At 55.9% G+C, this 56,776-nt stretch carries 57 protein-coding genes and 1 tRNA gene (1 of these 58 cut by a window edge); 24 read left to right on the forward strand and 34 right to left on the reverse strand.

What is annotated here, in order from left to right:
• Positions 1-442: 442 nt before the first annotated feature.
• Both JHL21_RS10625 and JHL21_RS10630 read right to left on the reverse strand, forming a co-directional pair.
• The gene (locus JHL21_RS10625; RefSeq protein ID WP_200213388.1) at positions 443-1,336 is read right to left on the reverse strand and encodes a DUF3445 domain-containing protein; all 894 of its coding nucleotides are present in this window, start codon (positions 1,334-1,336) and stop codon (positions 443-445) included.
• A gap of 8 nt (positions 1,337-1,344) precedes the next feature.
• A complete protein-coding gene (locus JHL21_RS10630) occupies positions 1,345-1,776 on the reverse strand; it encodes a MarR family winged helix-turn-helix transcriptional regulator (protein WP_200213390.1) in 432 nt (143 codons plus the stop codon).
• An 80-nt stretch (positions 1,777-1,856) separates the two neighbouring features.
• On the opposite strand from JHL21_RS10630, the gene JHL21_RS10635 reads away from it, so the two are divergent.
• Positions 1,857-2,375 carry a cytochrome b gene (locus JHL21_RS10635; RefSeq protein ID WP_200213392.1) on the forward strand — a complete coding sequence of 173 codons (519 nt, stop codon included), beginning with the start codon at positions 1,857-1,859 and terminating at the stop codon, positions 2,373-2,375.
• Here the strand turns inward: JHL21_RS10635 and JHL21_RS10640 are convergent.
• The 4 genes from JHL21_RS10640 to JHL21_RS10655 all read right to left on the reverse strand — a co-directional run bounded on the left by JHL21_RS10640 (position 2,372) and on the right by JHL21_RS10655 (position 5,410).
• Positions 2,372-3,745, reverse strand: coding sequence for a serine hydrolase (locus JHL21_RS10640; RefSeq protein ID WP_367948179.1), 1,374 nt, complete (start codon positions 3,743-3,745; stop codon positions 2,372-2,374). The genes JHL21_RS10635 and JHL21_RS10640 overlap by 4 nt on opposite strands.
• Before the next feature lie 59 nt (positions 3,746-3,804).
• Positions 3,805-4,332: an inorganic diphosphatase gene (ppa, locus tag JHL21_RS10645; protein WP_169194524.1), complete on the reverse strand. Its 528-nt coding sequence runs from the start codon at positions 4,330-4,332 to the stop codon at positions 3,805-3,807.
• Positions 4,333-4,431: 99 nt separating this feature from the next.
• Positions 4,432-4,881 (reverse strand): universal stress protein, encoded by a 450-nt coding sequence (locus JHL21_RS10650; protein WP_182394540.1) that lies wholly within the window; start codon positions 4,879-4,881, stop codon positions 4,432-4,434.
• 82 nt (positions 4,882-4,963) lie between these two features.
• Positions 4,964-5,410, reverse strand: a complete 447-nt coding sequence (locus tag JHL21_RS10655; protein WP_200213395.1) for a TerB family tellurite resistance protein — start codon at positions 5,408-5,410, stop codon at positions 4,964-4,966.
• Between the two features lie 199 nt (positions 5,411-5,609).
• Here JHL21_RS10655 and JHL21_RS10660 point away from each other — a divergent pair, with 199 nt between their 5' ends.
• The 3 genes from JHL21_RS10660 to JHL21_RS10670 are packed head-to-tail and all read left to right on the forward strand — an operon-like array spanning position 5,610 to position 11,435.
• Entirely contained in the window at positions 5,610-6,422 is an 813-nt protein-coding gene (locus JHL21_RS10660; protein WP_169194498.1) for an ImuA family protein, read from the forward strand.
• Positions 6,343-7,983, forward strand: a complete 1,641-nt coding sequence (locus JHL21_RS10665) for a DNA polymerase Y family protein (RefSeq protein ID WP_200213397.1) — start codon at positions 6,343-6,345, stop codon at positions 7,981-7,983. Before JHL21_RS10660 ends, JHL21_RS10665 begins: the two co-directional genes overlap by 80 nt.
• Entirely contained in the window at positions 7,980-11,435 is a 3,456-nt protein-coding gene (locus JHL21_RS10670; RefSeq protein ID WP_200213398.1) for an error-prone DNA polymerase, read from the forward strand. The genes JHL21_RS10665 and JHL21_RS10670 overlap by 4 nt, the downstream gene beginning before the upstream one ends.
• Here the strand turns inward: JHL21_RS10670 and JHL21_RS10675 are convergent, their stop codons facing one another.
• Positions 11,436-11,723: a 4a-hydroxytetrahydrobiopterin dehydratase gene (locus JHL21_RS10675; RefSeq protein WP_182394543.1), complete on the reverse strand. Its 288-nt coding sequence runs from the start codon at positions 11,721-11,723 to the stop codon at positions 11,436-11,438.
• A gap of 252 nt (positions 11,724-11,975) precedes the next feature.
• On the opposite strand from JHL21_RS10675, the gene JHL21_RS10680 reads away from it, so the two are divergent.
• Entirely contained in the window at positions 11,976-14,183 is a 2,208-nt protein-coding gene (locus JHL21_RS10680; protein WP_367948183.1) for a putative bifunctional diguanylate cyclase/phosphodiesterase, read from the forward strand.
• A 121-nt stretch (positions 14,184-14,304) separates the two neighbouring features.
• A complete protein-coding gene (locus JHL21_RS10685; RefSeq protein WP_200213402.1) occupies positions 14,305-15,054 on the forward strand; it encodes a hypothetical protein in 750 nt (249 codons plus the stop codon).
• Between the two features lie 11 nt (positions 15,055-15,065).
• Here JHL21_RS10685 and JHL21_RS10690 read toward each other — a convergent pair.
• The 5 genes from JHL21_RS10690 to hemC all read right to left on the reverse strand — a co-directional run bounded on the left by JHL21_RS10690 (position 15,066) and on the right by hemC (position 19,476).
• Positions 15,066-15,141 (reverse strand) — tRNA-Thr (locus JHL21_RS10690).
• A gap of 33 nt (positions 15,142-15,174) precedes the next feature.
• Entirely contained in the window at positions 15,175-16,560 is a 1,386-nt protein-coding gene (locus JHL21_RS10695) for a heme biosynthesis protein HemY (protein WP_200213403.1), read from the reverse strand.
• A complete protein-coding gene (locus tag JHL21_RS10700) occupies positions 16,557-17,786 on the reverse strand; it encodes a COG4223 family protein (protein WP_200213405.1) in 1,230 nt (409 codons plus the stop codon). Before JHL21_RS10700 ends, JHL21_RS10695 begins: the two co-directional genes overlap by 4 nt.
• 26 nt (positions 17,787-17,812) lie before the next feature.
• Positions 17,813-18,550, reverse strand: coding sequence for a uroporphyrinogen-III synthase (locus JHL21_RS10705; RefSeq protein WP_200213406.1), 738 nt, complete (start codon positions 18,548-18,550; stop codon positions 17,813-17,815).
• Positions 18,538-19,476: a hydroxymethylbilane synthase gene (hemC, locus tag JHL21_RS10710; RefSeq protein WP_200213408.1), complete on the reverse strand. Its 939-nt coding sequence runs from the start codon at positions 19,474-19,476 to the stop codon at positions 18,538-18,540. Before hemC ends, JHL21_RS10705 begins: the two co-directional genes overlap by 13 nt.
• Before the next feature lie 77 nt (positions 19,477-19,553).
• Here hemC and tsaD point away from each other — a divergent pair, with 77 nt between their 5' ends.
• From tsaD to JHL21_RS10730, 4 genes are read left to right on the forward strand one after another with little or no spacing between them, the layout of a single operon-like run.
• Positions 19,554-20,612, forward strand: coding sequence for a tRNA (adenosine(37)-N6)-threonylcarbamoyltransferase complex transferase subunit TsaD (gene tsaD / locus JHL21_RS10715; protein ID WP_200213766.1), 1,059 nt, complete (start codon positions 19,554-19,556; stop codon positions 20,610-20,612).
• Positions 20,602-21,588: an NAD(P)H-dependent glycerol-3-phosphate dehydrogenase gene (locus JHL21_RS10720; protein ID WP_200213409.1), complete on the forward strand. Its 987-nt coding sequence runs from the start codon at positions 20,602-20,604 to the stop codon at positions 21,586-21,588. The genes tsaD and JHL21_RS10720 overlap by 11 nt, the downstream gene beginning before the upstream one ends.
• A 2-nt stretch (positions 21,589-21,590) precedes the next feature.
• Positions 21,591-21,884: a YciI family protein gene (locus JHL21_RS10725; RefSeq protein ID WP_199531005.1), complete on the forward strand. Its 294-nt coding sequence runs from the start codon at positions 21,591-21,593 to the stop codon at positions 21,882-21,884.
• Positions 21,885-21,889: 5 nt separating this feature from the next.
• Positions 21,890-22,324, forward strand: a complete 435-nt coding sequence (locus JHL21_RS10730; RefSeq protein ID WP_200213415.1) for an EVE domain-containing protein — start codon at positions 21,890-21,892, stop codon at positions 22,322-22,324.
• 49 nt (positions 22,325-22,373) lie between these two features.
• Here the strand turns inward: JHL21_RS10730 and JHL21_RS10735 are convergent, their stop codons facing one another.
• From JHL21_RS10735 to dapF, 4 genes are all read right to left on the reverse strand, one after another.
• Positions 22,374-22,973, reverse strand: coding sequence for a septation protein A (locus JHL21_RS10735; RefSeq protein ID WP_199531007.1), 600 nt, complete (start codon positions 22,971-22,973; stop codon positions 22,374-22,376).
• 110 nt (positions 22,974-23,083) lie between these two features.
• Complete coding sequence (gene ftsY, locus JHL21_RS10740) at positions 23,084-24,307, reverse strand: signal recognition particle-docking protein FtsY (protein ID WP_200213417.1); 1,224 nt, start codon at positions 24,305-24,307, stop codon at positions 23,084-23,086.
• 19 nt (positions 24,308-24,326) lie between these two features.
• Complete coding sequence (mtaB, locus tag JHL21_RS10745; protein WP_200213419.1) at positions 24,327-25,589, reverse strand: tRNA (N(6)-L-threonylcarbamoyladenosine(37)-C(2))-methylthiotransferase MtaB; 1,263 nt, start codon at positions 25,587-25,589, stop codon at positions 24,327-24,329.
• Complete coding sequence (gene dapF / locus JHL21_RS10750) at positions 25,589-26,437, reverse strand: diaminopimelate epimerase (RefSeq protein WP_200213767.1); 849 nt, start codon at positions 26,435-26,437, stop codon at positions 25,589-25,591. The genes mtaB and dapF overlap by 1 nt, the downstream gene beginning before the upstream one ends.
• 282 nt (positions 26,438-26,719) lie before the next feature.
• On the opposite strand from dapF, the gene JHL21_RS10755 reads away from it, so the two are divergent.
• From JHL21_RS10755 to rpsP, 4 genes are all read left to right on the forward strand, one after another.
• The gene (locus tag JHL21_RS10755) at positions 26,720-27,673 is read left to right on the forward strand and encodes a hypothetical protein (RefSeq protein WP_200213421.1); all 954 of its coding nucleotides are present in this window, start codon (positions 26,720-26,722) and stop codon (positions 27,671-27,673) included.
• 117 nt (positions 27,674-27,790) lie between these two features.
• Positions 27,791-28,843: a GNAT family N-acetyltransferase gene (locus JHL21_RS10760; protein ID WP_200213423.1), complete on the forward strand. Its 1,053-nt coding sequence runs from the start codon at positions 27,791-27,793 to the stop codon at positions 28,841-28,843.
• Positions 28,844-29,063: 220 nt separating this feature from the next.
• A complete protein-coding gene (gene ffh, locus JHL21_RS10765; protein WP_200213425.1) occupies positions 29,064-30,647 on the forward strand; it encodes a signal recognition particle protein in 1,584 nt (527 codons plus the stop codon).
• A 27-nt stretch (positions 30,648-30,674) separates the two neighbouring features.
• Positions 30,675-31,037 carry a 30S ribosomal protein S16 gene (gene rpsP / locus JHL21_RS10770; RefSeq protein WP_182394549.1) on the forward strand — a complete coding sequence of 121 codons (363 nt, stop codon included), beginning with the start codon at positions 30,675-30,677 and terminating at the stop codon, positions 31,035-31,037.
• 205 nt (positions 31,038-31,242) lie between these two features.
• Here the strand turns inward: rpsP and leuB are convergent, their stop codons facing one another.
• From leuB to argC, 5 genes are all read right to left on the reverse strand, one after another.
• Complete coding sequence (gene leuB, locus JHL21_RS10775; RefSeq protein ID WP_200213426.1) at positions 31,243-32,346, reverse strand: 3-isopropylmalate dehydrogenase; 1,104 nt, start codon at positions 32,344-32,346, stop codon at positions 31,243-31,245.
• Positions 32,347-32,529: 183 nt separating this feature from the next.
• Positions 32,530-32,847, reverse strand: coding sequence for a Rid family hydrolase (locus JHL21_RS10780; protein ID WP_200213428.1), 318 nt, complete (start codon positions 32,845-32,847; stop codon positions 32,530-32,532).
• Between the two features lie 4 nt (positions 32,848-32,851).
• Positions 32,852-33,337, reverse strand: a complete 486-nt coding sequence (locus JHL21_RS17900; RefSeq protein ID WP_200213430.1) for an N-acetyltransferase — start codon at positions 33,335-33,337, stop codon at positions 32,852-32,854.
• On the reverse strand, positions 33,282-33,887 hold the full coding sequence (gene leuD, locus JHL21_RS10790) for a 3-isopropylmalate dehydratase small subunit (protein ID WP_200213431.1): 606 nt from the start codon (positions 33,885-33,887) through the stop codon (positions 33,282-33,284). Before leuD ends, JHL21_RS17900 begins: the two co-directional genes overlap by 56 nt.
• 119 nt (positions 33,888-34,006) lie before the next feature.
• Positions 34,007-34,954, reverse strand: coding sequence for an N-acetyl-gamma-glutamyl-phosphate reductase (gene argC, locus JHL21_RS10795; RefSeq protein ID WP_200213433.1), 948 nt, complete (start codon positions 34,952-34,954; stop codon positions 34,007-34,009).
• A 123-nt stretch (positions 34,955-35,077) separates the two neighbouring features.
• Here argC and deoD point away from each other — a divergent pair, with 123 nt between their 5' ends.
• The 3 genes from deoD (at position 35,078) to JHL21_RS10810 (ending at position 37,488) form a co-directional block, all read left to right on the forward strand.
• Positions 35,078-35,788: a purine-nucleoside phosphorylase gene (deoD, locus tag JHL21_RS10800; protein WP_200213434.1), complete on the forward strand. Its 711-nt coding sequence runs from the start codon at positions 35,078-35,080 to the stop codon at positions 35,786-35,788.
• Positions 35,789-36,003: 215 nt separating this feature from the next.
• Positions 36,004-36,534, forward strand: a complete 531-nt coding sequence (gene rplS / locus JHL21_RS10805) for a 50S ribosomal protein L19 (RefSeq protein WP_199531020.1) — start codon at positions 36,004-36,006, stop codon at positions 36,532-36,534.
• A 147-nt stretch (positions 36,535-36,681) separates the two neighbouring features.
• Positions 36,682-37,488 carry an exodeoxyribonuclease III gene (locus JHL21_RS10810; protein WP_200213436.1) on the forward strand — a complete coding sequence of 269 codons (807 nt, stop codon included), beginning with the start codon at positions 36,682-36,684 and terminating at the stop codon, positions 37,486-37,488.
• Here the strand turns inward: JHL21_RS10810 and JHL21_RS10815 are convergent.
• The 3 genes from JHL21_RS10815 to JHL21_RS10825 form a co-directional block, all read right to left on the reverse strand.
• Positions 37,485-37,949: a Crp/Fnr family transcriptional regulator gene (locus JHL21_RS10815; RefSeq protein ID WP_169194468.1), complete on the reverse strand. Its 465-nt coding sequence runs from the start codon at positions 37,947-37,949 to the stop codon at positions 37,485-37,487. The two genes, JHL21_RS10810 and JHL21_RS10815, sit on opposite strands and share 4 nt — an antisense overlap.
• A gap of 93 nt (positions 37,950-38,042) precedes the next feature.
• Positions 38,043-38,726, reverse strand: a complete 684-nt coding sequence (locus JHL21_RS10820; RefSeq protein ID WP_200213437.1) for a response regulator transcription factor — start codon at positions 38,724-38,726, stop codon at positions 38,043-38,045.
• A gap of 125 nt (positions 38,727-38,851) precedes the next feature.
• Entirely contained in the window at positions 38,852-39,544 is a 693-nt protein-coding gene (locus JHL21_RS10825; protein WP_200213439.1) for a YggS family pyridoxal phosphate-dependent enzyme, read from the reverse strand.
• A gap of 130 nt (positions 39,545-39,674) precedes the next feature.
• Here JHL21_RS10825 and leuS point away from each other — a divergent pair, with 130 nt between their 5' ends.
• Together leuS and holA are read left to right on the forward strand one after the other, a co-directional pair.
• Positions 39,675-42,281, forward strand: coding sequence for a leucine--tRNA ligase (leuS, locus tag JHL21_RS10830; RefSeq protein ID WP_200213441.1), 2,607 nt, complete (start codon positions 39,675-39,677; stop codon positions 42,279-42,281).
• Entirely contained in the window at positions 42,278-43,300 is a 1,023-nt protein-coding gene (holA, locus tag JHL21_RS10835) for a DNA polymerase III subunit delta (RefSeq protein WP_200213443.1), read from the forward strand. Before leuS ends, holA begins: the two co-directional genes overlap by 4 nt.
• Positions 43,301-43,354: 54 nt before the next feature.
• Here the strand turns inward: holA and JHL21_RS10840 are convergent, their stop codons facing one another.
• The 8 genes from JHL21_RS10840 to hemE form a co-directional block, all read right to left on the reverse strand.
• On the reverse strand, positions 43,355-44,230 hold the full coding sequence (locus JHL21_RS10840; RefSeq protein ID WP_200213444.1) for a ParB/RepB/Spo0J family partition protein: 876 nt from the start codon (positions 44,228-44,230) through the stop codon (positions 43,355-43,357).
• A gap of 9 nt (positions 44,231-44,239) precedes the next feature.
• On the reverse strand, positions 44,240-45,040 hold the full coding sequence (locus JHL21_RS10845; protein WP_199531027.1) for a ParA family protein: 801 nt from the start codon (positions 45,038-45,040) through the stop codon (positions 44,240-44,242).
• An 18-nt stretch (positions 45,041-45,058) separates the two neighbouring features.
• Positions 45,059-45,706 carry a 16S rRNA (guanine(527)-N(7))-methyltransferase RsmG gene (gene rsmG / locus JHL21_RS10850; RefSeq protein ID WP_200213446.1) on the reverse strand — a complete coding sequence of 216 codons (648 nt, stop codon included), beginning with the start codon at positions 45,704-45,706 and terminating at the stop codon, positions 45,059-45,061.
• Positions 45,706-47,568 carry a tRNA uridine-5-carboxymethylaminomethyl(34) synthesis enzyme MnmG gene (mnmG, locus tag JHL21_RS10855; RefSeq protein ID WP_200213448.1) on the reverse strand — a complete coding sequence of 621 codons (1,863 nt, stop codon included), beginning with the start codon at positions 47,566-47,568 and terminating at the stop codon, positions 45,706-45,708. The genes rsmG and mnmG overlap by 1 nt, the downstream gene beginning before the upstream one ends.
• Positions 47,569-47,675: 107 nt before the next feature.
• Positions 47,676-48,965, reverse strand: a complete 1,290-nt coding sequence (mnmE, locus tag JHL21_RS10860) for a tRNA uridine-5-carboxymethylaminomethyl(34) synthesis GTPase MnmE (protein ID WP_200213450.1) — start codon at positions 48,963-48,965, stop codon at positions 47,676-47,678.
• 20 nt (positions 48,966-48,985) lie between these two features.
• On the reverse strand, positions 48,986-50,251 hold the full coding sequence (gene rho / locus JHL21_RS10865; protein WP_169194458.1) for a transcription termination factor Rho: 1,266 nt from the start codon (positions 50,249-50,251) through the stop codon (positions 48,986-48,988).
• A gap of 260 nt (positions 50,252-50,511) precedes the next feature.
• Positions 50,512-50,940 carry a protoporphyrinogen oxidase HemJ gene (gene hemJ / locus JHL21_RS10870; protein WP_199531031.1) on the reverse strand — a complete coding sequence of 143 codons (429 nt, stop codon included), beginning with the start codon at positions 50,938-50,940 and terminating at the stop codon, positions 50,512-50,514.
• 14 nt (positions 50,941-50,954) lie between these two features.
• The gene (gene hemE / locus JHL21_RS10875; protein WP_200213452.1) at positions 50,955-51,989 is read right to left on the reverse strand and encodes a uroporphyrinogen decarboxylase; all 1,035 of its coding nucleotides are present in this window, start codon (positions 51,987-51,989) and stop codon (positions 50,955-50,957) included.
• Between the two features lie 440 nt (positions 51,990-52,429).
• On the opposite strand from hemE, the gene JHL21_RS10880 reads away from it, so the two are divergent.
• The 4 genes from JHL21_RS10880 to dnaQ are packed head-to-tail and all read left to right on the forward strand — an operon-like array spanning position 52,430 to position 55,176.
• Positions 52,430-53,032, forward strand: a complete 603-nt coding sequence (locus tag JHL21_RS10880; protein ID WP_200213453.1) for a Maf family protein — start codon at positions 52,430-52,432, stop codon at positions 53,030-53,032.
• 3 nt (positions 53,033-53,035) lie between these two features.
• Complete coding sequence (locus tag JHL21_RS10885; protein WP_200213455.1) at positions 53,036-53,863, forward strand: shikimate dehydrogenase; 828 nt, start codon at positions 53,036-53,038, stop codon at positions 53,861-53,863.
• A 3-nt stretch (positions 53,864-53,866) separates the two neighbouring features.
• Positions 53,867-54,463 (forward strand): dephospho-CoA kinase, encoded by a 597-nt coding sequence (gene coaE / locus JHL21_RS10890; protein ID WP_199531034.1) that lies wholly within the window; start codon positions 53,867-53,869, stop codon positions 54,461-54,463.
• A complete protein-coding gene (gene dnaQ / locus JHL21_RS10895; RefSeq protein ID WP_200213769.1) occupies positions 54,463-55,176 on the forward strand; it encodes a DNA polymerase III subunit epsilon in 714 nt (237 codons plus the stop codon). Before coaE ends, dnaQ begins: the two co-directional genes overlap by 1 nt.
• 51 nt (positions 55,177-55,227) lie before the next feature.
• Here the strand turns inward: dnaQ and secB are convergent, their stop codons facing one another.
• Entirely contained in the window at positions 55,228-55,740 is a 513-nt protein-coding gene (secB, locus tag JHL21_RS10900) for a protein-export chaperone SecB (protein WP_200213457.1), read from the reverse strand.
• 78 nt (positions 55,741-55,818) lie between these two features.
• Positions 55,819-56,280, reverse strand: coding sequence for an FxsA family protein (locus tag JHL21_RS10905; RefSeq protein WP_200213458.1), 462 nt, complete (start codon positions 56,278-56,280; stop codon positions 55,819-55,821).
• A gap of 170 nt (positions 56,281-56,450) precedes the next feature.
• On the opposite strand from JHL21_RS10905, the gene JHL21_RS10910 reads away from it, so the two are divergent.
• Positions 56,451-56,776: the beginning of a Tim44/TimA family putative adaptor protein gene (locus JHL21_RS10910; protein ID WP_200213460.1), read on the forward strand. The gene runs 400 nt beyond the window's last position; the window shows 326 of its 726 coding nt (coding positions 1-326); the start codon lies at positions 56,451-56,453; the stop codon falls past the right edge of the window.

A 56,776-nucleotide genomic window follows, 5' to 3' on the forward strand; every position in this document is an offset into this window, starting at 1 on the left:
ATCGAAGTCTTGTATAACTTCCACTGGAGTAAACCCCAGCTTCCGTTCGCAAGAACCTCGCCGTCCACGTTTCTCTTTCTTCAATCTTCACAATGTCAAAGAGCTGACCCATCGGCTACAAACCGGATACGTCATTTTGGAAGCAAAGCTTCCGGAGTTCTTAGAGACAAAGCTTTTCGCGCCGTTACCGGCCAAACTGCCTGTTCTTTCAGATTTCTGTGCCGCTAGAACTCAGTGCCGGAAGGCGCTGTGCTCTGCAGCGATGACCGGGTTATAGGGGCAGGCCGTTTTGCTGGCAACCCCCTCATGACAAAATCACGACAAAACTGGCCGGGTTTCTCTTCCCGCTGTGAACAAATGTTGCGAGACGGCTAGTTTTCAAGGGGTGACGCAGAAATCTCAATATTTCAGGCTTTTAGCGCTCACGCATGTATGGAAGCGCTTATGCCGTAACAAGCTCATTGAGGCGATCGATAACACGGGACTTCTCACGCGTGAGTCCCTTGTAATCCAGTTGCTCCTCACTGAGCGCATTGATCTGGTCGATAAGCGCGTGGGCGATCTCCCCTTGCCTCGGATGACCACTTAGCTTCTCGATCGGGTCGACAGATACACGAATGGTAAAGGCCAGCGCCCCAGTCTTAGGAAGCTTCCGCAATGTCTGTCGTTCAACGCGCATAAAGATCGGGTCTGCCCGAACTGCTGTCCCAAACCTCTGTTCAGTAGGTCCAGTGCTCTGCGGATGAAAAAGTCGATCGTCGCCATAAAGAGAATAGTTCCAGCGGATCATTGGTGTTTCCGGTCGCGTCGCATCGAACATCCGAGCCATAATTTGAGCTGAGCGCGTGCCAGGCCCAAACCCCGGAACGGGGGCATGGATATCCGCAAGGGGTTTGCCGATCTTCTCCGCTAACAGCCAGGATGATGGGAAACAGAGGCAGGCTGCCGTGAGGCGCCAGACTTCGGTGTCTCGTTGCAGGATCAGCAGATCGTCTTGAACGAGGCGCGCGGCGGTCAACAGCGGACTGTCCTTCCCAATTATCGGGCGGACTTCATTTATCGCCGATATGGCTAGGCCATCGACATGACGCTGGTAGTCGCTCGGATGCGCTTCAGGTAGATATTGGATTAAAAGCGAAAGGAGTTCCTGCTGTGCTTCATAACTTTCGACTTGTTCGGCATAGACGGCCGGGCGGCACCCCGTCAGCAGCCTGTCTTTTTCCCTGAGATGCGGCGCTAGACACATGTCAGGCTCCAACCAATGGTCGGGGCTGATTGGTTTGGTGCCTATCTGAAAAAGCTTGGATGAACCGTCGTAGGGCGTTGAGATCGTCATGTCACACATCACAGAGACCGATCGAGCGACGATATCACCTTGTTTAAGAGCGCAAAGAGCTGATGTGTCTCTTTTTCATCTAGGTCTGATAAGGCAATTGCATTGAGGCGAGCGAGAGCGGCCTCCACTTTGGGCAGTGCTACAAGTGCCCTAGGCGTCAATGAGGCCAAAACGCTACGACCATCTTCCGGATTTTTGTGGCGAGCAATCCAGCCATCACGTTCCATTCTGGTCAGCGTTGCGGTCATCGTGGGCTGCTCGACCTGCGCCGCTTCAGCGAGTGCTTTCTGCGAGTGCGCGCGGTGCTGCAGCGCCAGAAGAACCGGCATATAGGCCGGACTCAGGCCCAGCGGCGTAAGCTCCCGCTCCAATAAGCGGATCAGCAAACGGGCAGCGTGATTGGTCGTATAGCCAACGGAGGTAGTCTTGAGCAGTGCCATTTACACGGGGATCGCAATATATATAGTAGGCTAACTATATTCACTTAGTCACTAACGTCAAAACCGAGAATGTGACGCCGATGAAGAGTTCTTCTAACCGTTATGGCCGCACAGCTGCGTTGCTCCACTGGATCTCAGCATTGGCAGTCATTTTAATGCTGGCCAGCGGCCAAGCTTTAAACTGGGCCCCACAATCACAGGTCGCGTCGATCCTACCGTTTCACGTCAGCCTGGCCTTACTACTTGGTGTTCTAACTCTTGCCCGTATCGCCTGGTGGATATTTTTTGACAAACACCCAGCTCCACACGTCGGCATGACTGCAGGGCAAGAACGAGCGGCTAAAGCGGTACACTTTCTGCTCTATGGCGCGATCGTGGTCATGGTCGGTAGTGGCGTCGCCATGCTTCTTTTGAGTGGCGCGGGATCAGCTGTGTTTTCAGGCGGCGCACTTCCTCGCTTTTCGACCTTACCGCCGTTTGGAGCCCATACGATCTTCAGCAAGTTATTGTTGTTGCTGGTCATTGGCCATATCAGTGCCGCGCTTTGGCACCAGCTCATCATCAAGGATAATCTGCTGGCGCGAATGCGGCCCCGTTAGGATTTCTTTTCAGCCCTCTGATCAACGCCATTTTGATGGAGCGTCAGGGCAACCGCCGCTCCATCGACAATCTCAAAACTCAATTGAGCGTCGACGACCTTATAAAAAAATTCGTGCTCTGCTTCAGGGAACACTTCGAACTGATCCTGCCCGGTGAGTTGGGCGTAAAGTCGTCCTGCGCTTTGGGTGATGGTGAAGGCAACATCCGGGGTGAGCTGATAGGTCCCCACATACATAGGCAACACAGACGGATCGATCTCGATTTCCGTACGCAACTTTGGCTGTTCGCGTAGAGGCAACGATGGATTGAGCAAATGCATCCCGATGTCGTCGATCCCGGCTAATGTTGCCATATTGGATAAAACGACGACGCCGTTTCCACTGAGCTTGTCATATCCAACAAAGCTACGGAATCCGCCGGTACCACCATTATGCCAGATGATGTCGCCCTGCCCTAAATCAGTGATGAACCAGCCCATGGCGATGGATTGTCCTTGACTGATCTCTCCGGGTCGCTCCAGCATTTTTTCAAACGCCGGTTTTAAAGATGTGTCGCTATTGCCGCTGGCGGCGGCGATAAATTTTGCCAGATCTTCCGCATTGGTCACGAGAGCCCCCGCAGGTGCAAAAGCGTCAAATTTCCAATTGGCGGCAGGCTCCCGCGCAGAGTCATAGCCTGTCGCCATGCCTTCGATGGTTTCCCCAGTGAGCTGTATGCGGCTAGACGACATTTCGAGAGGCTCAAAAATGAGCGTTCGCATCAGCTCGCTGTAAGACACCCCGCTGGCTTCCTCCATCGCGATACCGAGCAAGGCGGCGCCTGCATTAGAATACTCAAATGCCTCGCCCACTGGGCGCGCCAGCGTCAGGCCAGCTAACCATGCAAACAAATCCTCACGCGATGTATCCCGGTAAGGATCATTGAGGCCCTTGTCTGTGATGCTTTGCGGCAGGCCGGTAAGCCCGGCTGTATGCGTGGCGAGAGTAAACGCCGTGATAGGCTGCTCACTCTCAGGCAGTTGAGTGCCCTCCGGCAGATAGGTGCTTATGGGCGCATCAACATCCATCACACCATTGAGCGCGAGCTGCGCCAGCAAGAGACTGCTAAAGGTTTTGGTAATTGACCCCGCCTCAAACAAGGTCTTTTGGTCGACCGGAGTGGGATCATCCAGCGAGATGGTGCCATGAGAAACAAAACGCGTCTCACCATCTTCCACGATCGCAACGGCTATGCCGACATTGGCCTGATCGCGACCGATACGATCGCCAAGGATCTGCGCTACGTCGCCATCCGAGGGCATAGCTGCCTCCTGTCCCACCACAGATGAGAGCATAAATATGGCAGCAGCCAGAACGGCGAAAATTCTCATAAAAACAGCTCCGGCGTTGTCGGCTTTAACCCACAACGCCGGAGCTGCAATTTGGTTGGTTATTTCTTCGCCATTGCGATCGAATCTAGGATCACCTTGCGGGCGTCCTCAATACCACCAATGCCATTGATCTTGGCCCACTTGCCTGGCTCGAGATCCTTGTAATGGGTGAAGAAGTGCTTGACGCGTTCTAGCTGGATTTCCGGCATGTCACCAATATCCAAGATATTGTCATACATGCGGGTCAACTTGGACACCGGCACAGCAATGATTTTCTCATCCTGGCCGCCGTCATCTTCCATAAACAGCACGCCAACCGGCCGCGAGCGCACCACTGCGCCCGGTACAAGCGGACGAGAATTCATTACGATCACGTCCAGCGGATCGCCGTCGCCGCACAAAGTGTGAGGGACGAAGCCGTAGTTCCCCGGATAACGCATTGGCGTATAGAGGAAACGATCAACAAAGAGAGCACCGCTGTCCTTGTCGATCTCATACTTGATCGGCTCGCCCCCAAGAGGAACTTCAATGATGACATTGAGCTCTTCGGGCGGGTTCTTGCCGGTCGGGATCGCGTCGATATTCATGGTCGTAACCTTGCCGTTCAATTTGATGACGGAATATTGGGCAGCTTCTGCCCGCAAAACCGACCAAAAGGCAAGACGCAAACGGACGCAGACCGTTCCCTATTTAATGACGAGTACGGGGATGGTCGATCGCGCAAGCACCTCTGCAGCCTGACTGCCTAAGAGCATACGCTGAAAACCACGCCGACCATGCGAACCCATAACAATGGTGTCACAGCCGATTTTCTCAGCGGCTTCAAGGATTGCGTCAGCCGGACGGTGCTCTGCCAGATAGCGCGTTTCGATATTTACCCCTTGGGCCTGCGCAATGTCGCGAGCTTGAGCCAAAATGGTTTTCGCATGCTTGGCATAGCTCTCCTCAAGTTCCGACAAGATCGACCCTGCATCAATCGCACCGAAACTACCGCCACCCAATGCTGACACAATTGGATCGGTAGAGGTCAGCGCAATTACGCTGGCGCCGTTAAGCTTGGCGAGCTCCAATGCAGCCGACAAAGCCTTGTTGGCAAGCTCGGATCCATCCGTCGCGATCAGAATCGATTTAAACATGTCACTGCCTCCGTATGTGCATGCCGATATCTTGGCGCAAAAACACCCGGGCCGCTTTGATCTGGATCAGTCTTTGATAATTTCACTCTTCAGATGAGGACAATTGCCGAACCTGATTGCGCAAAATTGTACGATCACGGCTGGAGACACCGATCAATTCGGCGATACGCCAGACCAAATTGTCCTCCAGCTCATGATTTTTGCTGTCAGCGAACACTACGGTCCACATCATACGAATAATCTCGATACGGTCATCCATCGGCAGATGGGTGATGCCACTGGTAAACTTGTAAAAATCCACCGACTCCGCATCGCGGCGAGACGCTTCCTGAACCAACTTTTCTACGCTGGCCTCGTTGAGGCTGTAATAGTCGCCAAGCACCTCACGGATCGCTTTTTTCTCATCATCCTTCACGGCACCATCAACGGCAGCTAAATGCACAAGCAGAGCCGCGACAGCAACTTGTGGATCAAGAAGATCGGTTTGCGACTGGGGCTTGGAGAACAGTCGGGTCAGGGCCTCAAACATATATTACTCGTAAGAAGAAAGACGGGGCTGAGGAAAACTTAGCCGTAAGGGGCACAAACACAAAGCCTTCCAAGGCCTTTGTTGCGCTCTAGCTCCCTATTGATGCAGCTGCGTCACACTGCAGAGCAAGAAAATGGACTCGACTCTTCGTGGATTTAGAGTCATTTTGTTCTCGTTATGTTCACATCAGCGGTGACCTATGCAGGCCCCAAATCGACACCAGCGCCTTGCCGCGCTGCGTGACGTCATTGCCGATATTGAGCGCAAACCCGCCTTGGCGGAGGCGCGCCATCGCGTTGACGCCGACACAGTAAGCACGAGATTTCCGCGCTTTGCCGGAGGCTTAGTACAGGAAGTTTTTACCGATGACACGCGCCATTCCAGCGTCAGCCTTGGCTTTGCCTTGGCACAAACACGTGGTCTTTTAGCGGGTCGACGCATGGGCATTCTCTATGTCCAGCTCATCAACCAAGCGCAAGACATGGGCATGCCTTATGGCCCAGGCCTGATCAGCTTCGGCATAGATCCCGCGGCCATTGTCTTGGTGCGCGTAGCCAATATCACCGAGCTGCTCTGGGCCTGTGAAGAAGCACTTAACTGCAAGGCTATTGCCGCTGTCATCGCTGATGTCGCAAAACCCTCAAAGCATCTCGATTTTACCGCAAGCCGCCGCTTGAGCCTGCGCTCGGCCCAATCAGGGGCCAGCCTTTTTCTCTTGCGTTACGGCAAGACGCGCGAAGCAAGCGCGGCGCAATTGCGCTGGCAGTTGGCACCTATCACCAGTGGCCGCAAACCTTTTGACGATCACGCTCCTGGCCCTGCACGTTGGACGGTCAAGCTCGAGCGAGGCTCCCTCATCAAGCAGCACGCAGAATGGGTGCTGGGATGGACGGAAAATGGATTCACCAGTTTTACACCGCGACGCGGCCCCAATGATCGGATCCGCACGAATACGCCGCTTCCTCGTCCTCTACCTACCAAGCTGGGCAACCGATTATCTCAAGCGAGCTGAACCCAACCTCACCGGCCCTTTGGCGCTTTATGAACGCGTACAGGGAGGCCTTCGGATTGCAGCGCTAGATAGGGAAGCGGCACAACTGGGTATTCGCCAAGGCCAAACCTTGGCCGATGCCCGGGCTGTGGTTCCTACTCTCATCGTGCGGGAGATGGATCGCGATTGGTTTGAGGCTGGCTTCGCCGATTTTGCCGACTGGCATTCCAATGCTAGTCCGCTTGTCGCCGTTATGCAGGACCCGTCTAAGTTCGGCGATCTCGTTCTGGACACAACCGGCGTCGATCACCTCTTCGGTGGCGAGCCGAATATGTTGCGAACACTGCTTACACGCCTTCGCGCTCTTGGCTACACCGTGGCAGGATCCATAGCCCCAACCATTGGGGCCGCTTGGGGGGTGAGCCATTATGCGCGCAGCCAAATCGTCTCCCCTGACACTCTCGACAAGGTTCTCGATACCCTGCCTGTCGCCGCATTGCGCCTGGATCAAAAGCAACTCGCCACACTTGCCCAAATGGGCCTTAAAACCATTGGTGAACTGCGCACGCGTCCGCGCAAGCCCTTGCAGGCCCGGTTCGGCCAAAGCCTGATTTTGCGTCTCGATCAGGCCTATGGGCACGTGCTTGAGCGGATGAACCCGCGCCTCCCGCAAACCGAACAATTTGCCGAACGCCGCTTTGCCGATCCCATAGCGCTCATCGACGATGTTTTGGCCACCACCAAAGACCTCGCGGTCACCCTCTCACATCAATTGGAAAAGCAAGGACAAGGCGCGCAAAGCTTTCACCTTTTTCTTTATCGCGTCGATCATAAGGTCATGACGCTTTCGGTGAACTCAGCGCGCGAAACCCGCGACGCTCATCACATCAGCCAGCTGTTCGTTCACCGCGCCGAGCGACTATCTGCCGAATACGACCCGGGCTTTGGCATTGATATGGTGCGCCTTTCGGCCAGTTCTTTGGATGATTTGGGCGAAACGCAGACCTCCGCCTTCAGCCTGGAAGATGGCACGCAAGATCTCGACCAGCTTAACGATCGGCTCGCCAGCCGGCTCGGCGTGCTTTCTGTCGTCCGCACCCAGCTTTTGCCTTCACACATGCCCGAGCGCGCCGCGCGTCTTGTGCCTGTGCAAGCGTGCCAAACATTCGACAGACCAGATAATTGGCCAGAGATGGTGCGCCCATTGCGTCTCCTGCCCTCACCCGAACGCATCGACATTAGCGCCGAAGTTCCTGATGGCCTGCCCGCCTTGATGGTTTGGCGTCGCCTGCACTATCGCCTCGTTAAAGGAGCTGGTCCCGAGCGCCTGGGTGCTGAATGGTGGCGGGCACCCGAGCGCTTGCAGCTTGCCCCAGAGACACAGCCCAAAGAGCCAGCAGAGGGAGAGTCGCAACTGGCCCTGCCCTATTTATCACCCTTGCCTCTCTTCGTCCCAGACGACGCAACGCGTGATTACTACAGTGTCGAAGACGAAGTAGGACGCCGTTTTTGGGTGTTCCGGCAGGGCTTTTATGGCGGGCACACCCACCCCACTTGGTATCTCCATGGGCTGTTTGCATGACCGAAATTATCCGCCTTCCCACGCGAGAGCGCCCGCCTGGCGCACGACCCAAAACTGCGCCCTTTGCTGAGCTCATCACCACCAGCAATTTTTCATTTCTACGGGGCGCGTCTCACCCCGAGGAGCTTGTGTCCGCCGCCATGCAATTGGGTCTGAATGGCATGGGGCTTTGCGACCGTAATAGTTTTGCTGGGGTTGTGCGCGCCTTCACCACCGCCAAACATCATGCCGAAAGGTTCAAGAGCTTCCGTTATCTCGTCGGCGTTCGCCTATGCTTTGACGATGGCACGCCCGATATTATCGCTTACCCCACGGATCGACCGGCCTATGGACGCCTCTGTAAGCTCCTCACCCTTGCCAATCAGCGCGGCGAAAAGGGATCCCCCTCACTTCTTCTCTCCGATCTCTTCGGCAATGGAGACCCAGCCTCACCCAAAGAACACGGCCCGCAAGAAAGCTTTGTCGAGGGGCAACTCTTTATTCTCATGCCCGATGAGCGCGATTGGAGACGCACCGAGCAAACCCTTGCTGCGCTGACGCGATTTGGCGGAGCACAAAACGTTTGGGTTGCTGGTGTGCCCCGCTTTGACGGTCATGACCGTGCGCGCCTCAACCGCGTCGACATCACCGCGCGTCACCATGGGGCCAGAATGCTGGCGAGTAATGATGTTTATTATCACGAGCCAGATCGGCGCATTGTCGCCGATGTTGTCACCTGCATTCGCGAACACACAAGCCTGCATGACGCCGGGTGGCTGCTGACCAAAAATGCAGAACGCCATCTCAAACTCCCTTTTGAGATGGAACGCCTTTATGCCGAACACCCTGACGCCATAGCCCAGACCCAAGCCATTATGGCGCGGATTGGCTTCACCCTCGATCAACTCAAATACAACTATCCCGAAGAGACCATCGGCAATGGTGAAACTGCTCAACAAACGCTAGAGCGCCTCACATGGGAGGGTGCGGCACGGCGCTTTGCGGAAGGCATTCCCAATACCGTCAAAGCGATGATTTGGAATGAGCTCTGCCTCATCGCCTATAAGCACTACGCCGCCTATTTTCTCACCGTCCATGACATCGTGCGCTTCGCCCGCTACGAGCGAAAAATCCTTTGCCAGGGGCGCGGCTCAGCGGCCAACTCTGCCGTGTGTTTTTGCCTCCATATCACCGAGGTCAACCCAGTTACCGGCAACCTCGTCTTTGGTCGCTTTATTTCCACCGAACGCGATGAACCGCCCGATATCGACGTCGATTTCGAGCACGAACGGCGCGAAGAGGTGATGAGATATGTCTATGAAAAATATGGTGGTCGCCGCACAGGTCTAACCGCCAATGTCATTACTTATCGCTCCAAAAGCGCCATCCGCGAAACCGCAAAAGTCTTTGGCGTCTCCGAAGATACGGTCAATGCCTTCAACCAGCTCCATTGGGGATTTGGCTCAGCTGTCGAGTTAGAAAAGGTGAAGGCCATTGGCCTCAACCCCGACGATCCCGTGCTGTCGCAAATGTTCGAAGTGGTGAAAGTGCTCCGCGGTTTTCCTCGCCACCTCTCTCAACACGTCGGTGGCTTTGTCATCACCCGCGACAGTCTTGAAACCATGGTCCCCATCGGCAAAACCGCCATGGATAGCCGCGTCATCATCGAATGGAACAAAGACGACATCGCCGCGCTCGGCATTTTGAAGGTCGATATTCTGGCCCTCGGCATGCTCTCCTGCCTCAGGCGGGCCTTTGAGCTTTTGCATCTCCATTATGACAAGCAGCTCACCCTCGTTGATATTCATGCCGAGGAAACCGGCGATGGCCCGCTGGATAAAGCGCGCGTCTATGACATGATCCAGCGTGCCGATACGCTTGGCGTCTTTCAAATCGAAAGCCGGGCGCAAATGTCGATGTTGCCGCGCCTCAAGCCAAAAGAATTTTATGACCTCGTCATTGAGGTCGCCATCGTTCGCCCCGGCCCCATTCAGGGGGACATGGTCCATCCCTATTTGCGCCGCCGTCAAAAGCTGGAAGAGCCCGTCTATTACAATGATGCGCTCAAAGCCGTTCTAGAGCGCACGCTGGGCATTCCGCTTTTTCAAGAACAGGCTATGCAAATTGCCATTGTCGGCGCAGGCTTTTCACCCGGCAAAGCGGACTCTTTAAGACGCGCCATGGCCGCATGGCGTCGAACCGGAAAGATTGCACAATTTGGCGATGAGTTTCTAGCGGGCATGGCCGCCAATGGCTATCCGCTCGAGTTTGCTAAAAACTGCTTCGCGCAAATTCAGGGCTTTGCCGAGTATGGTTTTCCTGAAAGCCACGCCGCCAGTTTTGCCCTACTGGTCTACGCCTCGTGCTGGTTCAAATGCCACTACCCGGACATTTTTGCCTGCGCCCTGCTCAATTCTCAACCCATGGGCTTTTACGCGCCCAGCCAAATCGTGCGCGACGCGCGCGAACATGGCGTTGAAATTTTAGATGCAGACATCAATCTGTCTGAGCTGGAATGCGTGATGGAAGATGGCACAGCGCCGGCAGCCAGCCGCCTTTGGCCCAAACACGCCAATATGGCAGGCGATATATTTTCGACCAAAGCCATTCGCCTTGGTTTGCGCTTTGTCGATGGCCTAGCCGAAAAAGACGTCAACTGCATCATCGCCCGACGCGGTTCGGGCTATGCTTCGGTAAAAGACCTTTGGCTGCGCACAGGCGTTTCGGTCACCAGCCTAGAAAAACTCGCCAAAGCCGATGCGTTTGCCTCCATGGGGCTTAACCGTCGTGAGGCACTTTGGGCGGTAAAGGGCCTCGTCGGCACACATGGCGCTGAAACCCTGCCGCTTTTCGCCTCTGCCCCACAACCCTCTTTGCCGTTCTTGGAAGAAGCCCCCAACCTACCCCTTATGGCGCCTGGAGAAGAGGTTATCCACGATTACGCCACGCTGTCCCTTTCGCTCAAAGGGCACCCGGTTCAGTTTGTGCGCCCCATGCTGATTACACGCGGCACAACACGCGCTGCCAATTTGGAAACAGTCACACCGGGCCACCGCATTGAAGTGGCAGGGCTCGTGCTCGTGCGGCAACGCCCAGGCACTGCGGGCGGGGTCATCTTCGTCACGCTCGAAGACGAAACAGGCACAGCCAATATCGTCGTTTGGCCAAAACTTTTTGCCGACGACACAAATCGTAAAACACTACTCTCAAGCCGCATGCTTGCTGTGCGCGGGCAAGTGCAGCGCGAGGGCTTGGTTATTCACATTATCGCCGAGCAGTTAGTGGATTTGACCCCGCACCTGCTCGATATTTCCAATGGCCTCGACATGGGCGACGCTGTCGTGGCGCGCGCCGACGAAGGAAAATCTGGTCCACCCGGCAGCCATAGCCGGGACCGCAACGCGCAGCGCGAAATCGAGCAGGCCCGTAAGCGCGCTTGGGCAGCGCTGCCAACAGGCCGCAATTTCCATTGATTATCGGAGCAAGGCTTCGATACGAGCCGCCAAGTCAAAATCCTTCTGGCTCACCCCACCGACATCATGCGTCGTCAACGCAATATCGACACGCCCATAGCTGTTGGACCAATCGGGGTGGTGCCCGGCCTTTTCGGCAAGCAGGGCAACGCGCGCCATAAAGGCAAAGGCCTCAGAAAAATTACGGAACTGAACCGAGCATGTAATCGCGCTAAGGTCTTCATTCCACGACCAATTCGGCAACTCACCGATAAGGGTCTGTATCTGTTCAGCAGTCAGTTTACTCAAGTCGTCCCCACCTGGGCGAGAGGTCAGAATTTAACCAGCAATTTACACTAGTCAGCATTTGAGCGCACCTAATTCGAAATTCCTAACAACAGCAAGGAGATATTAAGGGGCCGGGGCGTTCACTCGCAATATTCAGGGGTGCTGTCCGTGTTGAACTCTGCGCGCAAAACCATGCCGGTCATGGACTACGTGTCCGTACTTAGGTCTGTTTATACAGACCAGAAAGCGACTTTAGGGGGAACGTTGGCTAGTGTGCTGATGTCCGGCATCGGCGCTTACAAGACTAGTTCTCCAGCCTTGTGCTTAGTTGCGGTTGCCTTTTTGGTCATCGGAATTGCGCGCTATTTTGATACGCGGGCGTTTTGGTCAGCGCAGGTAGACGGCACAGATCCCGTCGCCGCCGAACATTGGGAAAACCGTGCCGTCTGGCTCGGGGGCTCCTTAGGCCTCGTTTATGGCCTTTGGTGTCTTGTCTCTTTGGTTTTCGTAGACGACACCCTCGCGGCTCTTTCGAGTGTTTCCATTTCCATCGCTGCAATGGTGGGTATTTGCGCACGTAACTTCGGACTGGACCGTTTGGTATCGGTTCAGATGGTTATGGTCATCATACCGATGTCGCTGGGCCTCGCACTGCACGGAGAAAGTTTTTACGTGGTTTTGTCCTGTCTGTTGCTCGTCATGCTGTTCAGCTTTCGAAAACTCGCGTCAGACATCCGAAACATTTTACTCTCCGCTGTTCACGGTCGCATGGAAGCGACGCGGCTTGCAGCGGAACTCGACATCGCCATTACCACGCTCGAGCACGGCCTATGCATGCTGGACGAGAACGGTACGCTGACGGTGATGAACGCCCATGTCGCTGCGACGCTCAAAACCCTAGGGGTCAACTACGTCGCTAACCGACCGTTCACCGCCATACTTGCCGATATGTCGCGCGCCGGGCAGGTTCCGCGCACTGCGATCGACCGGCTCAACGAGATGGTGAACCGCAGAATTTCAGGAAAGGTCCTCCTGTCAGCCAAATCTGGCCGGTATTACGAGATCACCATCAGCAACAAGCAGGATCGTTGCGTCTTGTTGTTCGAAGACATTAGCGATCGTGTTGCAGCCGAAGAACGCATCTCCGTCATGGCCCGCCAGGACAGCCTCACGAATTTGCCCAATCGCCAGCACTTCAGTGAACTGGCGGTAGCGGAGCTAGCGTTGCGCTCAACCGGGCAGCGCCCCTCAGCTATGCTGATCTTTGATATTGATGAATTTAAACACATCAATGACAGCTACGGTCACATCATAGGCGACGATCTGTTGCGTTCAGTGGCGCAGCGTCTCAGTACCAGCCTGCCTTCTGGCACTATTCTGGGGCGCTTGGGTGGTGATGAGTTCGTTGCTCTGTCGCCTCACGACAGCAATCTTGAGGATATTACAGGCACCGTCGCTGCAACGCTTGCAGAATTCCGGCAGCCCTTTGTGGTCTCAGGGCTACATTTGACCGTGCAAATGAGCATCGGCATCGCCACCAGCGAAAACAGCGCCGATGAACTGACGGAACTAATGACCAAGGCGGATCTCGCCCTCTATGCAGCCAAGGCGGCAGGTCGTGGGTGTAGCAGGGTCTTCCACGTCCAAATGGACCGAGACTATCACTATCGTCAGCGCCTCAAAGCAGACCTGAAAACAGCGATCGAGACAGGCACGTTATCTCTCGCTTTCCAGCCACAGGTGGACATTACTAGCCGGAAGATTGTGTCCTGCGAAGCTCTTGCGCGCTGGGAGCATCCGCAGCTCGGTAACATTGCGCCCTCTGTTTTCATCCCACTGGCAGAAGAATCAGGGCTAATTTCAGAACTTACCGAATGGGTCATGGACCAGGCAGCCAGGGAATGCGCGTCTTGGCCAGCCGAAATCAGTGTTGCTGTAAACGTATCGGCCCGCGATTTCCGTGGCACTGACCTTGCCAAGGTGATCACCTGCGCGCTGCGCACACACAATCTGCCAGCGCATCGCCTTGAAATTGAGGTGACCGAAACGGCCGTGATCGAAGAGCGGGATTTAGCCAAGACGGTGTTGAACGAACTAGCAGCGATGGGGATAGCCATCGGGCTAGATGACTTCGGGACCGGCTATTCTTCCCTGAGCTATCTGCACACCCTGCCTTTCACCAAGCTCAAAATCGACCGCGCTTTTATTAGCGATATCGCAGACAACGATCGCGCTCGCCTGCTGTTGGCCAATGTCGCGCGCCTTGGGAGAGACCTTAACCTCACGGTTGTTGCCGAGGGTGTTGAAACAGAGGCACAACTCAATACGCTAACTGCTATTACAAGCGTCCAGCAGGTTCAGGGATACTTCTTCTCCCGCCCCCTTCCGCCGCGCGATATTACTGAACTGATCACACGCGTGAACTGTGCGGGTCAACCACGCAAGACCCAGCAAACTGACATCATGGTTAACGCCCGTTAACCCAATATATTAACGCTGCTTTTTCACTGAGCGACAATTGCTTAGGCGGAACACCTAGGCAAATCTGCATAGTCTTATAGCTAATGAAAGGTTAAAACCCTCTCATTGCTAGGGATTAAAAATGAGTGCAGCGTCCGAACCACAAGTTCCATCTCGTTTTGCGGCGACGCTATTGGACCTTTTAGATCGTGTAGAGGTGCGACGCGTCTCGCCGGACGACCAATTCGATCCTGTCTATCGCCTGCGGTATGAAGCATATCGCCGGGAAAATTTTATCCCGATCAACTCGCAACAGATCACGCGCGATCAGTATGATGAGGCCGACAACTGCTTTTGTTTCGGGGTCTACATCGACGAAAAGCTGGTGAGTTCCATTCGGCTGCACATCGCCTCACCCCAGAACCCAACATCCCCCAGTGCTGCCATCTGGCCCGATATTTTGGGCGATATCGTCGGCAAGGGTCAAATCTACGTCGATCCGAGCCGCTTCACCGCCGACCATGACGCGACGCTGGCGTTTCCAGCGCTACCCTATCTCACCCTCAGAACCGCTGTGATGGCATCGATGCATTTTGGCGCCACCTATTGCATCTCTTCCGTGCGATCTGAACACTCGGCGTTTTATCGGCGAGTTTTTCATTCTAAGCAGTTGGCAGGAGAGGGGTTTTGGGGAGAACTAACGTTTCCAGTGTGCCTTTACGCCTGCCACGTACCGACCATGGCGAAGACCCTGTTCGAGCGTTTCCCCTTCTTTGATTCGACATCAGAAGAGCGCGAAGCCTTGTTTGCTGAGGGGCGAGACACGCGTGTGAGCATTTCGCCGTCGGCCAAGCAGGCGCGGCGGCTAAAGCAGATTGCCGAGGCTGTGTAAGGGAAGAAAAGTGGTGCCGCTTACGTGACTCGAACACGTGACCCCATCATTACGAATGATGTGCTCTACCAACTGAGCTAAAGCGGCGCCGTCGGGCGAACCGGACGGAATTTCGGTCTTTTACTGATCGTTTTCAGTGGTTGCAAGAGGCAAGGCGCGTTCCGGAGGCGGGAGTTCAGACATAGTTTGCACTGTCCCCTTCTCAATCGCCGTAGATCGCGCGGTTTGGGTGGTTGGCACTTTCCATTCGAACGCATCGAGGCGCCCGGTAACCGGAGAAACCGGCTCCCATTCGTCGCTAATGATTCCATCTGCCGTCCATGCTGGATCACGCGGGGCACGAACAGCGCGAGCGAACCATTCACGCGCTTTACCCTGATCCCCGCTTTGCCCTTCCTCAATCTCACCCATCAAGCTAGCGACGCCCTGGGTAAGGTCGTCATCAAGGAAGTTTTCCAAGCACTTGCGGGCAAGCGGCCAATCGTAAGCGTCTATGGCAGACCGGGCCATGACCATGGCAGCCGCACGATTTGTAGGCGGTATCTCGATCAGTTCGCCGATCCGCTTGAGGCGGTCCAAAGCCGAAGCGCCGGGCTGGGAGTTGGCATACAGCATGGCCACATCTGGATGACCGGTCGCTCGCCATGTGCGACGCAGCAGGCTTTGCGCTTTGCGGCTTTCGCCCCGATTGATGTAAATGCGCGCGCCGATAAGAGCGGCGGGTACGAAGTCTGGTAAAAGTTTCAATGCGGTAAGGGCATGATCAAGGCCCGAGTTTGGCTCGGACACTTCCATTTCCCTCGCCCGCGCGGTCTCGATCACAGCTTGTCGACGGCGCTTACGGGCCTTTTCCTCGCGACTGCCGGCAACCTCCACATTGACCATTGCAACAGCTTCAGCCCATTGGCGCGTGGCGACAAAATTGTCGAATACGGCCTGGTTGGCCCACGCGCTGTGCGGCGCTAACGCCAAGGTTTTCTGAGCGAAAACAAGGGCCGCCTCAGGGCGGCTTTGCGCCTGAGCCTGGTCGTATAAGCCGGTCAAAGCAGCCACTGCGGTCGATTCGTTGGCGATCAGGGCGCGATAATGTTCGCGTGCGGCAGACATATCGCCCATTGCCAGATCGGCGCGTGCCTCAAGAAGTTTGGCAGCACTATTTTCAGGCAGCCGAGCTTGGGCCTCGCGCGCCATGACGCGAGCACGGGCGGGATCGCCGGATTGCAGAGCGATGACGGCTTGCGATAGGGCTTCGACGCCCTGTTCGCGGCGCTTACGATTACGTCGACGGTTCAAGGCCTTAGGGGCCCCAATCACGCGGCGGACCACCGCCCAAATGGCAATAATTATGATGGTTGCCAGAACCAGCAGTGCCACCGCCGTACCAAGGCGCGGTTGCATGCGATAACCAGCAATATCAAGGCTGATGGTGCCGGGGAGAGCAATGACCCAAGCTACTATGCCTGCAACGACAAGGCTGCCGATAATCCACGAGGCAAGCCTGATCATTGCGCCGCCTCCGCATTGAGGGCCTGAGCCCGGATGTCGACGAGGAAGCTATTGGCAATTGCTAGGGTTTCAAGGTCTGTCCCAAGATCGCCTGCAGCTGATTGCATAGCCTGAGGAAGCTTGGAGAACTCAGCGAAAGCTGTATCAAAATCAGCACGTTGGGTCGCAGCCTCTAGGCGCGCAACCACTGCCTCCGGGCTGTCGCCCTGAGCCTGTGCAGAAGGGCGCAGCGCAATCACGCCACGGAACCACCCGGCCGCCGTATCTTGCCAGCTGGCATTCTCAGGCAAGGGTTGGCCAGCCAGCATATCGGGCAAAACAGTGTTGAGTTTAGCCATCACGTCGCCCGGTCGCGGCAAGCCCGTTTCGGCCTTGGAGGCGATGGGCGCGGGAATGGCACTTGAGGGCATTTCCTGGCGTATTATGGACAATTCAGGGGCATAAGGCCGGGCATTTGCGAAGGCAAAGTCCAACGACGATAGGCTCAAAGCGAGCCGATCTGTACGGGAAGTATTGGCTTGTGCGCTTGTGGCCACTGCTGACAGCTGGCTCTGGGTCGCTTCAAGGGCGGAACTGGCATCCGCAAATTCGCTGCGCAGCAGCTGCAGCTGCGATTTCAAATCCTCGACAGCTTCAACACTAACACCGCTCGTTGCCCCGGGGACACTAAGGCTCTCTATCTGGGCGGCGAGCGCCGCAACCTCTTGCTCGAGCGCGGGGTCGACGGCAGGAGTTTCGACTGAAACGAGCTGCTGTTCAAGCGAGGCGATACGCGTGCTGATGTCAGCCAATTCGGCTTGAACAGCGTCAGTGGCCGTCTGGAGCTGGGGAACTGCGGTCGCAAATTGTCCGATTCGGTTGTCGGACTGGACCGGAGCTGCTGGAGGTTGCGGCCAAAGACCTGCCGCGGCGAGACCATAGGCTGCGCCGAGACCAATGACGCCTCCGACTATGCCTGCAATCACTGAATTGCTGCGCGAAGGAGGTGCTGCGGCCGCGCTTTTGGGCGGGATTGGTGGCACCGGCGGAACAGGCGGTTCCTTTTGCGGTTGAGGCGCAGCTTTTGCTGTCGGTGCCTCGGCAGTAGCGGGCTTTTCAGAGACAGTGGCTGCAGGCCGGGCGGTCCCCTCTAACACCGGAGGCTTCACCGGGCCTGTCTTCGACCCTTTGGTTGAACCAGTGGTCGGGGCCTTATTTGGCGATTCGGTGCCGGGCGCGTCAGCCATTAGCGTACCTCTAACTTACAATCCGATCATGCCCCAGTTTGCTCTCTAGCAAAAGCAAGTGCCAGTGCCATCATGGCGTCTTCGCTGGGGTAGTCAGAAAGCAGAACGCGGCTGAAGTGGTTTTCGAGCAGTGGCTCTGCAACTTTTTCTGACATGCACAGCATGGGTATCGTGCGACGCTTACCAAGTTCTATTGATTGGGCCAAAGAGCAGAAAATTTCTGCCGTGCGGCGCGAATAAAATAGCACCGCCCCAAAGCCGTCAGCCTCAAGGTCACCGAGCAGGCCTGAAGGCAGGCTCGTCTCCGAAACCATTTCATAAACTGTTGCCGTTGCGACCAAAATTCCATGCGGCGCCAAAGCATGGCCCAGATCACCGCTCAAGTGACGTCCTGCAGGATAGAAAATTGGGCCCGGATTACGTGAAAGGGCGATTGTCGTGACCAGCGAGGGCAGCGTTCCATCGGCGGCCACAACATTTGTGAAGCCCAAGGCCCGGGCTTCATAAGCCGTGCGATCTCCCACCGCAAATGTGGGGACGTCACGAAAGCGCTCGATCAAGGCCTGATCTTCGAGCGAGCGTAAAGCATTGGTGCTGGTGACTGCCACGCCGGCAAAGGCACCGGACGGCACCGACGCATCAACGTTCTGGCGGATCATCAGCGGCGCGAGTGATCCCTCAATACCCAAGGCCGAAAGGCGATCTTGGGTCGCCTGAGCATCGGGCTCAGGACGAGTGATCAACATGCGCATTAGTTTTGCCATTGCGCAAACCACTCCGCGCCCGCTTTTGCTACGAGACTCTGTCCGACGGTTTCGCCCAAGCGCTGCGGATCCGTGTCTTGGCCGTCAGCCGTAAAGGTTGTTTGCCCATCAAGGCTCAAAATCTCGCCCTTAAGGGTATAGACGCCGTCTGTAAGGCTGGTCAGTGCACCAACTGGCGTGCGGCAGGACCCATCCAAAACCGCCAGCATGGCGCGTTCAGCGGTGATTTTACCAAAAGTTTCAGCGTGGTTGAGTGGCGCGATCAGCTGCGCCAATCGGTCATCACCGGTGCGGATAGCGAGACCGATTGCCCCCTGCGCGGGCGCGGGCATAAAATGGTCAGGCTCCAAAATACTGGTAACCCGGTGGGCCTCGCCAAGACGATTGAGCCCGGCCATGGCCAGCAAGGTGGCATCAGCAACGCCGTCGACCAATTTCTGGATGCGGGTGTGAACATTGCCACGGAACGGCACGATAACGAGGTCGGGGCGCAATCGCAGGGCTTGAGCAGCACGACGAATTGAAGAGGTGCCGAAGCGCGCGCCCTGCGGCAGATGGTCTAAACTGGGAACACTCACCGAGAGGAAAGCATCGCGCACATCCTCGCGTTCGAGGAAAGCCGCAAGGGTAATGCCTTGAGGTAGGCCGGTCGCAACGTCCTTGCTGGAGTGCACACCAAGATCGATCTCACCAGCGAGCAAAGCCTCGTCTATCTCTTTGGTGAAAACGCCTTTTCCGCCAATGTCGGAAAGAGTGGTGTTTTCCGCCTGGCTGCGATCACCGCCTGTGGACAGGACACGAATCCCGATCAGCTCTTCGCTGACCCCATGGGCTTTTGCCAGCAAAGACCGCACAAGGTGAGCCTGCGCTAAAGCCAGTGGGCTACCGCGAGTTCCGATGGTGGCAAAGAGTGCTGACGATTGCATAGGCGGGCAGTCCTAGTGTAGGCGAGAAGCTTGTTTACGGGAGTAGACCGTTCGTCGTGACCGAGCAAGCACACACCATCATTCTTGGCATTGAGACCAGCTGCGACGAAACCGCCGCTTCGATAGTTGTCCGGGATGAAACCGGCCGGGGAACAATCCGTTCCAACGTGGTCCGGTCCCAATTGGATGAACACGCAGCCTTTGGCGGTGTCGTTCCAGAATTGGCGGCGCGAGCCCATGTTGAATGGCTCGACCATATCATCGCACAAGCCGTTGACGAAGCCGGAATTGCGATCAGCGAAGTTGATGCAATTGCTGCAACCGCTGGCCCTGGCCTTATCGGCGGGGTGCTGGTGGGATTAACAACGGCCAAAGCCTTGTCGGCCTCGCTCGACAAGCCGCTGATCGCCGTCAATCACCTTGAAGGCCACGCGCTCACCGCGCGCCTGACCAATGAGGTGCAATTCCCCTATCTTATGCTGCTCGTTTCTGGCGGCCATAGCCAGTTTGTGCTGGTGCGTGGCGTGGGCGACTATGAGCGCTGGGGCGGGACAATTGACGATGCCTTGGGCGAAGCCTTCGATAAGACAGCAAAGCTTTTATCGCTCGGGCATCCCGGCGGGCCTGCAGTTGAGCAGATGGCAAAACAGGGCGACCCAAAGCGTTTCCGCTTCCCAAGACCGCTTCTGCGGGAAGAGCGGCTCGATTTTTCGTTCTCTGGGCTGAAAACCGCCGTGAGATTGCAGGCAGAAGCCTTGGCACCGCTCACCGACCAAGACGTCGCCGACATTGCGGCCTCCTTCCAGGCAACCGTGTCGGAAATTGTAGCGAAGCGCTCGTCTCAAGCACTCTACCGGTTTAAGGCCGAGCTGCCTGATGCTGTACCTACGCTGGTGGTTGCCGGTGGGGTTGCGGCTAATCAGGCCATTTCGGCGGCATTGCGGGCCGTTGTGGACGAACACGGAGCGACGCTCGTTGTTCCCCCCATTGCGCTTTGCACCGATAATGGCGCGATGATCGCTTGGGCAGGCGCCGAACGCTTTGCACTCCATGCGCGCAATACGCTCGATTTTGCCGCACGCCCACGCTGGCCCCTTGATACGCCGGATATGAAGGTTTCGTCCGATGACGTTTGATCATGTTGCTGTCATTGGTGGCGGCGCTTGGGGCACCGCTCTAGCGCAAGCGGCGGCAATGGCCGGTCGCAGCGTCAGTTTGGTAGTCCGCTCGGCTGAACAGGCCGCCTCGATTAACGCCACGCGGATCAACGAAAAATCCCTGCCCGGGCAGATCTTGTCGCCAGCGATCAGCGCTGTGACCAGTTTGGGCGCTGCTGATTTGATTATTATGGCTGTGCCCGCCCAGACGACACGGTCGGTTTTGGCGGCGCTTGACCCCAGATTGCTGGACAACAAGCCCGTGATCCTTTCGGCTAAAGGCCTTGAGCAGGGCACGCTGGAGCGGCAGAGCTCCATTGTCGAGCAGCTGTGCCCAACTGCGGTCCCTTATGTCCTCTCCGGCCCAAGCTTTGCCGCGGACCTCGCCTCGGGGCGTCCCACTGCCGTGACACTGGCCGGCGATGATGATGAGGCCACCGAAGCTATCGCTGCCGCTTTGGCAGGACCGAGCTTCCGGCTCTACGCCGCAGATGACCGCACCGGCGTAGAAATCGCTGGTGCGCTCAAGAACGTCTATGCGCTTGCGTGTGGTGCCATAGAAGGGGCGAACCTTGGCGCTTCGGCGCGCGCCGCCTTGATCGCGCGCGGCTATGCAGAAATGGCCCGCATGGTGACAGCCATGGGTGGCTCGGCCAGCACGCTCACAGGATTAGCGGGCATGGGCGATCTCACCCTGACCTGCACATCCAGCCAATCGCGCAATTATCAGTTTGGTATTGCTCTGGGAGCGGGACGTTCGACACAAGACATTCTAGCCAGCGGCGCGAAACTGGCCGAAGGTGTCGCCACCGCGCCGGTTGCTGCTGCCTTGGCGAAGACCCTTGGGGTCGATGCCCCACTGATCGACGCGGTAGATGCTGTAGTAAGCGGCACCTCTAATATTGCGACCGTTGTCGCCGGGCTGATGTCCCGGCCTTTGAAGAGAGAAGACTGACCATGCTTTACGCCATGATTGCCAAGGATGCTCCCGGTGCTCTGCAGACGCGCCTCGACGTGCGTCCGGCTCATCTCGACCATTTGCAATCTTTGGGTAAGGCAGTGGTTTATGCCGGAGCCTTGCTGGATGACAATGATCAGCCGGAGGGCTCGATCGTTGTGTTTGAAGCGGAAGATCTCGATGCCGCCAAAGCCATGGCTGCGGCTGATCCGTTTGTACCGGCAGGCGTTTTCTCGTCCTATGAAGTGAAGCGCTGGCGCATTGCCATCAACACCACCGGCGTGGAGTTTTAAGCGCTATGGCCTATTGGCTAATGAAGTCTGAGCCAGATGTTTTCTCATACGCAGACCTCGAGGCCAAAACGGCCAAGGGCGACGTGGAAGAATGGCATGGGGTGCGCAATTATCTAGCGCGCAACAATATGCGGGAAATGAAGAAGGGCGATCTCACCTTTTTCTATCACTCCAATATCGGCCGCGAGATCGTGGGCATCGCGCGTATTGCCAATGAGTCTCATCCCGACAGCACCGCCGAGCCCAATAACAAGGGGCAGATCGTTTGGGACTGTGTTGATCTCGAAGCGGTAAAACCATTTCCCCGCGCCGTGACCCTAGCTGAGATCAAAGGCACTGAGCAGCTCAGTGAAATCGAGCTGGTGAAATATTCTCGCCTCTCGGTCTCGCGCGTTTCGGAATATGAATGGGAACTGCTCTGCAAGATGGGCGGCCTTTAGGCCAATAAAGAAGGGCCACTCAATCGAGTGGCCCTTTTAATTTGAAGGGTTACCGCGCCTCGTTCTGTTCGGGCTGCGGTGCGTATTTCTGCAGCAGCGGTAGCTGCGTCATCGAGAAAATCACCGTCAACGGCATAATGCCCCAGACCTTGAAGGCGACCCAAAAGTCGGTGTCGAAATTGCGCCAGACAATCTCGTTGATGACGGCCAGCACGACGAAGAACAGACCCCAATTGAGGGTCATCTTCCACCAGCCTTCAGGCTTGAGCTTATAGACGTCGCCAAAGACGTATTTGAGCAAGGACTGACCGAACAGCAGCCCGCCAAGCAGCACCACTGCAAAAAGCGAATTGGTAATGGTCGGCTTCATCTTGATGAAGGTGTCATCCTGCAACCACAGGGTCAGGCCACCAAAAATCAGCACCACTGCACCAGTGACCAGTGGCATAACCGCGATTTTGCGCAAGATCAGCCAAGACAATGCGAGGGATAGAACCATCGCGCCCATGAACCATGCGGTCGCGACGAAAATATCGGTGCGGCCGTTCATGATGAAGAACAGCACCAAAGGCCCTAGTTCCAACGCAAGCTTGATCACCTGCGGCTTTAGCTCATCCCAACTCGGTTCGGCCTGGGTTTTGTCGGTCATAATATTTTCCAGTAAGACGCCAGAACTTTAGGGGTTATGACGCGGTCTGCAAGCGACTTAGCGCGTAACAGTGGTTAGATTTTGACCAGTGACCTGGCCCGTCATTCACTTTAATGCTGGCCAGCGATCGCCTTGGCAAAATCGCCTGCTTCAAAGGGCTCAAGGTCTTCAACCCCTTCGCCGACACCAATAAAATGCACAGGCAGGCCAAATTTACGGGCGATGGCCACGAGAATGCCACCGCGGGCCGTACCATCAAGCTTGGTCATCACCAGCCCTGTTACCCCACCGCGCTTGCCAAAAATTTCAACCTGACGAAGCGCATTCTGCCCGGTAGTTGCATCCAAGGTCAGAAGGGTCGCGTGGGGCGCGGAAGGGTCAACCTTCTTGATCACACGGATGATTTTTTCCAACTCATCCATCAGCTCTTCGCGGTTTTGCAACCGACCGGCCGTATCGATGATAAGAACATCGCGGCCTTCGGCCTTGGCTTGGGTGACGGCATCGAAGGCCAGACCCGAAGCGTCTGCCCCCGCTGGACGCGAGATGACGGGGGAATTGGTGCGCTGACCCCAGACCTGAAGCTGTTCAATCGCTGCGGCGCGGAATGTATCGCCCGCGGCGAGCATGACCGACTTGCCTTCGCGCGAGAATTTCTGCGCCAGCTTGCCGATGGTGGTGGTCTTGCCCGAGCCGTTGACGCCAATCATCAAGATAATGAAGGGCTTTTGCGCGGCGTCGACAACCAGAGGTTGAGCGACTGGGGTGAGAACTTTTTCGACTTCCGCGGCGAGAACGGCACGGACGTCTTCACCAGACACGTCTTTATCAAACCGGTCGCGGCGTAGCGTTTCGGTTATGGAAATCGCGGTCTCGATCCCCAAGTCAGCCTGAACCAGAACGTCTTCCAGCTCATCAAGCGTTGCCGCATCAAGCTTACGCTTGGTGAAAACCGAAGTGATTGAGGTGCTCAAATTGTCTGATGAGCGTTTTAGGCCCGAGGCAAGACGCGCGAACCAGCCTTGCTTTTCGGCCGGAACGTCAACAGCTGGCGCCGAAGCAAGCGGCACAGGGGTTGCGATCGCCTGAGGCGGCGAGACCAGCTGGTCTTCAACCTCTTCGACATAGTCTGGCGTCATTTCCGGTGGGCCGGGCGGCGGTAGATCTTCCTCGACCGCAGGCGCCTCAACGACAGCAATTGGTTCGGGCTCGGGTGTTTCTGGCACATGGACTGGTGCCAAAGGTGCATCAGGCAGGCCTTCTGGACCCGCCGGTGATGGAGCAGGCTGGCCACCGAAAAACCGCTGGAAGAAGCCGGGTTTCTTTTCGCTCATAGTCTCAGTTCGCCTTCACCTAAGCTGCAAGGGGGAGCACGTCGCCGACAAGGCAATCTGCGCTCGCGCCCGTAATTCTTACACTGACCAATGACCCGTGTTCTATGCCAGCCATATTAACGGGAAGGAACTGTTGCGTGCGGCCGATGCCGGAGCGTTCAACAAGCACTTGTTCCACCGCGCCAATCCGCGTTTGGCTGAGAGCCTGGACCTGCCGATCCCCCTCCTGACGCAGAACATTTGCTCTTTGCTTTGCCACCGCGCGGTTGACCTGTGGCATGCGCGCCGCCGGTGTGCCCGGGCGCGGCGAATATGGAAAGGCATGGATATAGGTCAGGCCCGCTTCGCTGATAAAGCGGCGGGAGTTTTCAAACATGTCGTCGGTTTCGGTCGGAAAACCGGCAATAATGTCTGCGCCAAAAACCATGTCAGGCCGCAAGCCCCGGAGCTTGGCGATGATCGCTAGAGCATCATCGCGCAAATGGCGGCGCTTCATCCGCTTGAGAATGAGATCATCCCCTGATTGCAGCGAGAGATGCAGATGCGGCATCAGGCGAAGATCGGTGACCGCTTCATAAAGCGCCGGATCGGCCTCAATGGAATCAATCGAGGAAATGCGCAGGCGCGGGAGGTCCGGCACATGCCGCAAGATCGCTTGGACCAATTGGCCCAAGCTGGGTGCGCCGGGGAGGTCGGGGCCGTAGGAGGTAATGTCCACCCCGGTGAGCACCACTTCTTTGACACCATTGGCGACAAGCTTTTTGATCTGATCGACGACCAAGCCCATTGGCACAGAGCGCGAGGGCCCACGACCAAAAGGAATGATGCAGAAGGTGCAGCGGTGATCGCAACCGTTTTGCACCTGCACAAAGGCTCGGGTGCGGCTATCCATGCCTTCAATGAGATGAGCGGCGGTTTCGCGCACGCTCATGATATCGTTGACCTGCACCTTGTCGTTCAGCGTCAGGCCAAAAACCATCGGCTTATAGCTATCGGCCTTGAGCTTATCGGCATTGCCGATGACCAGATCGACCTCGGCCATATCGCCAAAGCTGCGCGCCTCAGTTTGCGCTGCGCAGCCGGTCACGATGATTTTGGCCTCAGGATTATCGCGGCGCGCTTTACGAACCGCCTGCCGTGCCTGACGGACGGACTCCTGAGTGACGGCGCAGGTATTGATAATGATAGCATTATCCAACCCGGCCTTTTCGGCCTCGGCCTTCATCACCTCGCCCTCATAGGCGTTGAGGCGGCAGCCAAAAGTGAGTGTCTCAATGGCCATTAAGCGGCCTCGCTACGCGCCCAAATGCCCGTTGAGGGGTCAACCGTGCCGCGCCATTCATACTCTGCCGGTCCCGTTAGGGTCACGTGATCATCAGGCAGCCACTCCACAACGAGATCGCCGCCTGGAACAGTGATCGTCGCTTTGCGATTGGTGCGACGGGTACGAACGCCGTTGACGAGGGCGGCGCAAGCAGCGGTGCCACAGGCTTCAGTGATCCCTGCCCCACGCTCCCATGTCCGCAAAATCATGCGGTCTGGCGTGATGACCTCCGCGATAGAAATGTTGCAGCGCTCTGGGAAGAGCGGATGGTTCTCGAGCATGGGCCCGAACTTTTCCAGAGCATAACCCCACACATCGTCCTTCACCCAGAAGGTGACATGAGGATTGCCCATAGAGGCTGCCGAAGGGGAATGCAGGATTGGCGCATCAATCGGCCCAATCTGAAGTTCAATGGCGCGCGTGTCGCCAAACTCTTCGTTGAGCGGAATGTCGTACCACGCGAATTTGGGCGTACCCATATCCACAGTGATCAAGCCGTCTTCAGCTTCTTCTCCGAAGAGAAAACCTGCAACGCTTTCAAAATCGAAACGTCGACGCCCGTGCTCAGCTGTGAGGAACTGCACAACGCAGCGCATCCCATTGCCGCAAGCTTGAGCGCGCGATCCATCGGAATTGATGATCTCAATAAAATAGTCGGTTCCCGAGGTGCGCGGATCATGGATGGCCATGATCTGGTCGAACTTGGTTTCTGGAAGCGCATTGATGGCAATCGCCGCTTCCGCCGTGACCCGCCTATCGGTGCCACGCATATCGGCCACGATAATCTGGTTGCCCAAACCATTCATTTTTAAAAAAGGAATGTCGCTCACGGTCAATTCTTTCACGCAGTGTGCGCCGTTCGCAGAGGCGCTTTCGCCCACTATATGGCGGAATAGCTTTTCAATTGCCAGAGCGACACCTTCACCGAACGCGTTGGTTCGACGCGGTTAACCGACGCTTGCGTCAATCGGGTACATTAAAACGTAACCATTGGCCTTAACTAGAAACAAAATTTAATCGTGCAATCACAGAGGAAAGAGTGGCTATAGATCTTTGAAGCAGATCGCTAAGAGGGAATAACTATGAATATGGCTTTTTCGCCTAGTCATATTATCAGTGACTGGAAAGACTACTACGCCAATGTGTGGGGCACACAGGCACTTCGTCTCCAGCACACTTTAGCCCAATCGGATTTGTTTTCCGATGAAGCACTTTCCCGTCTGATCGACATGACCCCGCGTGAGGCCTATCACGTCAATTACTCTCAAAAGACCCCCGGGAACCCGCCTAAACGGCGCGAAGGCCAGATCAAAGACCTATCCGGTGCGGAGGTTTTGGAGGTTGTGCGTAACGGCAATATTTGGGTGAATTTGACCGCACCGGCCAAAACCGACCCAGCCTATGGGGCACTGCTCGATAGCCTTTATAGCGAATTCGAAGGCCGTATCCCGGGCTTTAAGAGCTATAAGCGCAATCTCACCATTCTCATCTCATCGCCCAACGTCTCGGTCAAATACCACTCTGACGTTCCGGGCCAGAGCTTGTGGCAGGTGCGGGGCACAAAGAAGGTTTATGTCTACCCCGCCCAAGCGCCCTTTATTTCTCAGCCAGCGCTGGAAAAGCTTATCCTTGGGCAGTTGCGCGAAACAGACATGCCATTTGAGCAGTGGTTTGATGATTTCGCGCAGGTTTATGACCTTGAAGCGGGCCAGATGCTGCATTGGCCGCTCAATGGGCCACACCGCGTCGTCAATCACGGCATGCTCAATGTCAGTTTCACCACCGAGCATTGGACCGACGAACTGCGTAAACACTACGCGGTAAATTACGCCAATGGCGTGTTGCGCAATAAGTTGGGCCTCACAAAGCTCGCTCAGAACACGAGCGGTCTTTCTTATCTGTCCAAACTCGGGCTCGCCGGCGCAGTAAAATTTTCGCCGCTCAACCCGCAGCGCAAGAAGGTTTACACTGTCGACTTTGAAGTCGACCCAACCAATCCCGAAGGTATCAGGGACATCCCCGCCTTCACCTTTGAAAAGTGATCTCGTCAAATCGCCGCGATAGACGCCCTTCACACTAAGGTTATAAATCAGCGCGAGGCGTTCGATCGCCTTGCGCCCCTTTGGCTCGAGCTCGAACAGCGCTCTGGGCGGGATGTCTTGTTCCAGAGCCTGGGTTGGGTTCGTGCTGTCTGGGATTTTGAGGTGGCGCGAAACAACGCAGCCTTCAGCCCCTTTATCGTTCTCGCTTACCGAGGCGAGAGCCTTATCGGCGCTCTTCCGATGGAACTCGTGAGCACAGGCATGCGCCGTGTCTTAGTGCCCATTGGCTATGCTTTTTCTCAGATAGCGAATGCCTTGGTAGCCGCAGAAGAAGATGCTGAGACCGTGGTTCGACAGCTGATCGATGCCACAAAATCAAAAATTGCCAGTGATACGCTGCTCTTCACGAAAGTGCGCAGCGGCTCATCACTCTATAAAGGTCTGCCGGCCGATCACGTCAAAACCGCCGAAACCCTCGGTGCGCCCGTCGCAGAACTATCGGACTATCCTGACTTCGCTGCATATTTTCGCACGGTAAGGCCGAAAACGCGCAAAAACATCCGCAATGCGCGCAATAGGCTCGAACGCGAGGCCACACTCTCCCACCACGTGGTTGATGATGCAGGCCAACAACTGGCCTTAATCGAAAGAACGCTCAGCAGCCGTGACCAACGATTGAAAGAGCAGGGCCTGACGTCGCGCGCTTTCGGCACGCGTCATTTTCAGGACTTTTGCGCCAGCCTCGTCGGCAATCCAGATCTTTCAATCACGGGTTTTTCGCTCGTTCACGGTCAAAATTTTCTGGCTGAACAATGGGGTTTCACGCACGGTGACCGCTATTATGCCTATGTCGCGGCCCGTGACTTTTCCCAGTCGGACGAAAGTCCGGGCAAGATGCATCTCGCCGAAATCACTCAGGCCTGCGCTGACAGAGGGCTGGACGCCTGTGACCTCGGTATTCCCACCATGCCCTACAAATTGACCTGGGCGACTCAAGTCGTGGGCGTCCACGATATCGCTATCCCTCTAACCGCACGCGGCAAGTTGATTGTGCGCGTTTGGGATGTTTGGTTGCGACCAAACCTGAAAGCGTTGGTTTTGCGTACCCCACCGGCCCTCCGCGTCAAAGTCATGCGTTTTTTTGGGCGGAACAAGGACCAAAAACCATAAGGATTGCCGAGCTTCCTTGACTCGTTGGGCACTTTCCCTTAGAGCCAAACTGTTCATCAGGCATTTGCTCCTGACCAGCCGACCGGGACCCCTAGGGGTATAAAGAGATCCCGGAGGCCAACATCCGCCAGCGCGTTGCGCCCGCGGGTGGGTTTGGTGTTTGGCTTTTTGGATCTTATCTCTCACAAGGAATTGGCCTTGCGAGTGAAAAGGAAACGGCATGTTCGAGAGCTTAAGCGACCGGCTTGGCAAAATCTTTGACGGGCTTCGTGGCCGCGGCGCGCTGAATGAAGCGGACGTCGATGCTGCAATGCGCGAGATCCGTCGTGCCCTTATTGAAGCCGACGTTTCGCTTGAAGTTGTCCGTGCCTTCGTTGAGCAGGTTCGTGAACGCGCTATTGGCGCTGAAGTCACGCGCTCCGTTACCCCGGGTCAGCAGGTCGTCAAGATCGTCAACGACGAGCTCGTTGCAGTTCTTGGATCTGACGCTGTCACCATCGATCTTAACGCCCCTGTCCCCGTAACCCTCCTGATGGTGGGTCTGCAGGGTTCGGGTAAGACCACCACCACCGCCAAGATTGCCAAGCGTCTTAAGGACAAGCAGCGCAAAAAAGTGCTGCTGGCTTCGCTCGATACGCGCCGTCCGGCTGCTATGGAGCAGCTGCGCATCCTTGGCGAACAGGTTGGTGTTGACACTCTTCCAATCGTCTCGAGCGAAACGCCGGTCGAAATTGCGCGTCGCGCTGAACGCGAAGCCCGCCTCGGCGGCTATGACGTTCTGATCGTCGATACCGCCGGTCGGACGCATATCGATGAGGAACTGATGGTCGAAACGGTCTCCATTAAGGAGACCGTCAAGCCACATGAAATCCTGCTGGTTGTCGATTCGTTGACCGGCCAGGACGCGATCAACGTCGCCCGCTCATTTGATAGCCGCCTCGACATTACCGGTATCGTGCTGACACGCGTTGATGGCGACGGTCGTGGTGGCGCTGCGCTCTCGATGCGCGCCGCAACGGGCAAGCCGATCAAGCTGATCGGTGTTGGCGAAAAGATGGACGCCCTTGAGGACTTCCATCCAAGCCGTATCGCTGACCGTATCCTTGGCATGGGCGACATTGTTTCGCTCGTCGAAAAGGCTGCCGAACACGTCACTGCCGAAGACGCCGCGAAAATGGCGAAGAAGCTCAAGAAGGGCTCCTTCGACCTCGACGATCTGCGCGGCCAGCTTCAGCAGATGAAGAAGATGGGCGGCATGGGTGGCCTGATGGGCATGATGCCCGGCGCCGGCCAGATGAAAAAGGCTATGGCCAACGCGAACATCGACGAAAAGGTCTTTGATCGCCAGATCGCTATTATCAATTCGATGACCGCCAAGGAACGGGCCAACCCGGACCTGCTCAATGCTTCGCGCCGCAAGCGTATCGCTGCTGGTGCCGGTGTTGACGTGTCGGAAATCAATAAGCTGACCAAACAGCACCGCCAGATGGCGGATATGATGAAAAAAGTCTCCAAGGGCGGCATGGGCGCACTCGGGGGCATGTTTGGGGGCAAGATGGGCGGAATGCTCGGCGGCATGCCGGACCTGTCCAAAATGGACCCTAAACAGCTTGAAGCCATGGCCCGTCAGGCCGGCATCAATCCCGATCAGCTCAAGGGCCTACCCGGCGCTGATCTCCCTGCCCCCAAGGCGCTGCCGACTGACGTCAACGCGCTGCTCAAGTCCTCCGGTGGCCCGGGTCTTCCCGGTCTCGGTGGCTTACCAAAATTCCCAGGCCTGCCCGGCTTGGGCAAGAAGAAATAGACCAAAACTCGAAACTAGGAGCCAATCATGGCACTCAAGATCCGCCTTGCACGCGCTGGCACCAAGAAGCGCCCATTCTACCACATCGTTATCGCTGACGCGCGTTCGCCACGCGACGGCCGCTTCATCGAAAAGCTGGGCACCTACAACCCACTGCTGAACAAGGACGTTGAAAACCGCATCGTTCTGAACACCGAACGCGCTCAGCACTGGCTGTCCGTTGGTGCGGTTCCGACCGACCGCGTAGAACGTTTCCTCGACGCAGCGGGCCTCCTGAAGCGCGACGCACGCAACAACCCAAAGAAGGGTGAGCCAGGCGACCGCGCTAAGGAACGCGCAGAAGAAAAGGCAGCTAAGGAAGCTGCTGTTGCTGAAGGCGCAGCTGAATAATTTTAGTTCTTTTTGGACTGAGATTTTTGAAGACCCTGGTGTTTCGGCACCGGGGTTTTTTGTTGGGTTTTGTAGCTACAAAGAGAAGCCCCGCCGTCGCGCCAGCTTCCGCCTTGATAATCAAAACTAACAAAAAACCCCGACATCTCTGCCGGGGTTTTCAGACTTAAAACTTATGGAACTTATAAAGGAGACAACGTCTCCCTTATGCTGCCTTGAGCTTTGCAAGGATGGCTTCGCCCATTTCTTGGGTACCAACGACCTTGCAGCCTTCCTGGGCAATGTCAGCCGAACGTAGGCCATCGGCGAGAACGGCAGCAATGGCGCCTTCGACCTTGTCAGCCAATTCGATCATGCCGAAGGAATAGCGCAGAGCCATCGCGTAGGACGCGATCATCGCGATCGGGTTGGCGATGCCCTTGCCGGCAATGTCTGGCGCCGAACCGTGGACTGGCTCGTACATCGCCTTGCGCTTCCCGGTGGTCGCATCTGGAGCGCCGAGCGCTGCCGATGGGAGCATGCCAAGCGAACCGGTGAGCATTGCTGCAACGTCCGAGAGAATGTCGCCAAAGAGGTTATCAGTAACGATGACGTCGAACTGCTTTGGATTGCGGACGAGCTGCATAGCGCAGTTGTCAGCCAGAATATGGTTGAACGCTACGTCGCCAAAATCCTTGGCAACGGTGCGCACAACTTCGTCCCACAAGACGCCAGACTTCATGACGTTCTTTTTATCGGCCGAGTGGATCTTGTTGCCGCGCGTGCGGGCAAGATCGAAGGCGACACGCGCAATGCGATCAATTTCGTAGGTTTCGTAAACCTGAGTATCCACACCGCGCTTCTGGCCATTGCCCAGATCGATGATTTCCTTCGGCTCGCCGAAGTAAACGCCACCGGTCAGCTCGCGCACGATGAGGATGTCGAGGCCTTCAACCAATTCGCGCTTGAGCGCAGAGGCGTCAGCCAGTGCTGGGTAGCAGATCGCTGGACGCAGGTTGGCAAACAGGCCCAGATCCTTGCGCAGACGCAGCAGCGCTGCTTCTGGGCGCTTGTCGTAAGGGACATTGTCCCACTTCGGACCGCCAACAGCGCCGAAGATGACAGCATCGGCCTTCAGAGCCTTTTCCATGTCTTCTTCGGAGATCGCTTCGCCATGCGCATCATAAGCGCAACCGCCAGCCAGACCGCGTTCAATCGCGAAGTCCGTCAGACCAGCTTCGTTGGACCAAGCGATGATCTTTTCGACCTCAGCCATGATCTCTGTGCCGATGCCGTCACCTGGCAGAAGGAAAAGGGAATGGGCAGCCATATTGGGATAAACTCCTCAACCGTACTCACGGGTACACCTTAGCTTGCACATAGCGCTTTTTTCGACGCTAGCGCAAGCCACGGCGGAAGCGACAGCGCAAATTCGTGCGCATGAGCTGCAAGCCATCACACAGATAAACGAGCGCTGAGGTGAGCCTCATTTTACTAATTGGAAAGCGTGCGATCAGCTGTGACTAGTCGCGGCGCCGATGCGGGCCGTTACTTCGATCTCGATCTTCATGCCCACTTCGATCATCTGCACGATCAGCATGGAAGCGGCGGGGCGGACCGTATCCTCGATCGAGGAGCCCACTTCTTTGAGCGCTTTGTCGATAGTGGCCAGGACGTTCTTGGCCTGCTCGCCAACGCTCTCCGGCATGATCATGGTGGCGTAGTCATAGCCTGTCGTGCCGGACACATAGACAGTGTCTTCGTGGCGCACGGCGCGCGAATAGCCAAAAGTGGCTTCAAAGGGCGAGCCAGTGGAAACGCGCTGCACCATAGTGTTAGTCCAATCTCTTGTGGAGGAAGTATCGAGTGTGACCGGGCGGATAGTCTTCTAGGCGGCCGTATTCAGTGTAGCCAAGCTTTGCGTAAAACCCAGGAGCTTGAAAACTCATCGTGTCTAGCCGAATGCCGACACAGAGCTTTTCGCGCGCCAAGACCTCTGCCCTATTCATCAAGGCTTCGCCAACACCCTGCCCGCGTAAAGCCTCTGGAAGGTGCAATAGTTCAATCATCATCCAGCCGTAGCTGATGCGGCCAGTCAGGCCGCCAACAGTGTCGCCGCCGTCGTCTTTCAACGCCAGCACAAATGAAAAAAACGGAGGAGCAAATCGCCCCTCCGTTTTGGAGTCATTGTATTGGATAAGACCGCTCAAAATGGCCTGATGAGATGCCCCACTCAGACCTTCTTCTAAAACGATCTGGACCACTTTAGAGCCAGGGACGTTGTGTAGCCATTTTACCCTCAAAGGAGGAGATGGATGCATCGGACTTCAATGTGCCGGCAATGTCATCGAGACCTTCAAGCAGAATCTGCTTGCGCGATGGGTCGATGTCGAAGTGGAGTGTGCCACCATCTGGACCCTGAATGGTCTGCGCTTCGAGGTCGATGGTCAGAGTAGCGTTTGAGCCGCGCTCGGCATCGTCGAGCAGCAGTTTGAGCTGTTCTGGCGAAACGACGAGTGGCAGAATGCCGTTCTTGAAGCAGTTATTGTAGAAAATGTCTGCAAAGCTGGTGGAAATCACGCAGCGAACGCCGAAGTCAAGCAGTGCCCAAGGCGCGTGCTCACGCGAGGAACCACAACCAAAGTTGTCGCCCGCGATGATGATCTGCGCTTTGCGATAAGCAGGCTGATTGAGGACGAACTCAGCATTTTCCGAGCCATCTTCATTGTACCGCATTTCGGAGAACAGCGCAGTGCCGAGACCGGTGCGCTTGATCGTCTTGAGGTACTGCTTTGGGATGATCATATCGGTGTCGATATTGATAATCGGCAATGGAGCCGCGACACCGGTCAGAGTGATGAACTTATCCATGGGGTTTGGGACCTCGCTGTTACTAGCGTCATCGCGCAATCCGGGGGTATCGGTCAAGGCCTAACCGTACCAAAGCGTACGGTTGGAGTTTTCACCCCATCCGTACGTTTGAAAAATGCTTAGAGGCTGGTCTTTGGATCGACGCCCAACATGATGTTGAGGTTCTGAACTGCAGCGCCAGAAGCGCCCTTGCCCAGATTATCGTAAACCGCAGCAATGACAGCCTGATTGAGCTCATCATTGGCAAACACATAGAGCGAGAGCTTATTGGTGCCGTTATTGGCCTGAGGATCAAGCGAAGCGAGTTTGCCGGCGCTTGGATCATAAGGCATGACTTCAACGAAGCTGTTCGGGATCGCTGCGTAATGTGCCGAAAGGCAATCATGCAGATCTTTGCCCGTTGGCATATCGGCAACCATGTCGAGGTGCAGCGGCATCGTCGTCAACATGCCCTGAGCAAAATTGCCAACGGTGGGCTCAAACAAAGGCGCACGGTTCAGATGCGCATATTCCGCCATTTCTGGCAGGTGCTTGTGCTTAAAGGTCAGCCCGTAAGGCATGAACTGGCTCGGCTTTGCCCCTTCTGCCTCATACTCTTCGATCATCTGGCGACCACCGCCCGAATAGCCGGAAATGCCATGGTAGCTCAGCGGATAGTCGCCGGGCAGAAAGCGCGCTTCCACCAGCGGACGAGCGGCCGCGATTAGCCCCTGTGGCCAGCACCCTGGATTGGCAACGAAACGCGCCTTAGCAATGGCTTCGGTCTGACCGATGTCCATTTCAGCAAAGCCATAGGTCCAGCCTTCAGCGATACGGAATGCGGTCGAGGCATCAATGACACGAGTGGTGTCATTGTCGATGAGACGTACGCTTTCTTTGGCGGCTTCGTCGGGCAGGCAGAGGATCGCCACATCAGCTGCATTGAGCAGGCGCTTACGCTCATCCTGATCCTTGCGCTTTTCCGGCGCGATCGAGAGAACTTCAAGATCCTGTCGGCCAGCCAGACGATCACGGATCTGCAGACCAGTGGTACCAGCTTCGCCATCAATAAAGATCTTCGCGGCCATGAATGGGCTCCTCAATAAGACTTGGCTTAGATGGCGTTCTCTCGCGCCAACGTCAAGCGTTCTGCGGTTGTAATGCATGCCCAGCTTTGGCAATCCTAAGCATCTACAAAACGAGGGACGACTATGAGCACTCCACACAATCACGCCAAGCCCGGTGACTATGCAGAAGCGGTGCTGCTGCCGGGCGACCCTTTGCGCGCAAAATGGATCGCTGAGACGTTCTTCGAGAACCCCAAACTCGTCAATTCTGTCCGTAATTGCCTCGGCTATACCGGCACTTGGAAAGGCAAGCCCATTTCAGTGCAGGCCAGCGGTATGGGCCAACCGTCCCTCGCCATCTATGTGCATGAGTTGATCAACGTCTTTGGCGTTAAAAAGATCATCCGTGTGGGCACATGCGGCGGGCTTAGCGCTGATGTGAAAGTGCGGGACATTATACTGGCGCAGGGTGCGTCCACCGATTCAGGCATTGTGAAGGACCGGTTCGGCGCCTTCAACTTCGCCCCAATCGCTGACTTCGGCCTTCTGCGAACAGCCGCCAATCTCGCTGAAGAGCGCGGTTTGGCCTATCACGCAGGCAATATGCTGTCTTCAGATGTCTTCTACCACGCTGATGGCTTCGCAGGGTATGACAAGTTGCCGGAACATGGCGTGATCGGCGTGGAGATGGAAGCGGCTGTGCTTTATACGCTCGCGGCGCGTTTCAAGGTGAAGGCCCTCGCCATTTGCACCATGACTGATAGCCTGATTACGCACGAGGAAATGAGCGCCGACGAGCGCCAAAGCTCTCTCAAAGAAATGGTTGAGCTTTCCCTCGATACCGCCGTCGCTTAAACCCGTAAAAAGGCTGAGAGTTAGAGGCCGAATGCAGCAGCAGGGCTGGACTCATTGGCGTTTATCGCCTATGAGCCGCCCATTCGTGTGTTTGCCTCTCGGAGTAGACGCACGGGAATAACAAGAAGACTGCCCTCCGTTACAAACCAAGACCGGGCAACAAGGGTTTTCGGACCCCCAAATTGCTCCAGCGAAAAGATCAGAACGGATCGATTATGACCAATATCATCCAGCAGCTTGAACAAGAACAAGTTGCTAAGCTCGCCGCTCAGCGCGAACTTCCAGACTTCACCCACGGCGATACCGTCAAGGTGTGGGTAAAGATCCGCGAAGGCGACAAGGAACGTCTCCAGGCCTATGAAGGCGTCGTGATTGCTCGCTCGGGTGGCGGCATCATGGAATCCTTCACCGTCCGTAAGATTTCTTACGGTGAAGGCGTGGAACGCGTGTTCCCAATCTACTCCCCAAACATTGCTTCGGTTGAAGTGATCAAGCGCGGTAAGGTTCGTCGCGCCAAGCTGTACTACCTGCGCGATCGTCGCGGTAAGTCTGCTCGTATTTTCGAATCGACCAACGCTCGTACCCGCAAGATCGAAGCTGGCGAACGCGAAGCAGCACTGGCTGCTAAGGAAGCCCGTGAAGCTGAACGCGTAGCAGCAGCTCAGGCCCTCGCAGCTGAAGTCGCTGCAAAGGAAGCTGAAGCAGCAGCTGCAGCAGCAGCAGCCGAAGAAGCAAAGAGCGAATAAGACGCTCGAAGCTGATCGAATTGAGAGGCCCGGTGGCAACACCGGGCCTTTCCTTTTGCCACAACGATTCACGTGAAACGCTTAGCTCAATCGGCTAGGGCTGATAGAAGAGCACAAACAAGCGTCACCCGATTCCCGGAGTCTTTAATGACCACTTCCATTGTGACCTGGAACATCAATTCGGTCCGTCTTCGGATCGAGATGGTCCTTAATTTCTTGCGCGAGTATCAGCCGGACGTACTGATGCTACAGGAAATTAAGTGCACGAATGACCAGTTTCCGCGCAATGCTTTCATCGAAGCTGGCTACCCGCACATGGCCGTGCATGGCCAGAAGGGTTACCACGGGGTCGCAACTGTCTCAAAGTTTCCGCTAACGGACATTTCAAGCCGCTCTTTCTGCGAAATTCCCGATTCGCGTCACATCGCAGCGCTGATGGACTTTGGCTATGGCCCAACCACGCTGCACAATTTCTATATTCCTGCGGGCGGCGATGAGCCGGACGTAACCATCAATCCCAAGTTCAAGCACAAGCTCGATTTCCTGGATGAGCTGAAGACGTGGTTCGCCGAGCCTGCCTTCCAGCATCGTCAGCTGATCGCCGGTGACTTCAACATCGCGCCACACGAGAACGATGTGTGGAACCACAAGCAACTGCTTAAAATCATCAGTCACACGCCGATGGAAACCGAGCGCCTCGATGCCCTGCTCAAGGGAGGATTTGGCTGGGTCGACCTGGTACGCAAGCACGTCCCCTACGATCAGAAGATCTATTCGTGGTGGAGCTATCGCGGCAAGGATTGGAATGCGTCCGACCGCGGCCGTCGCCTTGACCACATTTGGTCAACTTCGGACATCGCCCAGAATTGTTCTGGAATAGAGATCGTTCGCGCGGCCCGAGGCTGGACAGCGCAACCTTCGGACCACGTGCCCGTCATCGCCCATTTCGGCTAATCCGCCGAGCGAACCATCTTCTTTCGCAGTGGTTCGAGCGCGTGCATATATTGCCCCAGATCTCGTTGGATGCGCTCTGCGGCGCGTTGAGCGAGGCTGGGGCTTTGTTTCGCGAGCTTTAGGAAAGCCGACCGCGGGACAAAGATCAGCTCGCATTCCGTCTCAGCCGTAAAGGTCACGGGCCGCGGTTTAGCAATGATGAGCGAGGTTGGCGATATCACACTACCAGGCTCGGTGAGACGATAAGCTTTGCTCGCCTCTGCGCCTTGATGTTCAACGAGCACGGTACCGCGCACCAAAACAGAAGCACCTTGCGGCTCCGTACCGCCGCGATAGATGACGTCACCGGCTGAGAAATGCTGGCGATCACCAGCAAAACCCAACATGGTGAGCTCTTGTTCATCGCAAATGTCGAAGAAATCGGCCTGGCTCAAGAGCTCGGCCGCGTCGTCCACTATCATCAGCCCAGACCCGCTATGCCTTTGGCCGCTTCATCGAAGCGGCCTTTGGCAAGCTATAATCGAGTTCTGGGGGAGAATGAACTCTTTTGTCTTTTAGGGAACGAGACGATACCCACCATCTTCCGTGACGAGAAGACGTGCATTGGATGGATCGCGCTCAATCTTTTGGCGAAGCCGGTAGATATGGGTCTCTAACGTATGGGTGGTCACCCGATTATTGTAACCCCAAACCTCCTTTAGGAGGATGTCACGCGTGATGGTTTTCGGACCCTGACGATAGAGAAACTTGAGTATCGATGTTTCTTTGTCGGTCAAGCGGACCTTGGTGCCGTCCACCATTTCCATTGTCTTACCAGCAGGATGGAAATTGTAGGGACCAATAGTGAAAACGGCGTCTTCACTGCTGTCATGCTGGCGTAAAGCCGCCTGAATACGGGCCAAAAGGACTGGGTAGCGGAACGGCTTGGTCACATAGTCATTCGCGCCCGATTCAAGTCCCTGAATCTCGTCAGCGTCACTGTCGTGGCCGGTCAGGAGCAATACGGGGCTCGAATAGCCTTCCTGACGCAGGGTGCGCACAGCATCGCGGCCGTCCATATCAGGCAAACCGACGTCCATGATGGTGAGATCAACATTGTTCCCACGCACCGCGACGAAAGCATCACTCGCTGTGCCTGCTTCAACGATCTCGAAATCGGGCTCCGCCGCGAGCTGTTCGACGAGCGTCTGCCGTAGATCGGTATCGTCATCCACAACCAAGATGCGCCGCTTATTCATATTTTACTCCGCGCGTTTCCACTCTGGTCGAGCGAGATCACAAAGACGCGACCTAAAAAGGGCACGCCTCATCACATCGCCGTTATTGAGAAGGCAACGTGGAAACATACGGAAAAGTTGCAGGTTTAGGCCGAGATTGTCGCCGGCCGCTTACCGAACAGGGCCGAACCCACGCGCACATGGGTTGCACCCATAGCAATCGCGGTTTCAAAATCGCCGCTCATCCCCATCGAGAGGTGTGAGACACCGGCCTCCTGGCCAAGTTGGCTGAGATGGGCAAAATAGCTTCCTGCGGGCTGGCCGTCTGGGGGAATGCACATCAGGCCAATGATGTTGAGCCCGTGGACCTCGCGACAGCGTTTTACGAAAGCTACCGTGTCAGCAATCGCAATCCCGGCCTTTTGCTCTTCGCCACCAATGTTGACCTGCACAAAGCACGGTATGGATTTATCCGCACGCTTCATCTCCTCGGCCAGCACTGCGGCCACCTTCTCTCGGTCAACGCTTTCGATAACATCAAACAGTGCCACGGCCTCACGCGCTTTGTTGGTCTGGAGTGGGCCAATCAAGTGCAATTGCACGTCAGCAAACTTCTCGCGCAATGACGGCCACTTATCTTTGGCCTCCTGAACACGGTTTTCACCGAAAACGCGCTGGCCTGCCTGCAGAAATGGAAGGACCTCATCGGCTGAAAAAGTCTTGGAAACTGCAACCAAGTCAACGGTTTCGGGCGGCGCGCCGAAGCGAAGCCGTGCCGTCTCTATCCGAGCTTTAATGTCGTTGAGCGCAGTTTGGGCGCTGCTGATGCTGCCTGTCATTGCAGACCCCGTAGCTGTTGACCTGACAAGGGATTTCTGGTGATGGTCCGGGTAGCTAAAAACCCCTGAAAACGCAAGCGGCGCAACCCTCCTGCGACATGCTGTGTTAGATTTGTAAGGACGATCCGAGTTGAGCGGCGAACGCTACAATCCGCGCGAAAGCGAACCGAAATGGCAAAAGATCTGGGACGAGCGCCAGAGCTTTGTGACTTCCAACGATGATCCGCGCGACCCTTACTACGTCCTAGAGATGTTCCCCTACCCCTCGGGTCGCATTCATATGGGCCACGTGCGCAACTACGCCATGGGCGACGTCGTGGCGCGCTATCACCGTGCGAAGGGCAAAAATGTGCTCCACCCAATGGGTTGGGACGCTTTTGGTCTGCCAGCTGAAAATGCTGCGATCGAACGCAAGACCCATCCGGGTACTTGGACCTATGCCAATATTGAGGCGATGAAGAAGCAGCTGAAATCGATGGGCCTCTCCATTGATTGGACGCGCGAAATCGCCACCTGCTCGCCGGACTATTACCAGCACCAACAGGCTATGTTCATCGATATGCTTGAAGCCGGTCTCGTGACCCGCAAGAGCTCAAAGGTGAATTGGGATCCGGTCGACATGACCGTTCTCGCCAATGAGCAGGTTATTGATGGCAAGGGTTGGCGCTCGGGCGCTGCAGTTGAGCAGCGCGAGCTGACGCAGTGGTTCTTCAAGATCTCTGATTTTGCTGAAGACCTGCTCGAAGCCATAGACACGCTGACCGAATGGCCAGAAAAAGTGCGCACCATGCAGCGCAACTGGATCGGCAAGTCAGAAGGCATGCGCCTCCTGTTCGAACTGGTCGGCTCCGACAAGGCCGCCGCAACGTCGGTCGAGGTGTTTACCACCCGTCCGGACACTATTTTCGGCGCTTCCTTCCTCGCCCTATCGCCAGACCACCCGCTGACCGCTGAACTGGCCAAATCGAGCCCAGAGCTCACTGAGTTTGTTGCTGAATTCCGCCGTCAGGGAACAGCCACTGAAACGCTTGAAAAGGCGGAAAAGAAGGGCGTGTTCACTGGTCTTCACGTGAAACACCCGGTGGTTGAAGGCGCGACCCTGCCCGTCTATGTCGCCAACTTCGTCCTCATGGACTATGGCACGGGCGCAATCTTTGGTTGCCCAGCACATGACCAGCGCGACCTAGATTTCGCTCGTAAATACGATCTGCCGGTTAAGGCCGTCGTTCTGCCCGCAGACACCGACCCGGCCACATTTGCTGTTGCCGACGAAGCCTATGTCGACGGTGGCACCATCTTTAACTCAGAGTTCCTCAACGGCCTCACCATCGATGCTGCCAAAGCAAAGATGGCGGATGTCTTTGGTGCACGCACAGTTGATGGTCAGCCGCAGGGCGCAGTTGAAGTCAATTATCGCCTGCGCGACTGGGGTATTTCCCGTCAGCGCTATTGGGGTTGCCCGATCCCGGTCATCCACTGCGAAGTGTGTGGAACGCTGCCTGTGCCAAAGAAGGACCTGCCGGTCATTCTGCCAGAAGACGTTTCCTTCGATAAGCCGGGCAATGCGCTCGACCATCACCCGACCTGGAAGCACACCAACTGCCCACAGTGTGGTGTTGCCGCGCGTCGTGAAACCGACACCATGGACACCTTTGTCGACTCGTCCTGGTATTTTACCCGCTTCACTGCCCCACATGCGGATACCCCCACGGTACCGGCTGTCGCCAATCGCTGGCTTCCGGTGGACCAGTACATCGGCGGCGTAGAACACGCGATCCTGCACCTGCTCTACAGCCGCTTCTTCACCCGCGCGATGAAGGCCACTGGTCACGTTGGCGTAGATGAACCATTCAAGGGCCTGTTCACTCAGGGCATGGTCACCCACGAGACTTACAAGTCCACGGATGGCGCTTGGGTCAATCCAACCGATATCGCCATCGAAACCAATGGTGACGTCCGTTCTGCGCGCCTGCTGTCCAACAACGAACCAGTGTCTATTGGTTCTGTTGAAAAGATGAGCAAGTCCAAGAAGAACGTGGTCGATCCAGACGAAATCGTTTCGTCCTACGGTGCCGATACCGCGCGTTGGTTCATGCTCTCGGATTCCCCACCTGAACGCGACGTTCAGTGGACCGAAGCCGGTGTTGAAGGCGCAAGCCGCTTCCAGCAGCGCGTCTGGCGTTTGGTCAATGATCTCGTGGATGCAGCTCCGGCGACCGCAAGTGATGCCGTTGACGAAACCGCAGCCCTTGGTCTGCGCAAGATCGTGCACCGTTCCGTCCACGGCGTGGCTCAGGACATCGAAGGCCTGCGTTTCAACCGTGCCGTGGCTCAGATTTACGAACTCACCAACGCATTGGTGAAAGCTGTAAACGGCAAGCCTGGCGCCGCAACGCAAACAGCGCTCAAGGAAGGCACACGCTCGTTGATCCAACTGATCAGCCCGATGATGCCGCACTTGGCCGAAACATGCTGGGACGTTCTCGGCGCAGAAGGCCTCGTTGCCGACGCTCTCTGGCCAGAGGTTGACGCTAAGCTTCTCGTCGATGATGAAGTAACCATGCCCATCCAGATCAACGGCAAGCGCCGTGGCGAACTGGTTGTGGCCAAGGGTACTGCGGCCGCTGAGGTCGAAGCTCAGGCGCTTGCACTTGAAGCCGTCACCAAGGCGCTCGAAGGCAAGACCCCGAAGAAGATCGTGGTCGTTCCCGATCGCATCATCAACATTGTTGTATGACGTCGCTTAAAGCACATGAGGTGGCGCGCTATCTAGCGCGCCCCGACCTCAGCGAGGGCATATTCCTCGCTTATGGCCCAGACGGCGGTCTTGTTCGTGAGACCGCCCAGCGGCTGATCCGCTATCTGTCTGGTGACGATCCTGGCTCAGCCAATGTCACCATTTTTGACGGTCCGGAACTTAACGCAGATCCTTCACTACTCGTGCTAGAAGCCCGGTCAGTCTCACTGTTTGGCGGCAAACGCATCATTCGCGTGAGAAATGCCAGTAAGACACTAGCTGCGCCACTCAAAGAACTCGTAGATGATCCCGGTGGCACTGCCATCGTGCTCGAGGCCGATAATCTCACGCCCAAGGACGCTCTGCGTGCACTTGTCGAAGGCGCTAAATTGGGGCGCGCTTTGCCGTGCTACCCGGATAGCGACGAAACCCTTATTGCGCTCATGCGTGAAACGTTTAACCAGAACGGCATTCGGCACGACAACGACGTTATCCCAAGCCTACGAGAAATCCTTGGCAACGACCGCGAGATCACGCGTCGCGAATTGGAAAAGCTGACGCTTTACTCAGCCAAAACCAAACACCTTACCCGCGAGGACGTTCTGTTGCTTTGTGCCGACAACGGTGCCTTAGCCATAGACGCAATTTTGGATTCGACAGGCGGCGGGCACGCCGAAAAGCTAGAGCTGGCACTCAACCGTGCAGTTTCCGCAAATGTGAACCCCCAGCAACTACTGGCTATGCTGACCAATCATTTTGCCAGTCTTCGCCGTTGGCGGACCGAAGTGGACAAAGGCAAGCCAGCTCGCGCTGTGTTGGAGGGTGTAAAGCCCAAACCCCACTTTTCACGGATGGGAACCCTTGAGCAGCAGTTGCGCCTCTGGTCGGACCGCTCCCTAGCGATCGCCGCGGACCGCCTTCTGCAAGCGACTTCGGACAGTCGCCGCCGTCCCGCCCTAGCAGAAGCAGTGTTGCGAAGAACAACCCTGGCACTGTGCATGATGGCCGCCACACAATAAAAAACGCGCCCCAAAAGGGCGCGTTTCACGTGGAACATCTATTAAAACAAAAGCTTAGTTAGTCCGGCCGGTTAGACGCATGCAGATATCGTCCAACTGTTCGAGTGTCTTGTAGCGGATCTCTACCTTACCACCCTTGTCAGAATGATTTAGAGCCACCGTCAGGCCCAGCGCGTCGGCTAGGCGACGCTGTAGCGCCAAAGTGTCTGTATCGGGCTCAGCGCGGCCTACAACCGGCTTCTTCAAAGGAATATCGCGCTGCTGGCTGAGCGCTTCTGCTTCGCGAACCGAAAGACCCTTTTCAACGATCTCATGTGCCAGTGCAGTCGGGTCGTCGACAGTGATCAGCGTGCGCGCGTGCCCAGCGGTCAGTGTTCCGCTCGAGACCATGCCGCGAACGTCTTCTGGCAACTTAAGCAAGCGCAGCGTGTTTGCCACATGCGATCGCGATTTGCCGATAACTTGCGCCAGGTCCTGCTGAGTATATTCAAACTGCTCAATCAGCTGACCATAACCCATTGCTTCTTCGAGCGGGTTAAGGTCGGCGCGTTGAACGTTTTCGATAATCGCTAGTTCGAGCGCTTCCTTATCGTCAACATCACGGACGATGACCGGAACGTCGTGAAGGCCCGCTTTTTGGGATGCGCGCCAACGGCGTTCACCGGCGATCAACTCGAAAATGTTTGGATCGGTCGTTGGACGGACTAGAAGCGGCGACATTACGCCCTTCTCACGGATCGAGTTCGTCAACTCTTCGAGTTGCTCATCGTTGAACGTGCGACGCGGGTTCGCGCGGTTTGGAATGATGAATTCTAGCGGCAATTTTTTGCCGCCGGAACCCGACTCGGTCACGCGTGCACCTTCGATAGAAGCCATGTCGCCAATAAGCGCTGCAAGACCCCGGCCAAGACGTGTCGGTTTGTCTGTCATTCTGCGCTCCTAAGCTGCGTTCAGGCGCCGCTCGCGGCGGATAACTTCAGTGGCAAGGCGCAGGTAAGCCTGAGATCCTGCGCACTTCAAATCGTATAGCAATGCCGGTTTGCCGTAGGACGGCGCTTCCGAAAGGCGAACATTGCGCGGAATGACTGTGTCATAGACCAGATCACCCATTTCGCTACGCACGTCCGCAAGAACCTGCTCGGAAAGATTGTTGCGCTTGTCGAACATGGTCATCACCACACCCTGGATCGAAAGGCGTGGATTGAGGGTCGAGCGTATCTGCTCAATGGTCTGCAAGAGCTGTGAAAGACCTTCAAGCGCGAAAAACTCGCACTGCAGTGGCACCAGCACAGCGTCAGCCGCAACAAGTGAATTGACCGTAAGAAGGTTCAACGAGGGCGGACAATCGATGAGAATATAGCTCACCGGCTTGTCGTTGATCCGCATCTCATCAACTTGCTTGAAGGCATTGCGCAGCTTAAAAGCACGATCGCCCTGCCCAGCAATGGTCAGTTCCACCCCGAGCAAGTCCATCGTCGACGGGACAATTGCCACATTGGGCACCGTCGTCATGATCGACGCTTCGACGACGGTCGCTTCACCAACCAAGACGTCATAGGCCGACAATGCGCGGTCGGTGCGATTGATGCCCAGACCCGTAGAGGCATTGCCCTGAGGATCAAGGTCGACAATCAACACGCGCTCACCAATAGCAGCAAGGGCCGTTGCGAGATTGATGGCTGTTGTCGTTTTACCGACACCGCCCTTTTGATTGGCTAAAGTAAGGATTCGGGGTGCCAAATCGGCCTCCGCTTGCCGTTAACTCGCTAACCTCGGTTTTAAACCGGTGATCGTTAGGATCACGCCGCCCGGGTCAGTGTCACTACCTTTTGTTAACACATCAAAGTCCCAGTGGGTACGGGCTAGTTTGATCTCTTCAACATGTTCTCGGCCTTTGTGCAGAACTGCACGAGTATTTTCGCCGAAAAAGGGGTGCATCCAATCACATAACTGCGGCAAAGCAGCCAATGCTCGGGAAGTAATTACGTCTGGTACGCCTGTTTCACGTGAATCAATCTCATCAGTACGATTCCCGAAGACTTGCACATTCAAAGACAGTTCACGCGCTACAGTGCGGAGAAAGCTCACTTTTCTGGACGTTGGCTCGACAAGAACGAATTTACGATCCATGCCTTTCGATGCAATTGCCATCGGCAGTGCCGGAAAGCCGCCGCCGCTGCCAATATCCATAACAAGCCGATCTGATTCTTCGAGCACTGTTAGGGCCTGGAGACTATCAGCGAAATGGCGGGTCCAAAGCTCATTCAGTGTTTCACGTGAAACAAGATTCTGAACCTTCTGCCATTTACGCAACAGATTGGCATAGGATTCCAAGTCTTTTGCGACGACGTCAACCGGTCGTGACAGCGCCGCAGCATAGGCGGAAACATATTGAGTATTAGACATTAACCCGCCTTACGAAGAGCACCACGTCGGATGACAGCCAATAGCAGCGTAATCGCTGCCGGCGTCATACCATCCATTGCTTGAGCCTGAGCAATGGTCTGCGGCTTGTACTGGGTCAGCTTGTGACGCAGTTCCATAGATAGACCTGGAATCTCCATATAATCGAGATCATCAGGAATGGCGCGTTGCTCGTCGCGACGGACCGCTTCGATGTCTGACCTCTGGCGGTCGAGATACACCGCATACTGCGCGTCGATAGACACTTGCTCCAACACTTCGGTTTCAAGATCAGCGATCTCCGGCCAAAGCTTGGTCAAATCACTGGCCTCAAAGTCAGGGTAAGACAAAAGCTCAAATGCGGAACGACGTTTGCCATCTTCATTGACGGGCAGGCCCGCCTTACGAGCCTCAGTCGGTGAAGCGCTGAGCGTTCTAAGGAGCGTCCGCCCATGTTCTAGCTTGGCCGACTTTTCGGCGTAATAGCTGGCTCGGCGATCGCCTACCACACCCTTTTCAATGCCCAGCATAGTTAGCCGCTGATCAGCGTTGTCGGCACGCAAGTGCAAACGGAACTCTGCGCGTGAAGTGAACATACGATAGGGTTCGGAGACACCACGGGTAACAAGATCGTCGACCATGACGCCGAGATAGCTCTCCGTTCGCGACAAGATGAGAGGCTCGGCGCCCTTTGAGGCGAGTGCTGCATTAGCACCTGCAAGCAGACCCTGCGCTCCCGCTTCCTCATACCCGGTCGTGCCGTTGATCTGACCCGCGAGATAGAGACCAGGCTGGCGCTTAACCTCCAAGGTGGACCGCAGCTCACGCGGATCTACATAATCATATTCAATCGCGTAGCCCGGGCGGATGATATTGACATTTTCTAGGCCCGGCATGGAACGAAGGAATGCTTCCTGAACGTCTTCAGGCAAGGAGGTGGAAAGACCGTTTGGATAAACGGTCTTGTCCTCTAGCCCTTCTGGCTCCAGAAAGATTTGATGGCTGTCACGATCGGCGAACCGGACAATTTTGTCCTCGATCGACGGGCAATAGCGCGGGCCACGCGATTGAATGCGGCCAGAATACATGGCCGAACGATGAATGTTATCGCTGATAATTTTATGCGTTTCGGCGGTTGTTCGCGTGATGTGGCACGATACCTGACGCGTGGTGATCTCGCCCGTCAAAGCCGAAAACGCTTCAATGGGGTCATCGCCCGGCTGTTCATCCAGAACGGAATAATCGATCGAGGTGCCGTCAAGGCGTGCAGGAGTGCCCGTCTTTAGGCGACCGAGAGCAAGACCAAGGTCTTCCAGACGTGTCGACAGGCCGAGCACTGGCTTTTCACCGACGCGACCAGCGGGCTCGGTAAACTCGCCGCGGTGAATGAGACCGCGTAAGAAGGTACCGGTTGTCAGGACAACTGCCTTGGTGCCAATGCGACGACCATCGAGCAGCACAACGCCAGAGACATGACCATTGGTGACTTCAATGTCGTCGACTTCGCCTTCGATCACATCGAGGTTTGGCTGTGCGGTGATCGCAGCCTGCATAGCTTCACGATAAAGTTTACGATCTGCCTGCGCGCGCGGGCCGCGTACAGCAGGTCCCTTGCGGCGGTTGAGGACGCGAAACTGGATGCCGGCTTTATCAGCGACGAGGCCCATGAGCCCATCAAGTGCGTCAATTTCTCGGACGAGATGGCCTTTGCCCAAACCACCAATGGCTGGGTTACAGCTCATCTCCCCAATCGTATCGAAGCGATGGGTGACAAGGGCCGTGGGGACGCCAAGACGGGCAGACGCAGCTGCAGCTTCCGTACCAGCGTGACCACCACCAACAACGATAACGGCGTAGTCGCTCATGGGTAAAACTCTCCAAGGCGCATCAAATAGGCCAGTGTTTCACGTGAATCAACATTTTGGCTTAAGCGTGAAGCTCCACGGGACGTTTCACCCGTGTTTCACGTGAATCACTTGCCAATGCAAAAGCTAGAAAAGAGCCGATCGAGAACGCGCTCGGCATCAAGGCGGCCGATCATACGCTCAAGTGCGGCTGATGTATTGCGCAGACTTTCAGCTGCAAGCTCCCAATCATGTAGGGAGCCGCGTGTCTCTTGCAAAGTGACCAAGGCAGCCTGCAGGGACTGACGGTCGCGCTCGTGGCTAACAAGGCTCGGCTCAACACCCGTAACCGCTTCCCCAAGCTTTGCGAGATGAGCAAATAGCTGAGGGAGCCCTGCCCCAGTTTCTGTGGAGATCGCAAAATCTGCGTCTACGGCAGCTATGTCTGACTTGGTGCCGAGGGTGACGAGGTGACCAGTTGTTTCTGGTACATCAATGTCTTCAACATCGGGGGCACGAAGCCAGAGAACAATGTCGGCGTCAGCGATTGCCTTGTGAGCGCGCTTAACCCCCTCGGCTTCAGCTTTACTATCGGTCTCTCGAAGACCTGCCAAATCCAAAAGAACAAATTTTTGGCCCCCGATGTCGAGTGGCACTTCACGTACGTCGCGAGTGGTGCCCGCTTCATCAGATACGATGGCGACGTCGGATCGGGAGAGTGCATTGATGAGGCTCGATTTTCCGGCGTTTGGCGCCCCGGCCAGTGCAACCCGCAGACCTTCTCGAACGATGCGACCACTTTCGACCGAATCCAACGCGCTACCAATGGCGCTCTCAAGGGTTGCGAGTTGATCGACCCAACTGCTAGGCAGGTCGTCTGAAACGTCGCCTTCGTCAGAAAAATCAAGCCGAGCTTCAATTTCGGCGCGCAAGTCGAGAAGCGTATCGCGCCATCGATCGATCTCTTCCGTCAAGCGTCCATCATAACGCGCAAGGGCTTGCTGACGCTGTTTTTCTGTTTCGGCAGATAGGAGATCGCCAAGCCCCTCAACTTCGATGAGATCCAGTTTTCCATTTTCGAACGCCCGGCGGGTAAATTCACCGGCTTCAGCAAGGCGCAGCCCAAGCGTGCCCAGTTCGGCCAAAATGGCTTTCACGCCCGCAGGCGATCCATGGACGTGCAGTTCGGCGCAATCTTCGCCAGTAAAGCTGTTGGGAGATGGAAAGAAGACCACAAGGCCCTGATCGAGTGCTCGATCTGCTCCAATGGAGCGGAGAGCCATCTTGCGGGCGGCAGGGACGCCGCCTGCTAGAGTTTGTAGTGCCTGTTGGACCATCGGGCCAGAGAGGCGGATTACTGCCACCCCGGCCGGCAAGGAGCCGGAGGAGAGCGCCATGATTGTGTCGCCCGCCTGCATGCCCGGCTCCGTCTAGTCTATTAGGTGTTCATTGAGTCGAAGAAATCGGAATTGGTCTTGGTCTGACGAACCTTGTCGACCAGGAATTCCATCGCGTCGATTGTCCCCATCGGGTTGAGGATGCGGCGCAGGACATACATCTTGCGCAGGATATCCGTGTCGACGAGCAGTTCTTCCTTACGGGTACCGGACTTATTGATGTCGATAGCCGGGAAGACGCGCTTATCAGCGACCTTACGATCAAGGACGATTTCCGAGTTACCGGTGCCCTTGAATTCTTCGAAGATCACTTCGTCCATGCGCGAACCAGTATCGATCAGCGCTGTCGAGATGATGGTCAAAGAACCACCGTCTTCGATGTTACGTGCCGCGCCGAAGAAGCGCTTTGGACGCTGCAGCGCGTTCGCATCGACACCACCGGTGAGAACCTTGCCGGAGCTCGGAACTACGGTGTTGTACGCGCGACCAAGACGGGTGATCGAGTCGAGCAGGATAACAACGTCACGCTTGTGTTCGACAAGGCGCTTCGCCTTTTCGATCACCATTTCAGCGACCTGAACGTGGCGGCTTGCTGGTTCGTCGAAGGTGGAGGAGATGACTTCACCGCGCACCGAGCGCTGCATGTCGGTCACTTCTTCCGGACGTTCGTCGATCAACAGAACGATCAAATAGCATTCCGGGTGATTGGTCGCGATAGACTGTGCGATATTCTGCAACAGTACAGTCTTACCAGTACGCGGAGGCGCAACAATCAATGCGCGCTGGCCCTTGCCGAGCGGCGCTACCAGATCGAGCAGACGAGCCGAACGATCTTTGGTTGTCGGATCTGGCAGCTCCATGCGGAGGCGTTCTTCAGGGTAGAGTGGGGTGAGGTTGTCGAAGTTGACCTTATGACGGACAGCTTCAGGATCCTCGAAATTGATTGTGCTGACCTTGAGCAGCGCGAAATAGCGCTCGCCTTCCTTGGGAGAGCGAATCTCGCCCTCAACCGTATCGCCGGTGCGCAAACCGAAACGACGGATCTGGCTCGGGCTGACATAGATGTCATCCGGACCTGGTAGATAATTCGCATCTGGCGAACGTAGGAAGCCGAACCCGTCCGGGAGCACCTCAACCACGCCTTCACCGACGATGTTGATATCCTGAGCCGCCAATTCCTTGAGAATGGCGAACATCAATTCCTGCTTGCGCATGGTCGAAGCGTTTTCGACCTCCAGCTCCTCGGCAAAAGCCAAGAGTTCGGCCGGTGATTTGGCCTTGAGCTCGCTGAGCTTGATATTCTGCATGTATGCGACGGGCCCTTGAGGGATATCGATAAAACGAAGGTAAATCAGAAAATGGGGAGTTGATCAGCACGCCGCAACGGTTTGGGAAACCGCGCCCTATGGGGTGCTTCGCGTTATCATCTACTCCGATCCCAGAGATTTTTCAAGATTGAATAGCGATCAGGTGGATTCACGTGAAACGGCGCTGACCGTCGAGCAAAAAGAAAACGGAGTAAGCACTGCTCACCCCGTTATCAAATTCCTGAACTGTAGCGTAGTGCTTAGAACGGCTTCACGACCACCATGATAACGATGATCAGCATCAGAACCGTCGGCACCTCGTTGATAACGCGGTAGAATTTTTCTGATTTGGTATTCTTGTCCTGAGCAAAAGCTTTCAGTTGCTTAGCCAAAATCCCGTGACAAGCCGACATGCCGAGAACGGCAATTAGCTTAATCCAAGTCCAGCCGGTCGAAAAATCCATCAAACCAAGATGGATCATCCACAGCCCAAAAATCCAACTCGCAATCATTGCCGGCGTGGTGATGGCTCGGAACAAACGACGTTCCATCACCTTGAACATTTCCGACTGTTCAGAGCCTACGGCGACCTTGGTGTGATACACGAACAGGCGCGGCAGGTAGAACATCCCGGCCATCCAACAAATCACCGAAATGACGTGTAGGGCTTTGACCCACATTTCGAGCATTTTCGAAAAATCCCTTAACCGCGCTTAATGATTTCCATCAGACGTTCGACATGTGCAATCGGAGTTTCGGGCACAATGCCGTGGCCAAGATTGAACACATGCGGACGATCGGAGAAGGCCTCGATGATTTTACGCGCCTGGGTTTCCATCGCTTCGCCACCAACAACCAGACGAAGCGGATCAAGATTGCCCTGCACCGTCAGTGTGTTTGGTAGGGTTTTGCAGACGAAATCGAGTGGCGTGGCATAGTCGATCCCAACCGCGTTGACCTTGGTCGCTTCGGCATAGCGCAGAATATTACCGGCAGCACCGCGTGGAAAACCAATGATTGGCGCATTCGGGACGCGTGAACGGAGCCCCTCAACGATCCTCCGGTTCGGGTCCATCACATTCCGGACGAACGAGGTGTCGTCGAGATTGAGAGCCCAGCTCTCAAAAATCTGAACAACATCAGCACCAGCTTTGAACTGCGCTTCAAGATAATCAATGCTGGTCTCGACCAGGATATCCATCAGCTTATCGAAAGCCTGGGGGTGCTGGAGAGCGAACTTGCGCGCCACCCACTGATCCGAGGACCCGCGACCGCCGAGCATATAGGTCGCCACAGTCCATGGAGCACCGCAGAAGCCGATCAGCGTCTTTTCCGGTGGCAATGCAGCTCTGAGGCGACGCACAGTTTCCAGAACAGGCGCTAAGTGCTCCAAAGCTCTGCTCCGATCCAAGCGGTCAACACCGGATGGATCGAGTGGCTCGAGAAGTGGACCCTCACCTGTTTCAAAGCGCACTGATTGTCCTAGAGCATCTGGAATAACCAAAATGTCTGAGAACAGGATCGACGCATCGAGATCGAAGCGACGAAGCGGCTGAAGCGTAACCTCAACAGCCAAGTCAGGCGTGTAGCACAGCTCTAGGAAATTCTTCGCTTGGGTACGGGTCTCACGGTACTCCGGTAGATAACGTCCTGCCTGTCGCATGATCCAAACGGGAGGACGCTCTTGGCGTTGTCCCAGTACGGTCGCGAGCATGGGCTTATGGGGCACAGCGCTCATGATCCCTTCCCTTCCAAACCTAAAATAGAGTCTTTCTTACTTCGTATCTTTATTATCATAGCGGTGTTTTGAGTGAATTCCTTCCCGTCCACAATTGCGTGGTCGGCGACACGTCCGCGCAGAGGGTTCATTAACGCCCTGTTAAGTTCTGTAAACGAACTGTTAAGCAATGCCGGAGTCAAAATAGTTAACGAGAGATTAATCAGCGGACTCCCGAGTCAACGATTCGATTCCGGCTGTGAATCTTCAGTCGAATATCTGTATTCGCTTCTAGTATAGTTTTCCCCGAAGATTCACACAGGGGCATTCACGTCACTGCGAAAACGAGCTGTTAATGAATTTGGGAACAGGTCGAATAAGTTTTCGAAATCCCAAAACTTATGAGTCTTACGCACAGTTCCGCCTTGAGCTGTGGATGATAGTGGGGATAAACTCACCCTATGCTTATTCTCGCCTCCACCAGCAAAACACGTAAGTCTTTGTTAAATAACGCAGGTTTGCGCTTCACCAGCCATGCTGCAGATGTGGACGAACGTGCCGAGGAACGCGCCGCTTCTGAGGCCGGAGGCGATGGCCGAGACGTCGCATTACTACTGGCGCGGCGCAAGGCGGAAGCGGTTTCGAGGCTCTTTCCTAACGCAATGGTTATCGGCGCTGACCAAACTTTGGCTCTCGGGCCAGATCTTTTGCACAAGCCTTCCTCAAGCCAATCGGCTGCCGACCAGCTTGATCTGCTGCGTGGCAAAACCCATCGCCTCCATGCTGGAGTTTCGCTCGTTCATAATGGGCTTGAAGTCTGGTCCCACCTTGAGAGTGCCGAACTGACCATGCGCGAGTTTACCCCCGAGGAGCGCGATGATGTGCTCATGTTAGAGGGGGAAGCAGTGTTAACTTCGGTTGGTGGTTATCGCTTGGAAGGCCCATCCATTCGCCTTTTTGAAAAGGTGAGCGGCGACTACTTTACTATTCTGGGGCTTCCCCTATTGCCCCTCCTTCAAGCTTTGCGCGATTTTGCGCCGGACCTTCTAACTCCTCAGGACTAATCCTTGACCACCAAGGCTTTTGTTATCGGGCATCCGATTGCCCATTCCCGTTCGCCGCTCATTCACGGCACTTGGTTGGCCGAACATGGCATTGACGGAAGTTATGAAGCGATTGACGTTGCCCCAGATGCCTTGCCGGCTTTCTTTGAGCGGTTGCGTGGTGGCGAATTCGCTGGTGGCAATGTCACCATTCCCCACAAAGAGGCCGTCTTTGCGCTGTGCGATGAGGTTGACCCTCTGGCACTCAGCATTGGTGCTGTGAACACGCTAATTGCCCGCGACGGCCGCGTGACCGGCACCAATACCGACTATCTTGGTTTCCTTGGCAATCTTGATCAGGGAGCACCAAATTGGTCTGACGGGTCCAAGCCGGCTATCGTGCTGGGCGCGGGCGGAGCCTCACGCGCCATTCTCGTGGCTTTGGCCAGTCGTTCTATTCCCGTCATCCTTCTCAATCGTACGCGCGAAACAGCGGATCGTTTGGCTCAGGAATTGGATGGGGACATCACGGTAGCGCCTATCGACGCCTTTAACGATGTGGCGCCGCACGCCGGTTTGGTCGTTAACACCACCTCGGTTGGCATGCATGGCTCGCGTTTCGAGAATTTAGATCTCTCACGTTTGCAGCTCGGCTCTCTGGTGACAGATATCGTTTATTCGCCACTCGTGACCCCGCTTTTGGCGGATGCGCAAAAGCTTGGCTTACAAACCGTTGATGGATTGGGCATGCTCTTGCATCAGGCCGTTCCCGGCTTTGCGGCCTGGTTTGGTGTTACGCCACAGGTGAGTGCTCAATTGCGCGCCCGTATTGAAGCCACTTTGGGGCATTGATCCATGTATAAGCTTGGCGTCACCGGCTCGATCGCGACAGGAAAATCTACGGTTCTTGAGGGCTTTTCAAAGCTCGGCGTACCGGTGTTTTCTGCCGATCAGGCTGTCGCTGAGCTTTATTCGGGTGGTGCAGCCAAGGAGGTTGAGGCGCTGTTTCCAGGTGTTCTCGAACATGGTGTTGTGAACCGTCAAACTCTTTCCCTCAAACTAGCTGCTGATCCATCCGGCTTTGCGCGCTTAGAAGCTCTCGTCCATCCGCTGGTTCGTAAGAAGATTGCCCAGTTTTTGGCGGCATCAGAAAAAGCGGGTCATGCGCTCGCGGTCGTCGAAGTGCCCCTCCTGTTCGAAAGCGGCTTCAACTACGGCTTCGATGGTATCGCTGTTACTCATGTAAGCAGCGCTCTCCAACGCGATCGTGTTCTCGCGCGTGCCGGCATGACCGTGGATAAGATGGAGACCATCATTGCCCGGCAGATGCCGCAGGCAGAAAAGATGGAACGAGCAAATTATCTCTTTGACACCGAGCAGACGCGCGAACGAATTGAAGCGCAGATTGCTCAGCTGGTCGAAGATGTACGAGCGAAGCGGGATATCAAATGATCAGAGAAATCGTCCTCGATACCGAAACCACAGGTCTGTCTCCGCAAGGCGGCGATCGCTTGGTTGAAATCGGGGGCGTGGAGCTGATCAACCACATCCCTACCGGTAAGCATTATCACGTCTATATCAACCCTCAGCGCTCCATGCCTGAGGAAGCTTTTCGCGTTCACGGGCTGAGCGAAGAGTTTCTATCCGACAAGCCGCTGTTTAAGGACGTGGTCGCCGAGTTCCTTGAGTTTATCGGGGACTCGACCTTGGTCATCCACAACGCCCCTTTCGATATGGGCTTCCTCAACCACCAGCTCGATGGCCTGGGCAAACCAAAGCTGAGAAATCCCGTTATCGATACGGTGATGGTGGCTCGCGCCAAACACCCAGGGGCACGCGTGAGTCTGGATGCGCTGTGTAAGGTCTACGGCATTGATAATTCGCGCCGTACGCTCCACGGCGCTTTGCTCGATAGTGAGATCTTAGCCGAGGTCTATCTTGAGCTTATTGGCGGTAAACAGGTCAGTCTTGCCCTTGCCGCGGAAGCCGAGACAACAGCGGCCGAGACAGTGGTTACGCGTGTGCCGGTTTTGCCGCGCCCCAGCCCTTTGCCGAACCGTATCAAAGCTGAAGAATTTGCTGCCCATGAGGCCTTTGTTGCCAAAATGGGTGATAGCGCCATTTGGGGTAAATACCGTGACCCCGCGTCAGAGACATCCCAATAAAAAAGACCCCGGCGCAAACCGGGGTCTTTTCATATTCGATAGAGCGAAAGCTTAGTTCAGCTTTGGCGCTTCTTCGGTTGCCGCTGCGGCATTGTTCTGCGCTGCGAGCTTGGCAAGGTTCTGACGGTAGATCACCGAGAAATCGACCGGTTCCATCATCAGTGGCGGGAAGCCGCCCTGCTGGGTAACGCTGGCGAGAACCTGACGGGCGAATGGGAAGATTAGGCGTGGGCATTCCACCATCAGCAGCGGCGAAAGCTGTGCTTCTGGAATGTTGCGGATGCGGAAAATGCCGCCGTAAACGAGTTCAACGTTGAACAGTACGTTTTCTTCGCGCTGCGCCTTGGCATTGAGGGTCAGCTCAACAGCAAACACTTCGTCGCTCTGCTTCTTCACGCCGACCGAGATCGAGACGTTGAAGTTCGGGTTGGTGCCAGCGGTAAGAAGGCTGTTGGGAGCACCCGGATTTTCGAAAGAAAGATCGCGGATATACTGACCCATCAGGTTCATGCTGGGCTGGTTACCGGATTCCGGCGCAGCCGCGCCCTGGGTCTCATCGGCCATTATGCTTGGTCCTTCTTCGTTCGGATCACCGAGAAATACTGGGCTTGGGCTAGCACTTTTGCCTTAGGCAAACAAGCGTTAGCCGTCTTTACGCCAATCGTCTTTGTCGAGGTCAATCGTGCGTTGTGGTTCCGCGCGGAAATCATAGCTTTCGTCTGCGCGGCGATAGCTGGTTGTGGTTTCTACCACGGTCACATTCTTGGCCAACTGGCCAAAGAGGAACCCGCGCACTGGTGGCAGCAACAGCAGCAGCGCCACGATATCGCTGATAAAACCAGGGATCAGCAAAAACATTGCCGCGACGCCAATCATGGTCGCGTCAAACATGGTGCGGCCAGGCACCGTCCCCTGATTAACATTTGTGCGCAGTCGATTGATCGCGCCAAGGCCTTGTTGGCGAAGCAGAAAACCACCCAAAACAGCGGCTAGGATAACCAGCCCAAGCGTTGGTAGTAGGCCGATGGCGCGCCCAACCACGACAAACATGGCAATTTCCAACAAGGGCAGTGCGATAAAACCGAAGAGGATAAATCGACCCACGGTGGCAGCCTTTCGCTTAAGTACCGCGTTGAAACCGCGGGAAATGACATTGCAGCCCATGTGAACTGGTTTTGGGCTAAAGCTTTGCCTATATATAGGGACAACTGCTGGCCAATCGAGCGCCAGAACCAAAATTTGTCGATGCCGACCAGCCCAAGGTGCCTTAATCAATGGATGATTTTCTCGACCTGCCGACCCTGATTGCCATCGTCGTGGCCGTATTCGTCCTTTTCCGCCTTCGTTCCGTGCTCGGCACACGCACGGGCAACGAACGTCCGCCTGTTGATCGGTCGCGTTCTGCCAATGCTGAAAGCAAGGCTGACACTGATGATACGGTCGTGCCGATTCGTCCGCATTCGCCAGCAAGCGCACCCGATCTCGATGATGAGCGTCGTGCCCGTAAGCTTGAAGCTGAAATCGACCAGTTCTCGCGCGGCGATATGGAACTAGCCGAAGGCCTCAAGGCAGCAGCTGCCGCCGATTCGACCTTTACGCC

Source organism: Devosia sp. WQ 349K1, assembly GCF_016595685.1.
Taxonomy (GTDB): Bacteria; Pseudomonadota; Alphaproteobacteria; order Rhizobiales; family Devosiaceae; genus Devosia.

Bases quoted from the DNA above. Each gene is read 5' to 3' on its own strand.
- JHL21_RS10635 (WP_200213392.1), top strand. From the start codon at position 1,857: ATGAAGAGTTCTTCTAACCGTTATGGCCGCACAGCTGCGTTGCTCCAC.
- mtaB (WP_200213419.1), bottom strand. From the start codon at position 25,589: ATGGCCATTGAGACACTCACTTTTGGCTGCCGCCTCAACGCCTATGAG.
- JHL21_RS10720 (WP_200213409.1), top strand. From the start codon at position 20,602: ATGACGTTTGATCATGTTGCTGTCATTGGTGGCGGCGCTTGGGGCACC.
- rsmG (WP_200213446.1), bottom strand. From the start codon at position 45,706: ATGTCTAATACTCAATATGTTTCCGCCTATGCTGCGGCGCTGTCACGA.
- secB (WP_200213457.1), bottom strand. From the start codon at position 55,740: ATGGCCGATGAGACCCAGGGCGCGGCTGCGCCGGAATCCGGTAACCAG.
- JHL21_RS10725 (WP_199531005.1), top strand. From the start codon at position 21,591: ATGCTTTACGCCATGATTGCCAAGGATGCTCCCGGTGCTCTGCAGACG.
- JHL21_RS10780 (WP_200213428.1), bottom strand. From the start codon at position 32,847: ATGGTGCAGCGCGTTTCCACTGGCTCGCCCTTTGAAGCCACTTTTGGC.
- JHL21_RS10650 (WP_182394540.1), bottom strand. From the start codon at position 4,881: ATGTTTAAATCGATTCTGATCGCGACGGATGGATCCGAGCTTGCCAAC.
- JHL21_RS10685 (WP_200213402.1), top strand. From the start codon at position 14,305: ATGAGTGCAGCGTCCGAACCACAAGTTCCATCTCGTTTTGCGGCGACG.
- JHL21_RS10640 (WP_367948179.1), bottom strand. From the start codon at position 3,745: ATGAGAATTTTCGCCGTTCTGGCTGCTGCCATATTTATGCTCTCATCT.
- JHL21_RS10815 (WP_169194468.1), bottom strand. From the start codon at position 37,949: ATGATAGTGGACGACGCGGCCGAGCTCTTGAGCCAGGCCGATTTCTTC.
- holA (WP_200213443.1), top strand. From the start codon at position 42,278: ATGACGTCGCTTAAAGCACATGAGGTGGCGCGCTATCTAGCGCGCCCC.
- JHL21_RS17900 (WP_200213430.1), bottom strand. From the start codon at position 33,337: ATGCATCCATCTCCTCCTTTGAGGGTAAAATGGCTACACAACGTCCCT.
- deoD (WP_200213434.1), top strand. From the start codon at position 35,078: ATGAGCACTCCACACAATCACGCCAAGCCCGGTGACTATGCAGAAGCG.
- leuD (WP_200213431.1), bottom strand. From the start codon at position 33,887: ATGGATAAGTTCATCACTCTGACCGGTGTCGCGGCTCCATTGCCGATT.
- ffh (WP_200213425.1), top strand. From the start codon at position 29,064: ATGTTCGAGAGCTTAAGCGACCGGCTTGGCAAAATCTTTGACGGGCTT.
- mnmG (WP_200213448.1), bottom strand. From the start codon at position 47,568: ATGAGCGACTACGCCGTTATCGTTGTTGGTGGTGGTCACGCTGGTACG.
- JHL21_RS10655 (WP_200213395.1), bottom strand. From the start codon at position 5,410: ATGTTTGAGGCCCTGACCCGACTGTTCTCCAAGCCCCAGTCGCAAACC.
- JHL21_RS10660 (WP_169194498.1), top strand. From the start codon at position 5,610: ATGCAGGCCCCAAATCGACACCAGCGCCTTGCCGCGCTGCGTGACGTC.
- JHL21_RS10840 (WP_200213444.1), bottom strand. From the start codon at position 44,230: ATGACAGACAAACCGACACGTCTTGGCCGGGGTCTTGCAGCGCTTATT.
- hemE (WP_200213452.1), bottom strand. From the start codon at position 51,989: ATGAGCGCTGTGCCCCATAAGCCCATGCTCGCGACCGTACTGGGACAA.
- JHL21_RS10880 (WP_200213453.1), top strand. From the start codon at position 52,430: ATGCTTATTCTCGCCTCCACCAGCAAAACACGTAAGTCTTTGTTAAAT.
- JHL21_RS10625 (WP_200213388.1), bottom strand. From the start codon at position 1,336: ATGACGATCTCAACGCCCTACGACGGTTCATCCAAGCTTTTTCAGATA.
- leuB (WP_200213426.1), bottom strand. From the start codon at position 32,346: ATGGCTGCCCATTCCCTTTTCCTTCTGCCAGGTGACGGCATCGGCACA.
- hemC (WP_200213408.1), bottom strand. From the start codon at position 19,476: ATGCAATCGTCAGCACTCTTTGCCACCATCGGAACTCGCGGTAGCCCA.
- mnmE (WP_200213450.1), bottom strand. From the start codon at position 48,965: ATGCAGGCGGGCGACACAATCATGGCGCTCTCCTCCGGCTCCTTGCCG.
- rpsP (WP_182394549.1), top strand. From the start codon at position 30,675: ATGGCACTCAAGATCCGCCTTGCACGCGCTGGCACCAAGAAGCGCCCA.
- hemJ (WP_199531031.1), bottom strand. From the start codon at position 50,940: ATGCTCGAAATGTGGGTCAAAGCCCTACACGTCATTTCGGTGATTTGT.
- dapF (WP_200213767.1), bottom strand. From the start codon at position 26,437: ATGAATGGTTTGGGCAACCAGATTATCGTGGCCGATATGCGTGGCACC.
- JHL21_RS10735 (WP_199531007.1), bottom strand. From the start codon at position 22,973: ATGACCGACAAAACCCAGGCCGAACCGAGTTGGGATGAGCTAAAGCCG.
- argC (WP_200213433.1), bottom strand. From the start codon at position 34,954: ATGGCCGCGAAGATCTTTATTGATGGCGAAGCTGGTACCACTGGTCTG.
- ppa (WP_169194524.1), bottom strand. From the start codon at position 4,332: ATGAATATCGACGCGATCCCGACCGGCAAGAACCCGCCCGAAGAGCTC.
- JHL21_RS10825 (WP_200213439.1), bottom strand. From the start codon at position 39,544: ATGACAGGCAGCATCAGCAGCGCCCAAACTGCGCTCAACGACATTAAA.
- JHL21_RS10755 (WP_200213421.1), top strand. From the start codon at position 26,720: ATGGCTTTTTCGCCTAGTCATATTATCAGTGACTGGAAAGACTACTAC.
- rplS (WP_199531020.1), top strand. From the start codon at position 36,004: ATGACCAATATCATCCAGCAGCTTGAACAAGAACAAGTTGCTAAGCTC.
- rho (WP_169194458.1), bottom strand. From the start codon at position 50,251: ATGCAGAATATCAAGCTCAGCGAGCTCAAGGCCAAATCACCGGCCGAA.
- JHL21_RS10695 (WP_200213403.1), bottom strand. From the start codon at position 16,560: ATGATCAGGCTTGCCTCGTGGATTATCGGCAGCCTTGTCGTTGCAGGC.
- JHL21_RS10670 (WP_200213398.1), top strand. From the start codon at position 7,980: ATGACCGAAATTATCCGCCTTCCCACGCGAGAGCGCCCGCCTGGCGCA.
- JHL21_RS10820 (WP_200213437.1), bottom strand. From the start codon at position 38,726: ATGAATAAGCGGCGCATCTTGGTTGTGGATGACGATACCGATCTACGG.
- coaE (WP_199531034.1), top strand. From the start codon at position 53,867: ATGTATAAGCTTGGCGTCACCGGCTCGATCGCGACAGGAAAATCTACG.
- JHL21_RS10730 (WP_200213415.1), top strand. From the start codon at position 21,890: ATGGCCTATTGGCTAATGAAGTCTGAGCCAGATGTTTTCTCATACGCA.
- ftsY (WP_200213417.1), bottom strand. From the start codon at position 24,307: ATGAGCGAAAAGAAACCCGGCTTCTTCCAGCGGTTTTTCGGTGGCCAG.
- JHL21_RS10665 (WP_200213397.1), top strand. From the start codon at position 6,343: ATGATCGGATCCGCACGAATACGCCGCTTCCTCGTCCTCTACCTACCA.
- JHL21_RS10810 (WP_200213436.1), top strand. From the start codon at position 36,682: ATGACCACTTCCATTGTGACCTGGAACATCAATTCGGTCCGTCTTCGG.
- JHL21_RS10700 (WP_200213405.1), bottom strand. From the start codon at position 17,786: ATGGCTGACGCGCCCGGCACCGAATCGCCAAATAAGGCCCCGACCACT.
- JHL21_RS10630 (WP_200213390.1), bottom strand. From the start codon at position 1,776: ATGGCACTGCTCAAGACTACCTCCGTTGGCTATACGACCAATCACGCT.
- JHL21_RS10705 (WP_200213406.1), bottom strand. From the start codon at position 18,550: ATGGCAAAACTAATGCGCATGTTGATCACTCGTCCTGAGCCCGATGCT.